This is a genomic window from Herbaspirillum sp. 1173 (genome assembly GCF_031455335.1).
Classification (GTDB): Bacteria; Pseudomonadota; Gammaproteobacteria; order Burkholderiales; family Burkholderiaceae_D; genus Herbaspirillum; species Herbaspirillum huttiense.
Genome location: NZ_JAVDSP010000012.1, coordinates 1 through 54,580 on the forward strand (window position 1 = coordinate 1; position 54,580 = coordinate 54,580).

General features: G+C 64.0%; 58 protein-coding genes (1 of these 58 cut by a window edge). 29 read left to right on the plus strand and 29 right to left on the minus strand.

The features are described 5' to 3' along the window. Positions 1-89 precede the first annotated feature (89 nt). From J2X56_RS24775 to pilM, 6 genes are all read right to left on the minus strand, one after another. Positions 90-464, minus strand: coding sequence for a hypothetical protein (locus J2X56_RS24775; protein WP_310163579.1), 375 nt, complete (start codon positions 462-464; stop codon positions 90-92). Positions 465-629: 165 nt separating this feature from the next. Then, positions 630-2,327, minus strand: a complete 1,698-nt coding sequence (gene pilQ / locus J2X56_RS24780; protein WP_310163581.1) for a type IV pilus secretin PilQ — start codon at positions 2,325-2,327, stop codon at positions 630-632. Then, positions 2,324-2,971: a hypothetical protein gene (locus J2X56_RS24785; protein WP_121040528.1), complete on the minus strand. Its 648-nt coding sequence runs from the start codon at positions 2,969-2,971 to the stop codon at positions 2,324-2,326. The genes pilQ and J2X56_RS24785 overlap by 4 nt, the downstream gene beginning before the upstream one ends. After that, the gene (gene pilO, locus J2X56_RS24790) at positions 2,968-3,555 is read right to left on the minus strand and encodes a type 4a pilus biogenesis protein PilO (protein ID WP_204727006.1); all 588 of its coding nucleotides are present in this window, start codon (positions 3,553-3,555) and stop codon (positions 2,968-2,970) included. The genes J2X56_RS24785 and pilO overlap by 4 nt, the downstream gene beginning before the upstream one ends. Then, positions 3,552-4,136, minus strand: a complete 585-nt coding sequence (locus J2X56_RS24795) for a pilus assembly protein (protein WP_310163589.1) — start codon at positions 4,134-4,136, stop codon at positions 3,552-3,554. Before J2X56_RS24795 ends, pilO begins: the two co-directional genes overlap by 4 nt. Before the next feature lie 8 nt (positions 4,137-4,144). Next, positions 4,145-5,044, minus strand: a complete 900-nt coding sequence (pilM, locus tag J2X56_RS24800; RefSeq protein ID WP_134136950.1) for a type IV pilus biogenesis protein PilM — start codon at positions 5,042-5,044, stop codon at positions 4,145-4,147. A 352-nt stretch (positions 5,045-5,396) separates the two neighbouring features. On the opposite strand from pilM, the gene J2X56_RS24805 reads away from it, so the two are divergent. Continuing rightward, entirely contained in the window at positions 5,397-7,712 is a 2,316-nt protein-coding gene (locus J2X56_RS24805; protein WP_121040522.1) for a penicillin-binding protein 1A, read from the plus strand. Between the two features lie 149 nt (positions 7,713-7,861). Here the strand turns inward: J2X56_RS24805 and J2X56_RS24810 are convergent, their stop codons facing one another. From J2X56_RS24810 to J2X56_RS24825, 4 genes are all read right to left on the minus strand, one after another. Further along, complete coding sequence (locus tag J2X56_RS24810) at positions 7,862-9,049, minus strand: serine hydrolase (protein WP_121040520.1); 1,188 nt, start codon at positions 9,047-9,049, stop codon at positions 7,862-7,864. A gap of 38 nt (positions 9,050-9,087) precedes the next feature. After that, positions 9,088-9,846, minus strand: coding sequence for a 7-cyano-7-deazaguanine synthase QueC (gene queC / locus J2X56_RS24815; protein ID WP_204727007.1), 759 nt, complete (start codon positions 9,844-9,846; stop codon positions 9,088-9,090). A 121-nt stretch (positions 9,847-9,967) separates the two neighbouring features. Then, entirely contained in the window at positions 9,968-10,738 is a 771-nt protein-coding gene (locus J2X56_RS24820; protein ID WP_310163596.1) for a DUF3108 domain-containing protein, read from the minus strand. A gap of 158 nt (positions 10,739-10,896) precedes the next feature. Beyond that, positions 10,897-12,042 carry a DUF3108 domain-containing protein gene (locus J2X56_RS24825; protein ID WP_310163598.1) on the minus strand — a complete coding sequence of 382 codons (1,146 nt, stop codon included), beginning with the start codon at positions 12,040-12,042 and terminating at the stop codon, positions 10,897-10,899. A 110-nt stretch (positions 12,043-12,152) separates the two neighbouring features. On the opposite strand from J2X56_RS24825, the gene J2X56_RS24830 reads away from it, so the two are divergent. The 4 genes from J2X56_RS24830 to rfaE2 all read left to right on the plus strand — a co-directional run bounded on the left by J2X56_RS24830 (position 12,153) and on the right by rfaE2 (position 15,958). Continuing rightward, a complete protein-coding gene (locus tag J2X56_RS24830; RefSeq protein ID WP_310163601.1) occupies positions 12,153-13,457 on the plus strand; it encodes a branched-chain amino acid ABC transporter substrate-binding protein in 1,305 nt (434 codons plus the stop codon). Positions 13,458-13,486: 29 nt separating this feature from the next. After that, the gene (locus tag J2X56_RS24835) at positions 13,487-14,359 is read left to right on the plus strand and encodes a PhaM family polyhydroxyalkanoate granule multifunctional regulatory protein (protein ID WP_204727009.1); all 873 of its coding nucleotides are present in this window, start codon (positions 13,487-13,489) and stop codon (positions 14,357-14,359) included. A 137-nt stretch (positions 14,360-14,496) separates the two neighbouring features. Beyond that, positions 14,497-15,351 (plus strand): ferritin, encoded by an 855-nt coding sequence (locus J2X56_RS24840; protein ID WP_034331293.1) that lies wholly within the window; start codon positions 14,497-14,499, stop codon positions 15,349-15,351. Positions 15,352-15,475: 124 nt separating this feature from the next. Beyond that, positions 15,476-15,958, plus strand: a complete 483-nt coding sequence (gene rfaE2 / locus J2X56_RS24845) for a D-glycero-beta-D-manno-heptose 1-phosphate adenylyltransferase (protein ID WP_034331294.1) — start codon at positions 15,476-15,478, stop codon at positions 15,956-15,958. A 78-nt stretch (positions 15,959-16,036) separates the two neighbouring features. Here the strand turns inward: rfaE2 and J2X56_RS24850 are convergent, their stop codons facing one another. Both J2X56_RS24850 and J2X56_RS24855 read right to left on the minus strand, forming a co-directional pair. After that, the gene (locus J2X56_RS24850; protein WP_121040508.1) at positions 16,037-16,555 is read right to left on the minus strand and encodes a copper chaperone PCu(A)C; all 519 of its coding nucleotides are present in this window, start codon (positions 16,553-16,555) and stop codon (positions 16,037-16,039) included. Between the two features lie 88 nt (positions 16,556-16,643). Continuing rightward, entirely contained in the window at positions 16,644-17,030 is a 387-nt protein-coding gene (locus tag J2X56_RS24855) for a DUF2946 family protein (protein WP_134136946.1), read from the minus strand. A gap of 211 nt (positions 17,031-17,241) precedes the next feature. Here J2X56_RS24855 and J2X56_RS24860 point away from each other — a divergent pair, with 211 nt between their 5' ends. The 4 genes from J2X56_RS24860 (at position 17,242) to J2X56_RS24875 (ending at position 21,192) form a co-directional block, all read left to right on the plus strand. After that, positions 17,242-18,222, plus strand: coding sequence for an ABC transporter substrate-binding protein (locus J2X56_RS24860; RefSeq protein ID WP_121040504.1), 981 nt, complete (start codon positions 17,242-17,244; stop codon positions 18,220-18,222). A gap of 166 nt (positions 18,223-18,388) precedes the next feature. After that, positions 18,389-19,360: an ABC transporter substrate-binding protein gene (locus J2X56_RS24865; protein WP_187697720.1), complete on the plus strand. Its 972-nt coding sequence runs from the start codon at positions 18,389-18,391 to the stop codon at positions 19,358-19,360. A 142-nt stretch (positions 19,361-19,502) separates the two neighbouring features. Beyond that, on the plus strand, positions 19,503-20,396 hold the full coding sequence (locus J2X56_RS24870; protein ID WP_034331299.1) for an ABC transporter permease: 894 nt from the start codon (positions 19,503-19,505) through the stop codon (positions 20,394-20,396). A 1-nt stretch (position 20,397) separates the two neighbouring features. Continuing rightward, positions 20,398-21,192 (plus strand): ABC transporter ATP-binding protein, encoded by a 795-nt coding sequence (locus J2X56_RS24875; protein WP_034331301.1) that lies wholly within the window; start codon positions 20,398-20,400, stop codon positions 21,190-21,192. 60 nt (positions 21,193-21,252) lie between these two features. On the opposite strand, the gene J2X56_RS24880 is transcribed toward J2X56_RS24875, so the two are convergent. Together J2X56_RS24880 and J2X56_RS24885 are read right to left on the minus strand one after the other, a co-directional pair. Beyond that, the gene (locus J2X56_RS24880) at positions 21,253-21,735 is read right to left on the minus strand and encodes a tRNA (cytidine(34)-2'-O)-methyltransferase (RefSeq protein ID WP_039783793.1); all 483 of its coding nucleotides are present in this window, start codon (positions 21,733-21,735) and stop codon (positions 21,253-21,255) included. Positions 21,736-21,772: 37 nt separating this feature from the next. Continuing rightward, positions 21,773-22,624, minus strand: a complete 852-nt coding sequence (locus J2X56_RS24885; RefSeq protein WP_310163615.1) for a ComF family protein — start codon at positions 22,622-22,624, stop codon at positions 21,773-21,775. Between the two features lie 136 nt (positions 22,625-22,760). Here J2X56_RS24885 and J2X56_RS24890 point away from each other — a divergent pair, with 136 nt between their 5' ends. The 8 genes from J2X56_RS24890 (at position 22,761) to J2X56_RS24925 (ending at position 29,391) form a co-directional block, all read left to right on the plus strand. Further along, positions 22,761-23,705: a methyltransferase domain-containing protein gene (locus tag J2X56_RS24890; RefSeq protein ID WP_121040500.1), complete on the plus strand. Its 945-nt coding sequence runs from the start codon at positions 22,761-22,763 to the stop codon at positions 23,703-23,705. Between the two features lie 426 nt (positions 23,706-24,131). Then, positions 24,132-24,602, plus strand: coding sequence for a DUF2244 domain-containing protein (locus J2X56_RS24895; protein WP_121040498.1), 471 nt, complete (start codon positions 24,132-24,134; stop codon positions 24,600-24,602). 22 nt (positions 24,603-24,624) lie between these two features. Continuing rightward, the gene (coxB, locus tag J2X56_RS24900; protein WP_121040496.1) at positions 24,625-25,785 is read left to right on the plus strand and encodes a cytochrome c oxidase subunit II; all 1,161 of its coding nucleotides are present in this window, start codon (positions 24,625-24,627) and stop codon (positions 25,783-25,785) included. A gap of 18 nt (positions 25,786-25,803) precedes the next feature. Next, the gene (gene ctaD / locus J2X56_RS24905) at positions 25,804-27,423 is read left to right on the plus strand and encodes a cytochrome c oxidase subunit I (protein WP_310163625.1); all 1,620 of its coding nucleotides are present in this window, start codon (positions 25,804-25,806) and stop codon (positions 27,421-27,423) included. Between the two features lie 49 nt (positions 27,424-27,472). Beyond that, a complete protein-coding gene (locus tag J2X56_RS24910) occupies positions 27,473-27,583 on the plus strand; it encodes a cytochrome oxidase small assembly protein (RefSeq protein WP_209532642.1) in 111 nt (36 codons plus the stop codon). Next, positions 27,580-28,152 carry a cytochrome c oxidase assembly protein gene (locus J2X56_RS24915; RefSeq protein ID WP_039783803.1) on the plus strand — a complete coding sequence of 191 codons (573 nt, stop codon included), beginning with the start codon at positions 27,580-27,582 and terminating at the stop codon, positions 28,150-28,152. The genes J2X56_RS24910 and J2X56_RS24915 overlap by 4 nt, the downstream gene beginning before the upstream one ends. 73 nt (positions 28,153-28,225) lie before the next feature. Further along, on the plus strand, positions 28,226-28,402 hold the full coding sequence (locus tag J2X56_RS24920) for a DUF2970 domain-containing protein (RefSeq protein WP_166675599.1): 177 nt from the start codon (positions 28,226-28,228) through the stop codon (positions 28,400-28,402). A gap of 128 nt (positions 28,403-28,530) precedes the next feature. Beyond that, on the plus strand, positions 28,531-29,391 hold the full coding sequence (locus tag J2X56_RS24925) for a cytochrome c oxidase subunit 3 (protein ID WP_034332705.1): 861 nt from the start codon (positions 28,531-28,533) through the stop codon (positions 29,389-29,391). Positions 29,392-29,463: 72 nt separating this feature from the next. Here J2X56_RS24925 and J2X56_RS24930 read toward each other — a convergent pair whose 3' ends face one another. Then, a complete protein-coding gene (locus J2X56_RS24930; RefSeq protein WP_006461519.1) occupies positions 29,464-29,664 on the minus strand; it encodes a twin transmembrane helix small protein in 201 nt (66 codons plus the stop codon). Positions 29,665-29,772: 108 nt separating this feature from the next. On the opposite strand from J2X56_RS24930, the gene J2X56_RS24935 reads away from it, so the two are divergent. The 5 genes from J2X56_RS24935 to J2X56_RS24955 are packed head-to-tail and all read left to right on the plus strand — an operon-like array spanning position 29,773 to position 33,782. Then, the gene (locus J2X56_RS24935; protein WP_310163629.1) at positions 29,773-30,489 is read left to right on the plus strand and encodes an SURF1 family protein; all 717 of its coding nucleotides are present in this window, start codon (positions 29,773-29,775) and stop codon (positions 30,487-30,489) included. Further along, positions 30,476-31,108, plus strand: a complete 633-nt coding sequence (locus tag J2X56_RS24940) for a cytochrome C oxidase subunit I (protein ID WP_310163632.1) — start codon at positions 30,476-30,478, stop codon at positions 31,106-31,108. Before J2X56_RS24935 ends, J2X56_RS24940 begins: the two co-directional genes overlap by 14 nt. Before the next feature lie 44 nt (positions 31,109-31,152). Next, positions 31,153-32,289: a heme A synthase gene (locus tag J2X56_RS24945; protein WP_134136937.1), complete on the plus strand. Its 1,137-nt coding sequence runs from the start codon at positions 31,153-31,155 to the stop codon at positions 32,287-32,289. Further along, positions 32,286-33,179 carry a heme o synthase gene (gene cyoE, locus J2X56_RS24950; RefSeq protein ID WP_134136935.1) on the plus strand — a complete coding sequence of 298 codons (894 nt, stop codon included), beginning with the start codon at positions 32,286-32,288 and terminating at the stop codon, positions 33,177-33,179. Before J2X56_RS24945 ends, cyoE begins: the two co-directional genes overlap by 4 nt. Positions 33,180-33,191: 12 nt before the next feature. Beyond that, entirely contained in the window at positions 33,192-33,782 is a 591-nt protein-coding gene (locus J2X56_RS24955) for an SCO family protein (protein ID WP_034332698.1), read from the plus strand. Positions 33,783-33,870: 88 nt separating this feature from the next. On the opposite strand, the gene rpoH is transcribed toward J2X56_RS24955, so the two are convergent. From rpoH to ftsY, 4 genes are all read right to left on the minus strand, one after another. Beyond that, positions 33,871-34,770, minus strand: coding sequence for an RNA polymerase sigma factor RpoH (gene rpoH, locus J2X56_RS24960; RefSeq protein WP_121040486.1), 900 nt, complete (start codon positions 34,768-34,770; stop codon positions 33,871-33,873). A 559-nt stretch (positions 34,771-35,329) separates the two neighbouring features. After that, complete coding sequence (ftsX, locus tag J2X56_RS24965; RefSeq protein ID WP_034330663.1) at positions 35,330-36,253, minus strand: permease-like cell division protein FtsX; 924 nt, start codon at positions 36,251-36,253, stop codon at positions 35,330-35,332. Further along, positions 36,250-36,942, minus strand: coding sequence for a cell division ATP-binding protein FtsE (locus tag J2X56_RS24970; protein WP_121040482.1), 693 nt, complete (start codon positions 36,940-36,942; stop codon positions 36,250-36,252). The genes ftsX and J2X56_RS24970 overlap by 4 nt, the downstream gene beginning before the upstream one ends. 4 nt (positions 36,943-36,946) lie before the next feature. Beyond that, positions 36,947-38,167 carry a signal recognition particle-docking protein FtsY gene (gene ftsY / locus J2X56_RS24975; RefSeq protein WP_121040480.1) on the minus strand — a complete coding sequence of 407 codons (1,221 nt, stop codon included), beginning with the start codon at positions 38,165-38,167 and terminating at the stop codon, positions 36,947-36,949. A gap of 169 nt (positions 38,168-38,336) precedes the next feature. On the opposite strand from ftsY, the gene J2X56_RS24980 reads away from it, so the two are divergent. The 7 genes from J2X56_RS24980 to J2X56_RS25010 all read left to right on the plus strand — a co-directional run bounded on the left by J2X56_RS24980 (position 38,337) and on the right by J2X56_RS25010 (position 44,591). Continuing rightward, positions 38,337-39,716 carry a pitrilysin family protein gene (locus J2X56_RS24980; protein ID WP_121040478.1) on the plus strand — a complete coding sequence of 460 codons (1,380 nt, stop codon included), beginning with the start codon at positions 38,337-38,339 and terminating at the stop codon, positions 39,714-39,716. A 136-nt stretch (positions 39,717-39,852) separates the two neighbouring features. Continuing rightward, positions 39,853-40,512 carry a ParA family protein gene (locus tag J2X56_RS24985; RefSeq protein WP_121040476.1) on the plus strand — a complete coding sequence of 220 codons (660 nt, stop codon included), beginning with the start codon at positions 39,853-39,855 and terminating at the stop codon, positions 40,510-40,512. A gap of 37 nt (positions 40,513-40,549) precedes the next feature. Then, positions 40,550-41,872: a pitrilysin family protein gene (locus tag J2X56_RS24990; RefSeq protein ID WP_121040474.1), complete on the plus strand. Its 1,323-nt coding sequence runs from the start codon at positions 40,550-40,552 to the stop codon at positions 41,870-41,872. A 95-nt stretch (positions 41,873-41,967) separates the two neighbouring features. Beyond that, complete coding sequence (gene rsmD / locus J2X56_RS24995; protein WP_121040472.1) at positions 41,968-42,639, plus strand: 16S rRNA (guanine(966)-N(2))-methyltransferase RsmD; 672 nt, start codon at positions 41,968-41,970, stop codon at positions 42,637-42,639. Positions 42,640-42,675: 36 nt separating this feature from the next. Further along, complete coding sequence (coaD, locus tag J2X56_RS25000; RefSeq protein ID WP_006461533.1) at positions 42,676-43,158, plus strand: pantetheine-phosphate adenylyltransferase; 483 nt, start codon at positions 42,676-42,678, stop codon at positions 43,156-43,158. A gap of 83 nt (positions 43,159-43,241) precedes the next feature. Next, entirely contained in the window at positions 43,242-43,502 is a 261-nt protein-coding gene (locus J2X56_RS25005; protein ID WP_034330680.1) for a YfhL family 4Fe-4S dicluster ferredoxin, read from the plus strand. Positions 43,503-43,703: 201 nt separating this feature from the next. Further along, positions 43,704-44,591, plus strand: coding sequence for a DMT family transporter (locus J2X56_RS25010; protein WP_121040470.1), 888 nt, complete (start codon positions 43,704-43,706; stop codon positions 44,589-44,591). An 8-nt stretch (positions 44,592-44,599) separates the two neighbouring features. Here J2X56_RS25010 and J2X56_RS25015 read toward each other — a convergent pair whose 3' ends face one another. The 10 genes from J2X56_RS25015 to paaC form a co-directional block, all read right to left on the minus strand. Next, positions 44,600-45,718, minus strand: coding sequence for a sensor domain-containing diguanylate cyclase (locus J2X56_RS25015; protein ID WP_034330685.1), 1,119 nt, complete (start codon positions 45,716-45,718; stop codon positions 44,600-44,602). A gap of 221 nt (positions 45,719-45,939) precedes the next feature. Next, entirely contained in the window at positions 45,940-46,839 is a 900-nt protein-coding gene (locus J2X56_RS25020; protein WP_121040468.1) for an SAM-dependent methyltransferase, read from the minus strand. 198 nt (positions 46,840-47,037) lie between these two features. Continuing rightward, positions 47,038-48,240: a 3-oxoadipyl-CoA thiolase gene (pcaF, locus tag J2X56_RS25025; RefSeq protein ID WP_121040466.1), complete on the minus strand. Its 1,203-nt coding sequence runs from the start codon at positions 48,238-48,240 to the stop codon at positions 47,038-47,040. A 41-nt stretch (positions 48,241-48,281) separates the two neighbouring features. Continuing rightward, positions 48,282-49,622, minus strand: a complete 1,341-nt coding sequence (paaK, locus tag J2X56_RS25030; RefSeq protein WP_310163660.1) for a phenylacetate--CoA ligase PaaK — start codon at positions 49,620-49,622, stop codon at positions 48,282-48,284. Positions 49,623-49,657: 35 nt separating this feature from the next. Beyond that, the gene (paaI, locus tag J2X56_RS25035) at positions 49,658-50,146 is read right to left on the minus strand and encodes a hydroxyphenylacetyl-CoA thioesterase PaaI (RefSeq protein WP_121040462.1); all 489 of its coding nucleotides are present in this window, start codon (positions 50,144-50,146) and stop codon (positions 49,658-49,660) included. After that, on the minus strand, positions 50,139-51,677 hold the full coding sequence (locus J2X56_RS25040; RefSeq protein ID WP_134136923.1) for a 3-hydroxyacyl-CoA dehydrogenase: 1,539 nt from the start codon (positions 51,675-51,677) through the stop codon (positions 50,139-50,141). The genes paaI and J2X56_RS25040 overlap by 8 nt, the downstream gene beginning before the upstream one ends. 1 nt (position 51,678) lies before the next feature. Beyond that, a complete protein-coding gene (paaG, locus tag J2X56_RS25045; RefSeq protein WP_134136921.1) occupies positions 51,679-52,470 on the minus strand; it encodes a 2-(1,2-epoxy-1,2-dihydrophenyl)acetyl-CoA isomerase PaaG in 792 nt (263 codons plus the stop codon). 61 nt (positions 52,471-52,531) lie between these two features. After that, the gene (gene paaE, locus J2X56_RS25050) at positions 52,532-53,602 is read right to left on the minus strand and encodes a 1,2-phenylacetyl-CoA epoxidase subunit PaaE (protein ID WP_259433349.1); all 1,071 of its coding nucleotides are present in this window, start codon (positions 53,600-53,602) and stop codon (positions 52,532-52,534) included. A 36-nt stretch (positions 53,603-53,638) separates the two neighbouring features. Continuing rightward, positions 53,639-54,172 (minus strand): 1,2-phenylacetyl-CoA epoxidase subunit PaaD, encoded by a 534-nt coding sequence (gene paaD, locus J2X56_RS25055; protein ID WP_134136917.1) that lies wholly within the window; start codon positions 54,170-54,172, stop codon positions 53,639-53,641. Continuing rightward, positions 54,169-54,580, minus strand: the 3' portion of a protein-coding gene (gene paaC, locus J2X56_RS25060) for a 1,2-phenylacetyl-CoA epoxidase subunit PaaC (RefSeq protein WP_121040452.1). 341 nt of this gene lie beyond the right edge of the window; the window shows 412 of its 753 coding nt (coding positions 342-753); the start codon falls outside the window, past its right edge — the gene reads right to left on this strand; its stop codon occupies positions 54,169-54,171. The genes paaD and paaC overlap by 4 nt, the downstream gene beginning before the upstream one ends.

Consider the following 54,580-nt stretch of genomic DNA (forward strand, 5'->3'; position numbering starts at 1 on the left):
TGGGATATCAAGGGTCGTACGACCGTGTGGCCGCCTTTGGTAGACGATGGAAGGTGGGTCAAATGGAGAGGGTCAAATCTGCGAGCAAATCAACAATCTGCCCAGATGTAGAACCGCTGTATCGCGCTAGTACGATCATTAATCGTTGCGGTCTCCAAGGGTTTACCCGTTCGCTCAGAGTTTTCATCGCGCATTATGTTTCGATATGCGAGTAGCGTCTCTTCGGTTGCATGCTCAATACGGTCCTCCAATGACGCAATGGATGAATCGGTGATGTCAGATGGGTACTTTTCTAAGAAGGTCAACCAACTGACCATGTGCTCTGTATACGTTTGGATGGTCTTTTTTGACCCGCTCGCAGACTTGACACCTGTCGTATGGATCCAGATTGTCGCCGACCAAATTATTTCTCCTAAAGCTGAGATGAATATTGGATAGCGGCGGTTATTGGGCAGATCAAACATGATCTCGAGGGATTTCAGCTCATTTAGAACAGTGAGCGGAGGTCTACCGAAGGTGCCCGCTGGAGGTGAGGATAAGCTTGAGTAGACAACCGTAACCATAAATAGACAATTTCTATGAAGAATTGATATTTACATGGGCTTGATACAAGACGTTTAAAGCTTATCCTAATTGAAGGCGGTGGCGGTGCTGCCATTGCCGGCAGATTGCTGGTAGGGAATTTCTTCGCCCTGCTCGATCAGCGCTGCCTGCTGGTCGGCCGTGATCAGGCGCGGGCTGGAGACGATCTTGCCGCGCCCGTCGGCTTCCAGTGCCGAGAGTTCGACGTTGAGGAAGCGCCGGGCAGCGGCATTGAAGAGGGTGAAGGCGAAGCTGCCCGGGGCTGCGCCGCTGAGGCCGTCGGCGCGCAGGTTCAGGGCCGGTTCGCGCAGGGAGAGATCGGGTGTGGCCGGCGTCTGGCCACTCTGTTCAGCGATGGCCGCATAGCCGTTGCCGACGGCGGCACCGCGTGTGGTGGCGGCCAGTCCGAGCTTGACGCCAAGATTGCGCGAAAAGCTGTCGTCGGCCTCGACGATGCGGGCTTCGATGAGCACCTGGCGCGAGGCCACATCGATGCGCTCGATCAGCTTGCGTACATTGGCCAGCACGGCCAGCGTGTCGGTGACCAGCAACTGGTTGGTGTGGCTGTCGATCATGGCGCTGCCCCGGCGCGACAGCAGGGCATTGCGGCGATTGGCCTGGGTGCTGCCGTCTTCGCCGATGCCCAGCGCCTTGCGCAGGGTGTCGGCGCGCTGGTAATTGAGCTGGAAGCTCTCGGCGTGCAAGGGTTCGAGGTCGGCGATCATGGCTTTCTGCTCCAGCTCCAGTCGCTCGCGCGCCAGCATCTCGTCGCGCGGCGCGATCCACAGCACTTCGCCATGGCGGCGCATTTCCAGCCCCCGGGCCTGCAGGATCAGGTCCAGCACCTGCTCCCAGGGCAGGTCCTTCAGGCGCAGGCTCAGCTGGCCCGTGACCGTATCGCTGGCCACGATGTTGACGCCGCTGTGCTCGGCCAGCACTTGCAGGGCGGTACGCACCTCGATGTTCTGGAAGTTCAGCGACAGCCGGGGGCCGCCGTAGGTCTTGCCTTCCTGCAAGCCGGCCGCCGCAATCCCGGGCAGAGCCGATTTGACCGGCAGGACATCGATCATCAGCCGGCGTTTGCTCTGATAGGCCTGGTAGCGCCACTGGCCCTGCATCTCCAGGACCAGACGCGCGCCGTCCTGATGGCCGTAAGCACGGTATTGCAGGACCGGCGTGCCCATCTGTCCGGTCTCGACCAGCCGCCGCAGGGCCAGCGGGACGGTCGCACCGGCGATGTCGGCGATCAGGCGTCCGCCCAGCTGGCGTACCTGCACGGTATGTGCGTGGCTGCCCATGTCCACTACCAGGTGCGCCTCGCCCTGTGGGCCGCGGCGCAAGTCGATCGCTTGCAGCGCAACGGGATCGGAGGGCGGCTGCAGCGTCAGGTCCACCAGCAGGCGCTCTTCTTCGGTGCGCAGTTGATAGATGGCGGCGTGCTTGAGCATCACCTGCAGGCGCAGGCGTTCATCATCCTCGGCCAGCTGGATGCGCTTGACCAGGCCGCTGCCGCTCAGGGACCGTGCGAGCGTTGCCGCCGCCGTGCTCCGGGGCAGGTCGAGGACCAGTTGCGGTGGCTCGATCAACAGGAAGTTCTGGACCAGTGCAGGGTCCACCGGAGCCTGCAACTGCAGTTCCAGGGTCGTACCGTCTGCACGGGGATGGAGGTGGATGGCCAGCAGGCGGTTTTCCGCCAAGGCAACGTGGTTCGCCAGCAGGGCCAGCAGGAACAGGATCATTTTCATGGCGACATTCCGGGACGGATCAGGCGGCGACGTGTGTGGCGCTGGGAAGTTCGCGCCGGGACCTTGCGCGCAGGGGCGAGGGGCATCGGGCCGGCAGCGGGGAGGGCGGCCATGGCAATGGTCTGTCGAGCAGCGTCGTCCTGGCCGATGTCGAGGGCGTCTTCGCGTACCGCCAGGACACGTCCGAGGCCGCCAGGCAGCGTATCCCCGGTTTGCAACTGCCTGGTGCTGCCCTCCAGTTCAGCGATGGCGATCCACTCCTGATCACGGCGCAGCGTACCCAGCAGGCGCAGGACGGGCGTCGGAAGCGGAGCAGTTGGGGCTGCGGGTTGGACCGGATTGTTTTCTTCATCCTCCTCATCTTGCGCGCGAACCCGTGAGGCGGCCGGTCGCGTCGGACTGGCGGGCGCAAGCGCGCCGAGCTGGAAGGGATCGGGCAACTCGCTGTCCTCGCCGGGGAGGCTGTCTTCCGTCGCCGCGTCGGAGAGGGCGGCAGCAGGAAGGGGCAGGGTGGAAGAGGGCCGGACCTGCGTGATCCACATCCGCGTGGCGTGGACTTCATCGGGATGGTCGAGCGCCATCATTGCGCCCATCACCAGCCCCGCCAGCAAGACCGGCAGCGCTGCCAGCCAGAGCGGGCTCATGGCGCGCTCTCCTTCGTCCCGGTGCCGGACAGGCTCGCCGTCACCAGTGCGCTCACGGAGGCATTCATCTGCAACTCGCTTTGCCCGTCCTGTTCGACGACATTGACATCGAGCCGCTCGACCATCACCGGCAAGGGCAGGCTGCTGACCAGTTCCACAAAGCGCAGCAGGCCGGCATGGCTGCCGCGCAGCACGATGGCCGCGGCCAGCTTGCCGCTCAATGGCTTGAAGGAGGACAGCGTCAGCCCGCATTCACTGGCGCGGCGGGCCAGCTTGGCTTGCAGCAGCTCCGGCTGCAGCTGATCGGTCGGCCACAACTGGCTCTGCTGCGCGGTCAGTTGTACCGCCAGCGCCCGTTCACGTGATTGCAGGGCAGGCAGTTGCGCCTGCTGGGTCAATGCCGCCTGGTATTGCACGCGCAGATCCTGCTGTCGCTGGCGCGCGGACCGCCGTGCCTCATCCAGTTCGCTCACGGCCAGCAGCAGGCCACTGCCTGCACACGCCAGCAGGGCCAGCAAACACAAGGCCAGCCGGGGCAGCAACGGCCAGTGCGCGGGATGGGTCTGCCAGCGCGACTGGTTCACGGTGCGGCCACCTTGGCTGCGGGTGCGGGGGCGGGCGCGGGGGACGTGCCCGTCTGCAAGGCCGGCAGGGGGATGGCCAGGATGAAGGCATAGGCACCGTCTTCGACGTGCAGGTCATGCAGGGTGGCCCCCTCCAGGCCGGCAGCACCCAGCGCGGCGGTAAAGTCGCGGACTTCCTGCGCGCTGGCCGCCTGGCCGCGCAATTCGCCGCGATCGCCTTGCAGCAACAGGCGGTGCAGGCGGATCTTGCCCGCGCTTGCCTGCGCCGCTCGGGCGGCAGCCCGCAGCAATTGCGCCGACTGCTGGCGGCGTTTGCCGAGCTGCTGGTGTGCCGTGATCTGCTTTTCCAGCGCGGCGATCTGGCTGCGCAACTCGGCCGTTTGCCTGGCCTGGGGGGCCAGGGTATGCAACTCGCCGGTCAACAGCACATTGGCTTTTTCCAGTGAGGCCGTGTGCAAGGAAACGCGCCAGCCGGGGAAGGCCGCCAGCGCGATGCCCAGCAGCAGGAAGAAGACCAGCACCCGATAGAAATTCCGTTCCCGCGTGCGCCGCCGCTGTGCCGGTGACTGAGAGAAATCCATGTCGCATCTCATGCCAGTCCCTCCCAGGCCAGGGCCAGTGCCAGCTGGTAGTCCGGCGGCATCAGCGCCGCGATCTGCGGCGTCAGCACCAGCGAGGAGGGAGGCGCGGCCACCCGGGCCTCCAGCCCCGCGTACTTGACGAAGGCGCGGGCAATCGTGCCGAGAGCCGGATGGTCGCCACTCAGGAGCAGGCGACGCGGCAGGGGTTTCAGCAAGGGCGCGGCATGCGCCAGCAGGGCCAGGTGCCCGCCGCGGGCGCTGACCTCCGGCAAGGCGTGGCTGGGACCCTCGCCGTGCAGCAGCCAGCGGGCGCTGCGATCCAGGCGCAGCACGGCGGTCTCGCCGGGAAGCCGGTCGTCGCGCAGCCAGGCGGCCAGGCACAGGTCTTCCGGTGCCAGGGTGACCAGCGGCCGGCCCACCGCTGCAGCCAGCGACAGGCGGTCTTCGATGATGAGCCGGGAGGCGGCCACCGCCAGTACCTGCTGGTCCGAGGGCGAGCCCGGCGGCGGACCCAGTTCACGGTAGTCCATGGCGTGATCGTCAGCGCCGATGCCGTGGGCCGCGAGTTCGGATTGCACTTGCCGCCAGCGTTGTACCGGGTGGCTGTCAGCCGGCAGCACGAGTCGGCGTCCGGTGAGGCCTTGCACCGGGACCGCCAGCGCCAGGGTGGCGCCCTGGCAGCCGGCCTCGTCCAGCAGGGAGCGGCAGATCAGGGTCAAGGCCTCGAAGTCGGTGATCTGTCCGTCCCGGCAGATCACTCCGCCGGTGAGCCGCTGCGTCAGCTTCAATAACTGCGCGCGGCGACCGCTACGGCGCAGCAGCGCCAGCCGCACACGGTCGGTCGCGATGTCGAGGCCTGCGCACAGGCGCGGGGTGCCGAGGCCGAAAAAGAGGGGTAAGCCTGTCATATGCCGTTCTCATGCGGAGGGAAACCCCGGATTCTCCGGTCTGCGCGGCCAGGCGGGAATCGCTGAAACTTGAGGAATGCCCGTCAATTTGCAGCAATTTGCGCCCAATGCCGCACTTCCCCGCTCTCACTCCGGAACCGGCCTCCTGCCCTTTGGTCTATTTGCAACACCCGGCCGCGCGGCGGCTCAGGGCGAGCCGCTATAATGCGGGCTTGTTTCTTCCACTCCGGCTCTGGCCTGCAGCTTCGGCCTGCTTTAACGCTTAATTCGAATGTCTTCATCTTCCAACGGCGGCGATCAACCCAAACCGGCATCGGCGGATGCCCCCGCAGAAAAAGCGCCCCGCAAGCGCATGCACTGGTCGCTGCGCATCCTTCTGGGTTTGTTCGGTACCGTGCTGGGCCTGGTGGTGATGGTGCTGCTGGGCGTGACCTTCATCGTCGCCCTGACCTATCCCAAGCTGCCCGACCTCGATACGCTGACCGACTATCGCCCCAAGATCCCGCTGCGCATCTTCTCCGCCGATGGCGTGCTGATCGGCGAATTCGGCGAGGAGCGCCGCAACCTGGTCCACTTCAAGGACATCCCGGACATCATGAAGAAGGCCGTGCTGGCCATCGAGGATGACCGTTTCTACGAACACGGCGGTGTCGACTACCAGGGTATCGCCCGCGCTACCTTCTCCAACCTGTCCGGCGGCGGCGGCGGTGCTTCCACCATCACGCAGCAGGTGGCGCGCAACTTCTTCCTGACCAGCAACGAGCCGACCTTCCTGCAGAAGGCCACGCGCAAGTTCTTCTACGAGATCCCGCTGGCCTGGAAGATCGAGAACAACCTCACCAAGGACCAGATCCTTGAGGTCTACATGAACCAGATCTATCTGGGCCAGCGCGCCTATGGCTTCGCCTCGGCCGCCCAGATCTATTTTGGCAAGCAACTGAAGGACCTCACCATCGCCGAAGCAGCCATGCTGGCCGGCCTGCCCAAGGCCCCCTCGGCCTACAACCCGGTGGTCAATCCCAAGCGCGCGCATGCGCGCCAGCAGTACATTCTCTTGCGCATGCGCCAGCTGGGCTACATCACCGATGCCCAATATCAGGAAGCCAAGGATGAGGAGCTGCGCGTCAAGGGCGACAGCTCGGCCTTCGGCATGCATGCCGAATACGTGGCCGAAATGGCGCGCCAGCTGGTCTATGCGCAATACAAGGACGAGACCTACACGCGCGGCCTGAACGTCTTCACCACCATCACCAAGGCTGACCAGGACGCCGCCTACATCGCCCTGCGCCGCGGCATCATCGACTATGAGCGCCGCCATGGCTATCGCGGTCCGGAAGGCTACATGGAGCTGCCGGAGAAGGCCACCAAGGAAGTGGTGGAAGATGCGGTTGAAGTGGAACTGGCCGACCATCCCGACAGTGACGACATGGTCGCCGCCGTGGTGCTGGAGGCCAAGCCCAAGGAAATCACCGCCATGCTCTCGACCGGCGAAGAGATCAGCATCTCCGGTGCCGGCCTGGGCTTCGGTGCCAACCTGCTGTCGGACAAGGCACCGCCGCAGAAAAAGATCCGCCGTGGCGCCATCATCCGCGTGTTCCAGGATGGCAACAGCTGGATCATCACCCAGATGCCGGAAGTGGAATCGGCCTTCGTCTCGGTGAACTCGCGCGATGGTGCGATCCGCTCGCTGGTCGGCGGCTTCGACTTCAACCGCAACAAGTTCAACCACGTCACGCAGGCGTGGCGCCAGCCGGGTTCGTCGTTCAAGCCCTTCATCTATTCGTCGTCGCTGGAAAAGGGCCTGTCGCCGGCCACCATCATCAATGATGCGCCGCTGACCTTCACCCAGACCGGCGGCCAGGTGTGGCAGCCGAAGAACTACGGTGGCAAGTTCGAAGGCCCGATCTCGATGCGCCGCGCCTTGCAGAAGTCGATCAACCTGGTGTCCATCCGCATCCTGGAGCGCGTCGGCGTGAAGTATGCGCAGGAATACATCACCCGCTTCGGTTTCGATGCCGACAAGAACCCGCCCTACCTGACCCTGGCGCTGGGCGCGGGCAACGTCACGCCGCTGCAGATGGTGGGCGCGTATTCGGTGTTTGCCAACGGCGGCTACAAGATCAATCCCTACCTGATCACCAAGGTCACCGACAGCAACGGCGAAGTCCTCTCGCAGGCCAAGCCGGCTACTGCCGAGGATGAATCCAATCGCGTCATCGATGCACGCAATGCCTTCATCATGGACAGCATGCTGCGCGACGTGGTGCGCCATGGCACCGCCGTCAAGGCCTTGTCGCTGAAGCGTACCGACCTGGCCGGCAAGACCGGTACCACCAACGATTCCATGGATGCCTGGTTCGCCGGCTATCAACCGGGCCTGACCGCGATTGCGTGGATTGGCTATGACCAGCCCAAGAGCCTGGGCGACCGCGAAACCGGTGGCGGCCTGGCCCTGCCGGTGTGGATCAGCTACATGTCCAAGGCGCTCAAGGATGTGCCCAACGTGGATCGCAAGGTGCCGGATGGCGTGATCGAAGCGGGCGGCGAGTACTACTATGCCGAGTTCCCGCCCAGCGCCATGGTGCGTGACCTGGGCATGGGCGATCGCGGTGGACTGACGCCGGAAGAAGAAAAAGCCAAGACGCAGATGAAGAACGAGCTGTTCTGATTTCTGATTTCTGATTTTCGATGAACGGATCAAAAAATATAAACGATTTATATCATTTAAATTTTTTCCGTTGATCGCTGCTTCAAACGAAAACCGTCTGTTGCAAGACAGGCGGTTTTTTCATGGCCATCGGTATGCGGCAGGCCAGCTTACTCCTTGCCCGACACCACATGACTGATGCTGCGCATGGCCAGCATGGTCAGCACTTCATCCTGCTCCGTGCCGTAGTCGCTGAGTTTGACGATGACCGTGCGCGTGGCCGGGTTGACGTAGATGTACTGGCCGAACACGCCGATAGCCGAGAAGTCGCGGTCATTGGCATTGCCCGGCGGGATCCACCAGCCATCGCGATAATCCAGCGCATTGCCGTTGTTGACCGGCTGGCGTGGCTCGGCGGCCCAGGCCGGGCTGACGATCTGTTGCTCGCCGATGCGGCCGCCATGCAGATAGAGCAAACCGAGGCGGGAGAAGTCGCGCGCCGTGGTATTGAGGCAGCAGAAGGCCTTCTCCACGCCATGCTGGCGGCTGTCCACGCTCCAGCTGGCATCCTGCTCCATGCCCAGCGGCTCCCACAGCGCCTGCTGGGCGAAGTCGGAGAGGCGCATGCCGGTGGCGCGCGCCAGCACCCGCGACAGGATCAGCGTATCGACGCTGCGATATTCGAAGCGAGAACCCGGTGCAAAGCGCAAACCACTGCGGCGGGCGATGAAACGCTGCAGGTCGGTGCTGACGAACATGCGCACCACCGGCGAGGCGAGCGAACCGCCGTAGTTTTCATCGACATCGATGCCGGAGCGCATGTCCAGCAACTGGCCGATGGTGATGTTGGCGTAAGCCGGGGAAATCTCATCGGGTTTCAGATAGCGGCCAATGGGATCATTGAGCGATCGGATCTTGCCCTGTTTCAGCGCCACACCGGTCAGCGCCGAGACGAAGGACTTGGCCACCGAGAAGGAAGTGAAGCGCGAATTGGCATCGTAGCCATCGATGTAGCGCTCATAGACCACGCTGCCATCCTGGATCACCACAAAGGCGTGCGCCGCCGTGCCCTTGATGAAATCGATCAGCGGCAGGCGCTTGCCGTCTTTCCAGGGCACATCAATGTTGAGCGGGCGCAGCGCGGTGGGCAGCGGCTGTGGATGCGAGGATCGTGCAATCGGGTTGTCCTCGAATACCTTGAAGCTCTGACTGCGCGGGGTCAGGTCGAATTGCAGGTCGACCAGCGCGGGCAGGCTGGGCAGGTCGGCGATGCGGCGGCCGATCTCGGCGCTGGCCAGCAGCACCAGCAAGGCGGCGGCGCTGCGGGCGAGCAGAAGGGTGGTGCGGGCTTGGGGCATGAGGCTCGCTCTTGGAATGGTGAGCCTATTGTGCCCGATTACCCGGCGCTTTTGCGTACCGCGTACTGTTGATAGCCACGGGCGCGCAGTTCGCAGGCCGGGCACTTGCCGCAGCCATGGCCCCAGTCATGCAGCTGGCCGCGTTCGCCCAGGTAGCAGGTGTGGGTGTCGGCGCGGATCAGGTCCACCAGCGCGGTGCCGCCCAGCGATTCGGCCAGGGACCAGGTCTCGGCCTTGTCGATCCACATCAGCGGGGTTTCCACCTTCAGTTGCGTGGCCATGCCCAGGTTGAGCGCCACTTGCAGCGCCTTCATGGTGTCGTCGCGGCAATCGGGATAACCGGAAAAATCGGTCTCGCACATGCCGCCGACCAGCACGTTCAAGCCACGGCGATAAGCCAGCGTGGCGGCCACGGTCATGAACAGCAGGTTGCGGCCGGGCACGAAGGTATTGGGCAGGCCGTTGTCCTGCATGGCGATGGCGACATCGCGTGTCAAGGCCGTGTCGGAAATCTTGCCGATCAGCGACAGGTCGATCATGTGATCCTCGCCCAGGCGTGCTTGCCATGCGGGCGAGAAGGCTTTCATCTTTTCCAGCAGGGCCGGACGCACTTCCAGTTCGATGGCATGGCGCTGGCCGTAGTCGAAGCCGATGGTCTCCACCCGTTGATAGCGGGACAGCGCCCAGGCCAGGCAAGTGGTGGAATCCTGTCCGCCGGAGAAGAGCACCAGGGCGCTCTGGGTGCTGAGGGTCGGGGCGATGGCGGGAGTGGCGGGAGTGGCGGGAGTGGCGGACATGGTCGGGCTCAACAAGTAATCGGAATCGGGGAGAATCAGGCGCGTGATGGGGGCGAAAAACGCACGCGGGGCCAGGCGGCATCGCTGCCGGCCTGGCCCCGCGCCTGCAATAGCGGCAAGCTTAGTTGGTTTTCTTGACCGAATCCAGCACCTGCTCGATATAGTCGCCATTGGGATCGGTGAACTTCAGGCGCACCGGATACCACTCCATCTTCGGTGCCAGCCAGATGTCGAGTTTCTGGGCCTGGTCGTCCGGGGGCGGATTGCGGAACAGGTGCAGCGCTTCGGTCTCGCCCTGGGCGGTCTTGATCTTTTCGCGGCCCACCACCTTGAAGGTCCACTGCTCGGCATCACGCGGACCGGCGACGAAGAAATTCCACTCCGAACCCGGCTTCATCTTGGCGGCATTGGCGCGGGCAATCGCCACGAACTGCCAGGTGATGCCGGTGCGGTCCTGCTCGCCCCCCTGCAGCGGGAAGCTCTCGGCCGATTCGGTGAAGGTGATCTTGTTCTGTTCGCGATTGAATTTGGTCGTGGTCGGTTCGCGGCGCAGGCGCTTTTCGACGAAACGCGACGGAGCCAGGCCGTAGGCGTCGATGCTGCCCTCACTGCTGGTTTCCAGGATCTTGCCCAGCAGCATGGCGCGGGTTTCGGTGTTGACGCTGTAGGCGGTCTTGCTCTGCGTCCACTTGACCAGGCCTTCTCCCTTCAGATCGAGGCCGCTTTGCTTGGCGGTGATGGCGTAATGCAGCTCGGCCGAAGGCGGCAGGTTGAAGGGGCGTTTGTCCACCGGATGCGGACCGTCGGCGGCCAGGGCGGGCGCGCTGGCGATCAGGGCGGCCAGCGGCAGCGCAGCGAGGGTGGTTTTGAGGCGATATGAAAGAAATGTCATGGCGAGCTCTTCGTGTTGGTCTCTGTGGGGCTCGGCGATGAGGCAATGCCGAGCCATATGAAGGAATACGACCAAAATGCCGGGGGGCGGTTCTGCCTTCCGGGCGCGTAATTGTGCGCAATTGTTTCCGATTTTGACAGGGCTTGCAGGATCTGGTCTTACTGGTCCACCGGTTTGAGGCCCGACAGGTCCAGTTGGGTGTAGTCGCCATTGGGCCGCAGGTCGGTATAGCGCACCCGCACCGGATACCACTCATGCTGCGGGGCCAGCCAGATATCGACGCGGTCGTCATAGGAGCCGGGCTTGGGCTGGCGCACCACGTGCCAGGTCTGGACCGTGCCGACGGGCAGCGTCAGGCTTTCCTGGCCCAACACCTGCACGCGCCAGATTTCGCCATCGCGCACGCCGGCCACGAACAGGTCGATCACTGCGCCCGGCTGGAGCTGGCCCGGATCGCCCCGGCCGATGGCGGCCAGTTGCCAGATCAGGCTGGCGCGGTCCTGCTCGCCGCCCCGGCGCGGGTAGCTGGTGGTGGAGGCGGAAAAGCTGACGACGTTGCGTTCGCGGTTGAAGTGGGTGTTGGTGGCCGACTTGAAGCCCTTCTGTTCCGTATAGAGCTCGGGCGAGACGCCCCAGGCATCAAGCTCGCCCACGCTGGTGAAATTGAGAAGCGTGAAGAACAGCGCCTTGGCCTTGCCTTCCACCTTGTAGTGATCGCCCTCGTTGTGCCAGGCGATGCTGCCGCGGCCGTAGGCCGGCTGCTGGTCCTTGGTGCCGGTGACGTCGTATTCCAGCAGCACGCTGGGCGGGGCGCTGGTCTGGTATTGCTTGCCGGTGGCGGCCTCGGGCGCATCGCCGCTGCCGGTTGCGGTGCTGGCGGTGCCGCTGCCCGGCCCGCTGCCTGGCGAGGCCGGGCCCGCAGTTTCCGCAGGGGAGGGCGCTGCGGCCGTTTGCGTCGCTTCCGGGGCAGGCGTGGTGATGCGTTCCACGGTCTCGCGGATAGGCTCGTCTGGCGGTTCGACGGAGGGCTCGGGTGCGCGCCGTGGCTGTGGAGCCGGGCGACTGGCGGGAGTGGACGGTTTGGCCGTCTTCGGTGGTACCGGCTTGGGTGTCGGCAGTGCCACCGGCTGCTCCGGCGGCGGCACCGGGCGCAGTTCCACCGTGATGGCCTGTTCCTGCGTCCGGCCCGGCATCACGATCTGGCGCCGGCCCCAGTCCACCAGCGCGGCGTGCAGTGCCAGGCTCGATGCAATCAGGATCAACAGGCGCGGCCAGCGCCGGGTGGGACGGGAAACTTCGCTCATGCCCGCCAGTGTATCGGATCATGCAATCAGCGTCGTGGGGGCGCAGGGCAAAGGAGGGCCATTTCAAACAACGTACAATGCGGGTTTTGCCGCTGTCTCTTGCAGAATCGATGAACCTGTCCCTGTCTTCCCGCCTGCCCCTGCGCATGTTCCCGGCCGCCCTGCTGGCGCTGGCCGCCTTGTCCACCCCGGTTTCCAGCGTTGCCGCACCCTTGCCGCCGGTGCGCATCGGCATGATCGATGGCCTCTCCGGTCCCTTCGCCAATGCCGGTGAAGCGGTGGTGCGCAACATCAGCTACGCCATCGAGCGCGTCAATGCGCGCGGCGGCGTGAATCTGCCCGATGGCAAGCACCTGCTGCAGCTCTCCACCTTCGACAACAAGCTGGGCGTCGAGGACTCGCTGGTGCAGTTCCGCCAGTTGACGGACGAGCGCATTCCCTTCCTGATCGAGGGCAACAGCTCGGCCGTGGCTGCGGCCTTGATCGATGCGGTCAACAAGCACAACCAGCGCGAGCCCGACCGGCGCGTGCTGTTCCTGAATTATTCGGCGGTCGATCCCACGCTGACCAACGAGAAATGCAGCTTCTGGCATTTCCGTTTCGATGCCAGTGCCGACATGCGCATGCAGGCCCTGACCGAAGCCATCAAGGCTGATCCGGCGACCAAGAAGGTCTACCTGATCGGCCAGGATTACAGCTTCGGCCGCCAGGTCGCCAAGGCCGCGCGCGAGCAGATCACGGCCAAGCGGCCCGATATCGCCATCGTCGGCGACGAGCTGCATCCCATCGGCAAGATCAAGGATTTCGCTCCCTACATCGCCAAGATGCGTAGCGCCGGGGCCGACGCCGTCATCACCGGCAACTGGGGCAATGACCTGACGCTGCTGGTGAAGGCCGCACGTGATGCGGGCTTCAAGGCCAAGTTCTATACCTTCTATGCCAACAGCCTGGGCGCGCCTGCGGCCATCGGTGATGCGGGTGTGGGCGTAGTGCGTGCGGTGGCGGAATGGCATCCCAATGCCGGTGGCAATCCGGGCTCGCCCAGCGACGCCTACTACCAGGAATTCCGCAAGCGCTACCCGCAGCCCAAGGATGATTACCTCTACCTGCGCATGCAGGTGATGATCGACATGCTGGTCAAGGCCATCGAGAAAGCCAGGAGCACCGATCCCAAGGCGGTTGCATATGCATTGGAAGGCGCGCATTATCAGAACGCCTTCCACGAGGCCACCTTGCGGGCCGAGGATCACCAGCTGATCCAGCCGCTCTACCTGATGCAGATGCAGCGCGCCGACAGCGGCGGCATCCGCTTCGACAATGAGGGCAGCGGCTTCGGATTCCGTACCGAGCGCTTCATCCCGGCCGAGCAGACCGCACTGCCGAGCACCTGCCGGATGCAGCGCCCGCCACGCTGAGCACGACACCACAACAAGAGGAGCGATCAATGTTGAACCATGAGCAGATGCCGGGCGCAGGCTCGGTAGCCGATACCATCGATTTCATGAAGAAGATGTGGAGCAGCATGGGCGCCCCCGCCATGGCCACGCCTTCGCTGTCGGTGGAGGACATCAACAAGAAGATCAGCGACCTGAAGACCGTGGCCTCCTGGCTGGAGCTGAACCTGAACATGCTCAAGGCCACCATCCAGACCCTGGAAGTGCAGAGCGCCACGCTCTCCACCCTGCAGGCCATGAGCGAGATCATGGCGTCGCGCGGCACGCCCCAGGCCGAGGCCCCGGCGGAGGAAGAGGGCAGCGCGGCCCCGGCTTTCCCCTTCGGTTTCCCGATGTGGCCGGGAGCAGGCGCCCAGCCCGAAGAAACGCCTGAAGAAGAGGAAGAGCCTGCTTCCGTGCCTGAAGTTGCAGAGGAGCAAGCCGCTGCGCCGCAGGCCGATGCCGAGCCTGCTGCAGAAGCCGAGGGCAGTGCTCCGCCGGCGCCGGATTTCCAGTCCGCCATCGCCAATCCCAATGCCTGGTGGAATGTGTTGCAGGAGCAATTCAAGCATGCCGTCGGCAACGCCCTGGCCGGTGGCCTGGCTGAGCAGGAACCGCTGTTGAAGCCCGCCAAGCCGCCCAAGCCCGAGAAGGCTCCCAAGCGTAGCGAAAATAAGACAGTTGCCCCCAAGCCCAAGGCAGGCGCCAAAGCCAAGCCTGCTGGCGCTCCCAAGCCGGCCAAGGGAGCCAAGACGGCGCCGAAGAAGCCACCGGTCAAGAAAGCGCCCAAGCGTGCGGAAAATACGAGCGCGCCCGCCCGGACGGCTGTTGTACAATCCCGGCAAAACAAGAAGCCAGCCTCCCGCAAGCCAAATTCCCCCTGATCCTCGCCATGGCAGAGCCTGGCCCCGGGCGCAGCCGCGCCGGGCCTCTGTCATATTGCTGAAACCTGACCGTTTTAGTATGGATCGGGAAAATCTTGTTAAAATCAAACACTTAACGCATATAGGCACATACTGAGATGCTGTACCCAGAATTGTTCAAATCGCTAGAGCAGGTCCGTTGGAATATGGATAAGGATATTCCCTGGGACAAGTTCGACGCTTCCTTGCTCACCGACGAACAGGCGCAGACCATCCGCATGAACGCCATCACGGAATGGTCGGCCCTGCCGGCTACCGAGATGTTCCTGCGCGACAATCGCGGGGACAGCGATTTCTCGGCATTCATGTCGGTATGGTTCTTCGAGGAACAGAAGCACTCGCTGGTGCTGATGGAATACCTGCGCCGCTTCCGCCCGGACCTGTGCCCGACCGAAGAAGAACTGCACAACGTGCGCTTCGAGTTCGATCCCGCCCCGCCGCTGGAAACCCTGATGCTGCACTTCTGCGGCGAGATCCGCCTGAACCACTGGTACCGCTGTGCCGCCGACTGGCATACCGAGCCGGTCATCAAGCAGATCTACAAGATCATCAGCCAGGACGAAGCCCGCCACGGCGGCGCCTACCTGCGCTACATGAAGAAGGCCCTGAACGAAGTGGGCGACAAGGCCCGTGCCGCCTTCGCCAAGATCGGCGTGTTGATGGCCTCGGCGCGCCGCACTGAAAAGCCGCTGCACCCGACCAACCTGCACGTGAACCAGGCGCTGTTCCCCAACGACACCGTCCAGAGCCGCCTGCCGGATCCGGAATGGCTGGAGCGCTGGCTGGACAACCAGATCAAGTTCGACGGCGAGTGGGAAAAGAAGGTCGTGGACCGCATCCTGCACAACATGTCGCTGCTGTTCGAACGTACCTTCAGCAACGTGCAGGAACTGAACCGCTACCGCAAGGAAGTGACCCAGCGCATCCTGCCGCCGGGTACGGCGGCCGCCTGACAGGGAAAAATCCTTCACAGGCAGCAAGGCAGTACAATCACGAAAGCCGCAACCCAGGTTGCGGCTTTTTTCATCCTGCAATCAGCAATCAATCACCCGCTCACCCGAACCGATCCCGATCAAGATGGCCGACTTCGAATCCAAACTCTGCACCCGCGACGAACTCCAGCAGCGCGTAGCGCAATTGCCCAAGCCGGTGGTGATGACCAATGGCGTCTTCGACATCCTGCATCGCGGCCACGTGACCTACCTGGCGCAGGCCCGCGCCCAGGGTGCGTCGCTGGTGGTGGCAGCCAATACCGATGCCTCCGTCAAGCGCCTGGGCAAGGGCGATGACCGTCCCATCAACACCTGCGAAGACCGCATGGCGGTACTGGCGGCGCTGGAATCGGTCTCGCTGGTAGTCCCCTTCGATGAAGACACGGCGCTGGAAGCCGTGCAGCAGGCGCGTCCGGAGATCTACGTCAAGGGCGGCGACTACGACATGCACGCCATCCCCGAAGGCCAGGCGGTGGCGGCCTATGGCGGCCAGGTGCTGTCGATTGCCTTCGAGCATGACCGCTCCACCACCAAGCTGCTGGCCAAGGTGCGCAAGCTGGCTGGCTGATCGCGTCAGGCTGCAAACGACAAGGCCGGCAGGAGCATCGCTCGCTGCCGGCCTTGCCGTTTCAGGCTGCCCGGTGGGTCAGTGGTGCGTGTGGCCCTTCATGTCCTTCATGTCATCCTTGCCCGCCGCTGCCGCATTGCGGTCCTCGACGTTGAAGGTCACGTCGACCTTGCCCGCCTTCTCGAAGGTCAGCGTGGCCGGCACCTTCTCTCCCGCCTGCAGCGGCTTGGACAGGCCCATCAACATGATGTGGTAGCCATTGCCCGGCTGCATGGTGATCTTCTGGCCGGGTTTGACTTCCAGGCCGCCCTCGACTTCGCGCATCTTCATGACGTTGCCTTCCATGGCCATGGTGTGGATTTCACCCGACTTGGCCACCGGCGAGGACACGCCCACCAGGCGATCCGGTGCGCTGCCCTTGTTCTCGATGCTCACGTAGGCACCGGCGGCCGGCTGGCCGGGAACCGTCGCGCGGGCGTAGGGATGGCCGATTTCCAGCTGGCCCAGCTTGTATTCATGGGCCTGCGACAGCGGGGCGGCAGCCAGCAGGGCGGAGGTGATGGCCAGGGTGGCCAGCTTTTGGACGAAATGCTTCATATCAGTGATTCCTGGTTGTCTTGTTCATGTCTGGAATGCGGGCGCGCGGCCTGCATGGGTGGGCGCAAAGGCCCGGGGAACGGCGGGTTCAGGCCGGTGGCGCACGGGCCCGCGGCGAACCCGGTGCCAGGCTGAGCGGACGCAGGCGTAGCGCGGCGCCGGCCAGCGGATAGCCGATGCCCGGCAGGACCGTGGTATCGAAGGAAGAGTCCGGTGCCGGCGTGGCCGCCTGTGTGCCGCAACAGAGCGGGCAATGGCTGGCCGCCAGATGCGCAGGTGCATTGCCGGAAGCGCCGCCGCCCACGCTGCAGATGGCCATGGCCGGACTGTCCCGCAGGGTGCGCGCGGCGGCCTGCTGCCACCAGGGCGCGGCCACCATCGCCAGCAGCAGCGCCAGGCTGGTCCACACCTGCAGGCGCAGCCAGGGGCGGCGCAAGGCAAGTCGTGTGGGGGAGGGGCGCAGGCGGGAAGACATGGGGCCTGATTATAGCGCCCGTCTTCTTTTTTGCCCGGTGCGCTGCTTGATCCCGATCAGGGGATATCCTGCAATGCGAGCCGCCCGGCCCGCCTGCCAGCGCGGGCGGCGGCGGGCCTTCATGCAAATTGATTGTTGACAGGCGCTAGGCTAGACTTAGCGTCTTTTCGGGTTTTTGGGTTTTCGTTCACATTTTTCCAAGGGAGACTGCATGTCCTACACCAACAAGCTGACACTGCGCGCGATGGTCGCCGCCCTGTCCCTGGCTGCCGTCTGCGCAGCCCCGGCCATGGCTGCCGACAAATCGGTCGCCGTGACCGCCATCGTCGAACACCCGGCCCTGGACGCCGTGCGTGACGGCGTGAAGGACGAGCTGAAGGAAGAAGGCTTTGAAGCCGGCAAGAACCTGAAGTGGGAATACCAGAGCGCCCAGGGCAACACCGGCACCGCCGCCCAGATCGCGCGCAAGTTCGTCGGCGACAAGCCCGACGTCATCGTGGCCATCGCCACCCCCTCGGCCCAAGCGCTGGTATCGGCCACCAAGAGCATCCCGGTGGTTTATTCCGGCGTGACCGATCCGGTCGCAGCCCAACTGGTGAAGGACTGGAAAGCCTCCGGCACCAACGTCACCGGCGTGTCCGACCTGCTGGAACTGGACAAGCAAATCGACCTGATCAAGCGCGTGGTCCCCAACGCCAAGCGCGTGGGCATGGTCTACAACCCGGGCGAAGCCAACTCCGCCGTGGTGGTCAAGGCCCTGAAGGAACTGCTGGCCAAGTCCAACATGACCCTGGTGGAAGCCGCCGCACCCCGTTCGGTGGACGTCGGTTCGGCCGCCAAGAGCCTGATCGGCAAGGTCGACGTGATCTACACCAACACCGACAACAACGTGGTGTCGGCCTATGAAGCGCTGGTCAAGGTCGGCAACGACGCCAAGATCCCGCTGGTGGCCTCCGACACCGACAGCGTCAAGCGCGGCGCCATCGCTGCCCTGGGCGTGAACTACTATGACCTGGGCCGCCAGACCGGCAAGGTGGTCGGCCGCATCCTCAAGGGTGAAAAGCCGGGCGACATCGCCTCGGCCACCAGCAGCAAGCTTGAACTGTTCGTCAACACCGCCGCCGCCCAGAAGCAGGGCGTGACCCTGTCGCCGGAACTGGTGAACTCGGCCAAGACCGTCATCAAGCAATAAACCAGGTATCGCCTGAAGATCCCGCTGCCATGCGGGATCTTCCGTATCTGGCCGCAACAACGCAACAACGCAACACCGCAACAACGCAGCAAGATCTGCCCATACGCATAACGGGCCCGGTCGAGAGGAACGCCGAGGCCTGACCACCATGAACGAGGAGAGGACCATGTTTGCAGTATCGAAGTCATTGCGCGCCATCGCCGGCGCGCTCGCCCTGAGCGCCATCTGCGCGTCGGCCCTGGCCGCCGAGAAGGTGGTGGCCATCACCTCCTTCGTCGAACACCCGGCGCTGGACGCCGTGCGGGACGGTACCAAGGATGAACTGATCGCCGAAGGCTTCGAGCCCGGCAAGAATCTGAAGTGGGATTTCCAGAGCGCCCAGGCCAATGCCGGTACGGCCGGCCAGATCGCCAAGAAGTTCGTGGGTGACAACCCCGACGTGATCGTGGCCATCGGCACCCCCTCGGCGCAGCCGATGGTGGCCGCGACCAAGAGCATCCCCATCGTCTACTCGGCCATCGCCGATCCCATGGCCGCACAGCTGGTCAAGGACTGGAAGCCGTCCGGCACCAACGTGACGGGCCTGTCGCACATGCTGGACCCGGTCAAGCAGGTCGAGGTCATCAAGCGCGTGGTGCCCGAGGCCAAGCGGGTGGGCGTGGTTTACAATCCGGGCGAAGCCAATTCCGTGTCGGCCCTGAACAACCTCAAGGGCGAGCTGCAGAAAGCCGGCCTGACCCTGGTGGAAGCCGCCGCGCCTCGTTCGGTGGACGTGGCCCCGGCCGCCAAGAGCCTGATCGGCAAGATCGACGTGATGTACACCACCACCGACAACAACGTGGTCTCGGTCTTCGAGTCGCTGGCCAAGGTCTGCAACGATGCCAAGATCCCGCTGATCGCCTCCGACACCGGCAGCGTCAAGCGCGGTGCCGTGGCCGCCCTGGGCGTGAACTTCTACGACATGGGCCGCCAGACCGGCAAGGTCGTGGCCCGTATCCTGAAGGGCGAGAAGGCCGGCGAGATCGCTTCGTCGCCGGTCAAGAATCTTGAGCTGTACGTCAATACCTCGGCGGCGCAGAAGCAGGGCGTGACCCTGTCGCCGGAGTTTTTGAAGTCGGCCACCAAGGTCCTCAACTGAAACTGAGCATGACCGCAGTCTGATTCGTCGGCCATGCACCGCCGGCGCCGCACCACCCGTGCAGCGCCGGCGCCACGCAGAAGACATTCGGCATTGGCGTACCGCGCCGTGCCGAATGTGTTTTTTTTAGAAAGTCCTTTTTATGTCGCTGTATACCCTCCTGGGCGCCCTGGAGATCGGCCTGATCTTCAGTCTGGTGGCCCTCGGCGTGCTGATTTCCTTCCGCATCCTGGTGTTCCCTGACCTGACCGTCGACGGCAGCTTCCCGCTGGGCGGTGCCGTGGCCGCCACCATGATCGCAGCCGGTTTCAATCCCTTCCTCGCCACCTTCGTCGCGCTGCTGGCCGGTGCGCTGGCCGGTTTCATCACCGCCTGGCTGAACGTGCGCCTGAAGATCATGGACCTGCTGGCCAGTATCCTCATGATGATCGCGCTGTACTCGATCAACCTGCGCGTCATGGGCAAGCCCAACGTGCCGCTCATTTCCGAGCCGACCATCTTCACCATCCTGCAGCCGGGCTCGATTCCCGACTACGTGGCCCGACCGCTGATCCTGCTGGTGGTGGTGACTGGCGCCAAGCTGCTGCTGGACTGGTTCTTCTCTTCCGAGATCGGCCTGGCCATGCGCGCCACCGGTGCCAATGCCCGCATGGCGCGTGCCCAGGGCATCGCCACCGGCCGCGCCACGCTGGCCGGCATGGCCCTGGCCAATGCCCTGGTGGCACTGGCCGGCGCCCTGTTTGCGCAGACCCAGGGCGGTTCCGACATCTCCATGGGCATCGGTACCATCGTCATCGGCCTGGCTGCCGTCATCATCGGCGAGAACATCCTGCCGGCGCGCCGCCTGGTGTGGACCACGCTGGCGGTGATCCTGGGCGCGATCCTGTATCGCTTCTTCATTGCCCTGGCGCTCAACAGCGACTTCATCGGCTTGCAGGCGCAGGACCTGAACCTGGTGACGGCCGTGCTGGTGATGCTGGCGCTGGTGCTGCCCATGGGCAAGCGCAAACTGAAACTGCTGAGAAAGGGAGCCTGAAATGTTGAAAGCCACCGATCTCAAGATCACCTTCAATCCCGGCACGCCCATCGAGAACCCGGCCCTGCGCGGCCTCTCGCTGGAAATCCCGACCGGCCAGTTCGTGGCCGTGATCGGCTCCAATGGCGCCGGCAAGTCGACCTTCCTCAACGCCATCTCCGGTGACCTGCTGGTCGATACCGGCAAGATCGAAATCGACGGCACCGACGTCACCCGCAAGCAGGCGTGGGATCGCGCCGGTATGGTGGCGCGCGTGTTCCAGGATCCGATGGCCGGTACCTGCGAGGCGCTGACCATCGAGGAGAACATGGCGCTGGCAATGGCCCGTGGACGCCGCCGCGGCTTCAACTTCGCCATTCGCGGCAAGATGCGCGAGCTGTTCCGCGAGAAGCTGGCCATCCTCAACCTGGGCCTGGAGAATCGCCTCACCGACCGCATCGGTCTGCTCTCGGGCGGCCAGCGCCAGGCGGTGAGCCTGTTGATGGCTTCGCTGCAGCCTTCGCGCATCCTGCTGCTGGATGAACACACGGCCGCGCTGGACCCGAAGACGGCCGCCTTCGTGCTGGAACTGACGGCCAAGATCGTCTCCGAGGCCAAGCTGACCACCATGATGGTGACCCACAGCATGCGCCAGGCGCTGGACTACGGCGACCGCACCGTGATGCTGCACCAGGGCCGCGTGGTGCTGGATGTCTCCGGCCCCGAACGCGCCGGACTGGACGTGCCGGACTTGCTCAAGATGTTCGAGCAGACGCGCGGCGAGAAGCTCTCGGACGACGCCCTGTTGCTGGGCTGACCGGCGCAACCAACGAAAACGGCTCCCTCGGGAGCCGTTTTTCATGGGCGCAGCGGGGCGTCAGCTGCCACCGTCATAGCCATTCTGCCGCCAGGCTTCATACACCACCACCGCCACCGTATTGGAGAGGTTGATGCTGCGATTGCCCGGCCGCATCGGCAGACGGATGCGCTGTGCTGTGGGGAAGGATTCACGCCGCTCCGGCGCCAGCCCGCGCGTTTCGGAGCCGAACACGAAGGTGTCGCCCGGACGGAAGGCCAGGCCGGCAAAGGGCGTGGAGCCATGCGTGGTCATGGCGAACATGCGCGCCTCATCGAACTGCGGGTCCTGGCGGCGATGGGCCAGGAACTGGTCCCAGTCCTTGTGCACCTGCATGTTGGCGTATTCGTGGTAATCCAGCCCGGCGCGCCGCATCTTGGCGTCATCGAGCGGGAAGCCGAGCGGCTCCACCAGGTGCAGTTGCGCGCCGGTATTGGCGCACAGGCGGATGATGTTGCCGGTATTGGGAGGGATCTCCGGCTCGACCAGGACGACGTGGAACAAACAATTCTCCTGCTATGTAAAGGATGGCCGGCCCGCTTCAGGTCGGCAGGGTGCGCGCAAAGACCAGGTTGGTCACGCGCCGGGCGCCGTGCCGCTTGAGCACGATCGCCACTTCATTCAAGGTGGCGCCGGTGGTCATGACATCGTCGACGATGCCCACATGCAGCCCGCGCACCTGGTCCATGGCCGCGAACGGCAGGGCGAAGGCCGAACGCACGTTGCGCGCGCGAGCCCCGACCGGCAGGGCCGACTGCGCATCGGTTTCCTTCTTGCGTTCCAGCAGGCGCGGCTGCACCGGGATGTCCATCAGCTTGCCCAGCGGCCGGGCGATTTCCAGTGCCTGGTTGAAGCCGCGTTCCTGCAATCGCGCCAATCCCAGCGGCACCGGGGCCAGCAAGGTCGGCATCGGCAGCTGCACGTCGCTGCCCGGCACCGGATTGCGCCGTGTCGCATCGAAGATCAATCGCGCCAGCAGCGGTGCCAGGCGCAGGTCGCCGCCGAACTTCAGCGCCAGCGCCAGCTGGTCGGACGGGGCGAAATAATCGGTGGCCACGATGGTGGCGTCGAACGCCGGGCGATCCTTGAGGCAGGCGCCGCAGCGCAGTTCCTTGCCGGTCACCGGCATGGGCAGGGCGCACTGGATGCAGCGGCGGTGCTGGCGCGTGTAGAAACGCTTGTGGCAGGGCGCGCAGAGAGTCTCGCGTCCGGCCGCGCCGCACAGTGCACAGGAAGACGGCAGCAGTTGCGGCACATGCGCCAGCAGGCGCTGCAGCCAGCCGGGGCCGGATGGCTTGCCCGGCCGGGCCGGCTTGCCGCCGACGGTGCGATAGGCGTTGCCAGGCTTGGCTTGGGGCGATGCGGCAGCGGGTTTGGAGGATTTGAGATCCATGCGAGGTGCGCCCGGGAAAAATGGATTTCGACTAAACTACGCGCATTATCGCATCAGCCCCGTGGATCGGCGGCCCTCTGCTGGCCGCCCGAGCTTGCCACGCTGCTGCGCAGTCCATCTTCCTGTTCCGTTGCCCATGTCCCTGCCGCCGCCTTCTGCCAGCGCCAAGCTGAGCGCTCCCATCGACCTGCCCCTGGTGCGCCGCCGTTTCGGCCAGCCCCAGCGCGTGGCCGAATCCGATTTCCTGCGCCGCGAAGTCTCGGCGCGCATGCAGGAACGCCTGGCCCTGGTAAAAATCGCCCCGCGTGAAGTATTGGACGCCGGATGCGGCGAAGGGGCCGACCTGCCGGTGCTGCAGAAACGCTATCCCGAGGCGCAGGTGATCGGTCTGGACGGCGCCTACGGCATGCTCGCCAGGGCCGCCGACCACCAGCGCGGCGCGCAGACGGCCATGAACCGCCTGTTCGGCTCCATCAACAAGTGGCTCGGTTCCGGTCCGAATGCCGGTGGTCCCGAACTGGCCTGTGCCGACTTCGCGCGCCTGCCGCTGGCGGCCAATGCGCTGGACCTGGTCTGGTCCAACCTGGCCCTGCACTGGCATCCCCAGCCCGACCGCGTGTTTGCCGAGTGGCGTCGCGTGCTGCGGGTGGAGGGTTTGCTGATGTTTTCCTGCTTCGGCCCCGATACCCTGCGCGAAGTGCGCAGCGCTTTCGAACAAATCGATCTTGCACCGCACACCTTGCCCTTCGTCGACATGCACGACTTCGGCGACATGCTGGTCAATGCCGGCTTTTCCACACCGGTGATGGACATGGAAACCATCACCGTCACCTACGAAACGCCCCAGCGCCTGCTGGAAGATGTGCGCGCCTGGGGTGGCAATCCGCTGGAATCGCGGCGCCGCAGCATGATGAGCCGCAGCCAGTACCAGCGCCTGCTGGCGGCCTTCGAGGCCATGCGCAAGCCCGACGGCAAGATCCCGCTGACCTTCGAGGTCGTCTACGGCCACGCCTTCCGTCCGGTGCCCAAGACCACCGCGGCCGGCGAGAGCATCATTCGCTTCGAACGCCCGCCGCGATAGTCGAAACTTCATATAAGGCTTAGTCGCCCAGCCCTATCTGGCCTGCCAGATAGTTGCTGTATCGTTACGCCCTGCCTGTTCCTGTCGAAGCCTTCATATCGCCGCAAAGCCGCGCCCCTGGCGGCTCTGCTGCCGCTATCCCGGCCCGCCGGACAGCCCGCAAGCGCCACCGTTGTCAATGCGGCGGTGCGTGCTTGATCCATGGCGACGTTAGCCCTTATACTCAAATGGGTAAAAAAATTCACACAAAGAAATTCCAGTACGAACGAATAGCAAGAATAAATAAAGACCGCAAAACGGATAGCCACGGATAGCGCCCCACGCAAGACGGCCCCCGGCAGGAACGGGCTGGCCCGCATCCAGTGAGCCTCCCCTGCGGTAAGAGACAGAGACACGCTCGACCGACAATCATGCTGGCGAGGTGCCATGGAGACGCGGGAATGGATATTGAAGCGCAATTGTTCGATTGCGCCACGCCAGCTGGCGTGGGTCTTCGCAGTCCTTTGTACGGTTTCACTCACGGTCGCGCTGGGCTTCACGCTGCGCGGCGCTTGGATCATCCTGGTTTTTTCATGCATTGAACTGGTGGCGGTGGGCGCGGCCATGCTGGTCTACGCCCGTCACGCCACCGATCGCGAAGTGCTGGTGCTGGCCGATCATGGCCTGGAGGTGGAAGTCATCCAGGGTAGTCGTTCGCACCGCAGCAGCTTGCAGTTGCATGGCATGCGCATCGCTTTTCCTGTGGGCCGGCAGTCGCTGGTGGCCCTGGAAAGCCGGGGGCAGCGCGTGGAAATTGGCCGGTTCATGAGCTTGTGGCAGCGGCGCGCGTTGGTGCAGGAGCTGCAACAGGAACTGGCCGCCAGGGGTGGCGGGGTGGCAGCACTCTCATTCTTATAATTTTGGGCTTTTGAGGAAATCCATGAAACTTGCGAAGCGCCTTCAATCCTTGACCCTCGGTGCCTCGCTGCTGGCGGCCGGCTTGCCGGCCTGGGCAGTGGTGGATAGTCCGGGCGGACCGGCCGTGCTGCAGATGAATTTCCAGCCGCCGGTGACCAAGATCGCCGAGCAGATCTATGACCTGCACATCCTGATGCTGATCATCTGCCTGGTCATCTTCGTGGCGGTCTTCGGGGTGATGTTCTATTCCATCATCAAGCACCGCAAGTCGGTCGGCCACAAGCCCGCCAGCTTCCACGAAAGCACGACCGTGGAAATCGCCTGGACCGTGGTGCCCTTCCTGATCGTCATCGGCATGGCCCTGCCGGCCACCAAGACCGTGGTGGCCATGAAGGACACCTCCAACGCCGACCTCACCATCAAGGTCACCGGCATGCAGTGGAAGTGGGGGTATGACTACCTCAAGGGCGATGGTGAAGGCATCTCCTTCCTCTCCAGCTTGGCCACGCCGCGCGAGCAGGTCACCGATCCCACGCTGAAGAAAAACGACAACTACCTCATCGAGGTCGACAATCCGGTGGTGGTGCCCGTCAACAAGAAGGTGCGCATCGTCACCACTGCCAATGACGTGATCCACTCCTGGACCATCCCCGCTTTCGGCGTGAAGCAGGATGCGATTCCCGGCTTCGTGCGCGACACCTGGTTCCGCGCCGAGAAGATCGGTACCTATCGCGGCCAGTGCGTGGAATTGTGCGGCAAGGATCACGCCTTCATGCCCATCGTGGTCAACGTGGTCAGCGATGACGACTACAAGAAATGGGTCGAGGGCAAGAAGAAGGAAATGGCCGCCAAGGCCGATGATCCCAGCAAGGTCTGGACGGTGGATGAGCTCAAGCAGCGCGGCGAGAAGGTCTATGCGGCCAACTGCGTGGCCTGCCACCAGGCCAATGGCAAGGGCGTGCCGGGTGCCTTCCCGGCGCTCGATGGCAGCGCGATGGTCAATGGCCCCAAGGATGGCCAGATCCACATCCTGCTCAACGGCAAGAACGCCATGCCGGCCTGGAAGGGTGTCTTGAACGACACCGAAATCGCCGCCGTGATCACTTATACGCGCAACAGCTGGTCCAACAAGGCCCAGGAAAACATCGTGCAGCCGGCCGAAATCCTGGCCGCCCGCAAGTAATCGTTTGGAGAACCGGACATGACTACCACCGCCGATCACGCCCCCGATCATTCCCACGATCACGGGCATGGGCACGCTCACGATGACCACGCGCACGACCATCCGCACGGCTGGCGGCGCTGGCTCTTTGCCACCAATCACAAGGACATCGGTACGCTCTACCTGTGGTTCTCGTTCACCATGCTGCTCTCGGGCGGCGTGCTGGCGCTGTTGATCCGGGCCGAGCTGTTCCAGCCGGGCCTGCAGTTCTTCCGTCCTGAATTCTTCAACCAGTTGACCACCATGCACGGCCTGGTGATGGTGTTCGGTGCGATCATGCCGGCCTTCGTGGGCTTCGCCAACTGGATGATCCCGCTGCAGATCGGGGCGTCCGACATGGCCTTTGCGCGCATGAACAACTTCTCGTTCTGGCTGCTGCCGCCGGCCGCGCTCCTGCTGGCCGGTTCCTTCCTGGTGCCGGGCGGCGCCACCGCGGCCGGCTGGACGCTGTACGCACCGCTGTCGACCCAGATGGGCCCCGGCATGGACATGGGCATCTTCGCCATGCACATCATGGGTGCCTCTTCCATCATGGGTTCGATCAACATCATCGTCACCATCCTCAACATGCGCGCGCCCGGCATGACGCTGATGAAGATGCCCATGTTCTGCTGGACCTGGCTCATCACCGCCTACCTGCTGATTGCCGTGATGCCGGTGCTGGCCGGTGCCATCACCATGACGCTGACCGACCGTCACTTCGGCACCTCCTTCTTCAACGCTGCCGGCGGCGGTGACCCGGTGATGTACCAGCACATCTTCTGGTTCTTCGGCCACCCCGAGGTCTACATCATGATCCTGCCGGCCTTCGGCATCGTCTCGCAGATCATCCCGGCCTTCGCGCGCAAGCCGCTGTTCGGCTATGCCTCGATGGTGTATGCGACGGCCTCGATTGCGATCCTGTCCTTCATCGTCTGGGCGCACCACATGTTCACCACCGGCATGCCGGTGACCGCGCAGCTGTTCTTCATGTACGCCACCATGCTCATCGCCGTGCCCACCGGCGTGAAGATCTTCAACTGGATCGCCACCATGTGGCGCGGCTCCATGACCTTCGAGACGCCGATGCTGTTCTCGGTGGGCTTCATCTTCGTCTTCACCATGGGCGGCTTCACCGGCCTGATCCTGGCGGTGACCCCGATCGACATCCAGATGCAGGATACCTACTACGTGGTGGCCCACTTCCACTACGTGCTGGTGGCCGGTTCGCTCTTCGCGCTCTTCGCCGGCTACTACTACTGGGGCCCGAAGTGGACCGGCTTCATGCACAACGAATGGCGCGGCAAGTTCCACTTCTGGGCCTCGCTGATCACCTTCAACATCACCTTCTTCCCGATGCACTTCCTGGGGCTGGCGGGCATGCCGCGCCGCTATGCGGATTACCCGGCACAGTTCACCGACTTCAACATGGTGGCCTCCATCGGTGCCTTCGGGTTCGGGCTGTCGCAGGTGTACTTCCTGTTCTTCGTGGTGATCCCCTCGATCAAGGGTGGCAAGAAGGCGGAAGCCAAGCCCTGGGAAGGGGCAGAGGGCCTGGAATGGACCGTGCCCAGCCCGGCGCCTTTCCACACCTTCGAAGAACCGCCGGTGGTGAAGTAAACGCCTGTGGATAACACAAGTCATCGTCCCTAATGCAAAGGCAACCCTCATGACCGAACGCAAGAAACCCAACAACCTGCGCACCGGCCTCCTGCTGGGGCTGGTGGCGCTGGCCTTCTTCGTCGGCATCTTCATCAACCGCATCTGGTTCGCCAAATGAGCAGAGATGACGATCAGGTGGAAGAGACGACATCACGCGGCCTGAACCGTGTGATGTTCAGGAAGCTGCTGGTGGTGGCGGTGCTGATGTTCGGCTTTGGCTATGCGCTCATCCCGGTCTATCGCAAGATTTGCGAAGTGACCGGCGTGAACTTCCTCACGCCCAAGGATGTGACGGTGGAAGCGCCGGCCAATACGCAGATCGACAAGACGCGCACCATCACTGTGGAGTTCGATGGCAATGCCCAGGGACCGTGGCGCTTCCGCCCGACGGTGGCCAGCATGCAGGTGCACCCCGGCGAGATGACGCAGGTCACCTACGAAGTGGTCAACACCCAGCCGCGCAATGTGGATGCACAGGCCATCCCGAGCTATGCACCGCTGCAGTCGGCGGCCTTCTTCAAGAAGGTGGAGTGCTTCTGTTTCACGCAGCAGACATTGGGACCAAACCAGGCCAAGCAGATGCCGGTGGTGTTCTATATCGACCCCAAGCTGCCCAAGGAAGTGACCACGATCACGCTGTCCTATACCTTCTTCGAGATCAACGGCAAGGCCAAGACGGCGGGCTGACCAGCCCCGAGGAGCGGGTGTGAACGATGAGCTGAAACAGGCGGCCCGGCGCAAGGCCTCCTTCGGCGCGACGATGAAGGCGGTGTTCTGGTCCTTCTTCGGCGTGCGCAAGCGCAAGGATTACGAGTCGGATGCAGCACGGCTGAATCCGGTGCACGTCATCATCGCCGGCATTCTCGGTGCGGTGATCTTCGTGACCGTGCTGGTGAGCATCGTCAAGCTGGTGGTACGCAGCGCGGCAGGCGGATGAGACTGACCGAAAAAGAGCATTAAGGAAACGTAAACCCTGTATCGCAAGAGCATTCAACGCAGCTTAATGCCCATGTTTGCTGCTCTTGCCCAGGCCAGGACAATCGGATTTCGTACCGGGAGAAGAACATGAGTTCTCAACAAGCCAAGGCACCCCATTATTTCGTTCCAGGCCCGTCGCGCTGGCCGATGATGGCGGGCATTTCCATGCTCATCACCATGATCGGGGCTTCGGCCTGGGTCAATGGCGTCTCGTGGGCGCCCTACGTCAATATCCTCGGCATCCTGATGGTGCTGGTGGTGCTGTACTACTGGTTCGGGGATGCGATCCGCGAATCGGAGTCGGGCCTCTACAGCGAGCGCATCGACCTGTCCTATCGCTGGAGCATGAGCTGGTTCATCTTCTCGGAGGTGATGTTCTTCGCGGCCTTCTTCGGCGCGCTGTTCTATGCGCGCAGCATCACCATGCCGTGGCTGGCCGATCTGGACCACAAGGTGATCTGGCCCGACTTCACCGGCCAGTGGGGCAATGTCGGCCCGGCCGGCACGGTGGAGAATTTCACCACCATGGGTCCGTTCCCGATTCCGACCATCAACACCTTGCTGCTGCTGACCTCGGGCGTGACGCTGACCATCTCGCACCACGCCATGCGCGCCGGCCATCGCGCGCAGACGGCCGTGTGGCTGTTCCTGACCATCCTGCTGGGTGCGGTCTTCATGGGCTTCCAGGCTTATGAATACATCCACGCCTACAGCGAGCTCAACCTCAAGCTGACCTCCGGCATCTACGGCTCGACCTTCTTCATGCTGACCGGCTTCCACGGCTTCCACGTGACCATGGGCGCGATCATGCTGTCGGTGGTGCTCTATCGCGTACTGCGCGGGCACTTCACGCCTACGCATCACTTCGCCTTCGAAGGCGCGGCGTGGTACTGGCACTTCGTGGACGTGGTGTGGCTGGGCCTGTATGTGGTGGTGTACTGGCTGTAAGGCCCGCCCTGTCTGCGCAATGACAAAGCCGCACTTCGGTGCGGCTTTTTTGTGGGGTGCGTGCGGATGACATCATCGGATGCCGGTCGGCTGTATCCAGCCCAGCTTGTAGCTGAGGAGGATGAAGAGGAACAGCGCCACCGAGAAGCCGACCCGCAGCGTCAGCGCCTGGACCGTGCGATTGCTCTTGCCCTTGTCGCGCATCAGGAAGATCAGTGCCGAGGCCAGGCTGGCCAGGATCAGGATGAAGGCGATGGCGACGATGATTTTCATGAGGATGGAACCCTGTCTCCGAAGGCGTGCATGCGGTATGCTGCGACGCTGATGTGCAAGATTTTTTCTTGTCCTGTGTGCGCTTCATTGTAAGGCCAAACTTCATCGATGCCGACCCGATTCGTTTTTCGCCTCATCCCGTTTTGCGCCACGCTGCTCGTGGCTGCCGCCGGCATTGCGCTGGGCCAGTGGCAGACGCATCGCGCCGAGGAGAAGCTGGCCCTGCAGCAGCGCATGCAGGCGCGGGGAAGCGAGGCTCCTCTGAGTGCGCTGCCGGTTGATGCGAGCGATGCGGAGTTCCGACAGATCCGCCTGCGCGGCCACTATCTTGCGCAGTGGACGCTGTATCTGGAGAACCGCCCCTACAACGGTGTCGTTGGTTTCCATGTGCTCACGCTGTTCCAGCCCGAGGGCAGTGGACCGGCCGTGGTCGTGGCACGCGGCTGGGCCCCGCGCGATACTGCCGATCGCACGCGCGTGCCTCAGGTGCCGCCGCCATCGGGCGTTACCGAGGTGGAAGGCATCCTGCGTCGCGATGCCGGGCATGTGCTGCAACTGGGGACGGCCGATGCACCGCGTCTGCAAGCCATCCTGCAGAATCTCGATGTGCCGGCACTGGCCAAGGCCAGCGGTATAACGCTGGCACCGCTGGTGATCGAGCAGGGCGGGGCGGCGGGCGATACCTTGGTGCGCGACTGGCCCGCTCCGTCATTGGGTATCGATCGTCATCGCGGCTATGCCGTGCAGTGGTATGCACTGGCGGGCATGGCTCTTCTTTTTTTCATCGTGACAGGATACAAACGTGGTCGTCATGACAAAGCCTGAAGCTGAGCAATCCGCGCAAGCCGCATCCGTCGACGAGGCGCGCCGCCGCCGCATCGGCCGCTGGAAGATGCTGGCGGTGGTGGCCGTGTGTGCCGCACCGCTCATCGCTTCCTACCTCACCTATTACGTGATCAAGCCGCAGAGCCGCAACAACTATGGTGCGCTGATCGATCCGCGCCAGTATCCGATTCCGGATCTGGGCAGCAGTGCCATCGATGGCGGTCCGGCCAAGCTGCAGGATTACAAGGGCAAGTGGGTGATGCTGCAGGTCGATCGCGGCGACTGCGGCGAACCCTGCCAGAAGAAACTGTTGACCATGCGCCAGCTGCGGCTGATGCAAGGCAAGGAAATGGAGCGTATCGAGCGCGTGTGGCTGGTCACGGATCGCGCACCGATTGCGACTTTGCTCCTGCGCGAATTCGACGGAACCGATATCCTTCGGGTTGACGCTGGCAAATTGCAGTCCTGGTTGCCGGCCGATGCCGGCACCTCGGCCGAAGACCACATCTACCTGATCGACCCGCTGGGCAACCTGATGATGCGCTTCCCCAAGGACCCCGATCCCGGCAAGATGAAGAAGGACATTTCCAAATTGCTGCGCGCTTCCTCCATCGGCTGATGCGGATGGATCGCCTGCGCGCAGTGACGCACGTTTGACTCAAGATGAATGCAACGACGCTGATACAACTGGGCCTGACCGGGCTCGTGGTGGCCCTGATTCCCCTGGCGCTGGTGTGGCGCGCACAGGGCGTGGCCAACAAATACCGCAAGCTGGTGTGGGTGACGCTGTTCTTTACCTTCGACCTGATCATGTTCGGGGCCTTCACGCGCCTGACCGATTCGGGCCTCGGCTGTCCCGACTGGCCGGGCTGCTACAGCCATGCCAATCCGCTGCTGGCGCATGAGCACATCAATGCCGCGCAGGAAGCCATGCCGTTTGGTCCGGTGACCTGGGCCAAGGCCTGGATCGAAATGATCCACCGCTATTTCGCCATGGCCGTGGGCTTCCTCATCATCGTGCTGATGGTGGCCGCCTGGCGGCGCTGGATCAAGTCGGGCAAGACCGAACTGCAGTTCCGTCCCTGGTTCCCGACGGCGCTCCTGGGCTTCGTCTGCCTGCAGGGCGCCTTCGGTGCCTGGACCGTGACCATGAAGCTGCAGCCCATCATCGTCACCATCCACTTGCTGCTGGGCCTGACGCTCCTGGCCATGCTGGCCTGGCTGGGGGCGCGGCAGGAACCGCATGTGCCGGTCTCGCCCGCAGGCCGCGCGCTGGTCGTGCCGGCCACCATCGGCGCGGCCCTGCTGAGTTTGCAGATCGCGCTGGGCGGCTGGGTCAGCACCAATTACGCGGCGCTGGCCTGTTCCGATTTCCCGCTGTGCAATGGCAAGCTGGTGCCGGAGATGGACTTCGAACACGGCTTCACGCTCTGGCGCCACCTCGGCATGACCTCCTCGGGCGACTACCTGCCGGTGGAAGCGCTGACCGCGATCCACTGGGTGCATCGCAGTTTTGCCTTTGTCGTCATCTTGTATGTTGTATGGCTGGCACACCGCGCACTGCGTGATGAAGGCTTGCGCAAGACCGCCCGCTGGATGCTGACGGTGCTGGGTTTGCAGCTCTGTACTGGCCTGGCGACCATCTATCTGAACTGGCCGCTGGCCATTGCGGTGATCCACAACGGCGGCGCGGCGCTGCTGGTCATCCTGATGGTCATGTTAAACTACAAGGTCCGTTACGCACCCTCCGGCCTGGCCGCCGCTGCTCCACCAGCATCCGCCCGGCCCGTCACGCCATGACCACATTGACCGCCCAACCCAACCGCATCGCCCAGTACTGGGCACTGACCAAGCCGCGCGTGACGCAGCTGGCAGTGTTCTGTGCCGTGATCGGCATGTTCCTTTCCACGCCTGACCTGCCGGACTGGCACAAGGTCATCTTCGGCACGCTGGGCATCTGGCTGCTGGCCGGCGCGGCCTTCGCCATCAATTGCCTGGTCGAGCGCGAGATCGATTCGCGCATGGCGCGCACCGCCCGCCGTCCGATGGCGCGCGGCGAAATCACGGTGGGACAGACGCTGGTGTTCTCGGGCGTGCTGGGTGGCCTGGGCATGTGGGTCCTGTACAACCTGGTCAATCCGCTGACCATGTGGCTGACCTTCGCCACCTTCGTTGGCTACGCCATCATCTACACCATCATCCTGAAACCCGCGACCTCGCAGAACATCGTCATCGGCGGCCTGGCCGGCGCCATGCCGCCCGCGCTGGGCTGGGCGGCCATGGCCAATGACGTGCCGATGCAGGCCTGGGTGCTGGTGATGATCATCTTCATCTGGACCCCGCCGCATTTCTGGGCGCTGGCCATGTACCGCCGCGACGATTACGCCAAGTCCGGCCTGCCGATGCTGCCCATCACGCATGGCATGGAGGTCACCAAGCTGCACATCCTGATGTACACCATTGCACTGCTGGCGGTGAGCATGCTGCCCTTTGCCATCGGCATGAGCGGCCTGATCTACTTGGGCACGGCCATCGTGCTGGGCGCGATCTTCTTCTGGTATTCGTGGCAGATCTATCGCCACTACACCGACCTGATCGCGCGCAAGGCCTTTGCTTATTCGATCGTCTACCTGTCCATCCTGTTTGCGGTGCTGCTGGTGGACCATTACTTCCTGTTCCGCAGTTTCTGATTCCCTGAACGCATGAAACGATTCCTCTCGGCGCTGCTGCTGGCCGGCTGCGCAACGCTGCTGGCGGCCTGCGGGCCGTCCAAGCCTGAACTGAAGTTCAACAATACCGATGTCACCGGGCTGGATTACGCGAAGGACTTCGCACTGACCGACCACACCGGCAAGCCGCGCACTCTGGCCGATTTCAAGGGCAAGGTGGTGGTGATGTTCTTCGGCTATACGCAATGCCCGGACGTATGCCCGACCACCATGGTCGAGATGTCCAACGTGATGAAGGAACTGGGACCGGACGCCGACCGCGTGCAGGTGCTCTTCGTGACCGTCGATCCGGAGCGCGATACCCAGGAAGTGCTGGCGCAATACGTGCCGGCCTTCGACAAGCGTTTCCTTGGCTTGCGCGGCGACCTGCAGCAGACCGAGAAGGTGGCCAAGGAATTCAAGGTGTTCTACCAGAAGGTGCCGGGCAAGCAGCCGGGCAGCTATACGATGGATCACACGGCGGGCAGCTACGTATTTGATCCGCAGGGACACATCCGCCTGTTCGTCAAGCACGGACAAGGGCCGCAGACGCTGGCGCATGACATCAAGCTGCTGCTGTCGTGATGGCTTGAAACGATATAAATCGTTTGGATAAAAAGAAAGGCACCCGAGGGTGCCTTTTTCATTGCTGCTGACCTGAATGAAATCCGGATCAGGAGTAAGCCTGCAGCGCGGTCTTCATCTTCTTCAGCGCGACTGCTTCGATCTGGCGGATACGCTCGGCCGACACGCCGAACTCGTCAGCCAGTTCATGCAGGGTCGCACCCGAGCCGTCGTCATTGGCCAGCCAGCGGGCTTCGACGATGCGGCGCGAACGGTCATCCAGCTTGGACAGGGCCGCTTCCAGGCCTTCGGACTGCAGGCGGTCATATTGCTTGGCTTCGATCACGCGGGTCGGTTCCGAATTGTCGGAGGACAGGTAGGCGATGGGGGCGAACTTGTCATCTTCATCATCGGTGGGCGACTCGAGGGCGATGTCGCGACCGGACAGACGGGTTTCCATCTCGATCACTTCTTCGCGCTTGACGTCCAGGGTCTTGGCCAGGGCCTCGACCTGGGCCGGCGTCATCGCGTCCAGGCCTTCCTTGTGGCTGCGCAGGTTGAAGAACAGCTTGCGCTGGGCCTTGGTGGTCGCGACCTTCACGAGACGCCAGTTCTTCAGGATGTACTCGTGGATCTCGGCCTTGATCCAGTGCATGGCATAAGACACCAGACGCACGTTCTGGGCCGGGTCGAAGCGCTTGACGGCCTTCATCAGGCCGATATTGCCTTCCTGGATCAGGTCGGCGTGCGGCAGGCCGTAGCCGAGATAGCCACGGGCAATCGACACCACCAGGCGCAGGTGCGACAGCACCATCTTCTGAGCGGCGCCCAGGTCGTTCTTTTCACGCAGGTCGCGCGCCAGCTTGATCTCTTCTTCGTGGGTCAGCATGGGCAGGCGGTTCACTGCCGAGATATACGCGTCGATATTGCCCAGGCTGCCGGAAAAACCCAGCGCGAGCGCATTGGACTCGGCAGGCATGAGTGCAGTGTGTGCAGACGCAGTTTTCATGGATTCTCCTTGGTTCCTTTGCGGAAACAGTATGAAACGGTAGGAAGCGGATGCTTCGGTTGCCGGGGGCAATGTTGCCAACTTCCCCGGCGCGGCCAACATGGCCAGACGCTGTTTGGTGCAGTGCTCCGATAAAACTGGAGCAATTCAATAAGGTATTCTAGCACTCGTCACCCAAGAGTGCTAATTGCATGATGGTGCGGTGTTGATAGCCAAGAACTATTGCTGCTCAGCTAATCATTGCATTACTTCCCCTTCATATTAGTCGCCTTTGGGCGACAAAAGTTGCGATTGGGGTCAAAAGGGGGCCAGAAACTTGTAACACTTTTTTGCAGCGCGCCAAGTGAGGGGCAAGGCGCAGGAAATGGCCATCCTGCATTGGGAAGCTTCGGTGCTGGGGGGTGGTAAACCGGTCAAATGAACTTGGCTTCAAGTAGAAGACGATCTGACGCCGCTCTTATTGTATGGGCAGCAGGATCAGGTGAATGTTCCTGTCAAAAAAGGAAAGCCCGCATGAGCGGGCTTTCAGGCCAGGCGAACCGGATGGCTGAGCTGGCGCTCAAGCCTTCCTTGCCAACTGCCTGCGCACCGACAGCATCGCCCCGAACAAGCCCAACAAGCCGCTGATGGCCAGCAGCAGGCCGATGGCCATGGGGCTGGGCAGGGCCAGCTGGAATTCCGAGGCATACAGGTGGGCGAAATCCAGGATGGCTTCATTGAGCGGCTGCTGCGCCGCCACCACCAGCCCCAGCGCCACCGCGCCCGCACACAGGCCCAGCAGCGCGCCGGTGTAATAGAACGGACGATAGATGAAGGAATTGGTCGCCCCGAACAGCCGCGAGACCTCGATTTCGTCGCGCTGCGTCATGACCTGCAGGCGAATCGTGTTGAAAACGACCGCCACCACCACCGCCCCCAGCGTGATCCCCAGGAACAGCAGCACCAGCCGCAGGATGCGCAGCAGCGCCGCCAGGCGCTTGACCCATTCGGAATCGATCTGCACCGTATCCACGCCCGGCTGCTTCTTGAGCTGCTGGGCGATGTCATCCACCCGGCTGGCATTCATGGCGTTCTCGAAGCCGGGCAGGCGCACCACGTAGCTGTCCGGCAGCGGATTGCTGCCCAGCGTGGCCAGCACGTCGGCCAGGCCGGTCTTGCTCTTCATCGCATCGAAGGCTTTTTCGCGCGGGATGAACTCGACCTTGCCATTGGTGTTGCTGTCCTTCAACACCTGGCTGATGGTCTTGCCCACGGCCTGCGCGGCCTCGCGGCTGGCATCGGGTTTCATGAAGATGCTGATCTCCGGCTCCACCGACATCTGCTCCGAGATCGGGCGCACGTTTTCCAGCGCCGAGAGGCCGGCAAAGGGCAACGCCAGCGCAATCGAGACCACCAGCACGTTCAACAGGAAATTGCCCGGCGAGCGCAGCAGGTGGCGCAGGGCGTCCGCAATGGCGGCGAAATGCTGTCGGAGCCAGTTCATGGCGACACCTCCACGGGATTGGCCACGCCGTTGTGCCAGCCATCGACGATGCGGCCACGGTCCAGGTAGATGATGCGGTCGGCACCGGTGAGGAAATTTTCGTCGTGGGTCGAGATCAGGCAGGTCACGCCCACGCCGTGGAAGGATTTCAAGGCGGCCAGCACCTTGTTGGCATTGGCCCGGTCCAGATTGGCCGTCGGCTCGTCAGCCAGAATGATCTGCGGACGGTTGACGATGGCGCGTGCAATGGCCACGCGCTGCTGCTCACCGCCGGACAGTTCCAGCGGCTCGCACATGGCCTTCTCCAGCAGGTCGACCTTGTCGAGCGCGGCGCGGGCGCGCTTTTCCGCATCCGGGCGGGAAGAGCCGGTCACGATCAGCGGCAGCATCACGTTGGCCAGCAGATTGCGGTCCAGCAACAGCTTCTGCTGCTGGAAGATCAGCCCCAGGTTGCGCCGCAGGTAGGGCAGGCCGGAAGGTTTCAAGCCCGCGATGTCGGTGCCGCTGACGGTGAGCTTGCCCGAAGTGGGCCGCTCGATGGCCGCGATCATCTTCAGCAGCGTGGACTTGCCGGCACCGGAAGGGCCGGCCAAAAAGATCAATTCGCCCTTCTTCACCGACAACGTAATGTCGCGCAGGGCATAGACCTCGCGCGCGTATTGCTTGGAAACCCGGGTAAATTCAATCATCGGTTCAACTCAGGAGGGCATCGACGAATTCGGTGGCATTGAACGGCTGCAGGTCTTCGATCTTCTCGCCCACGCCGATGAAGTACAGCGGCACCGGGCGGGTCTTGGCGATGGCGGCCAGGATGCCGCCCTTGGCGGTGCCATCCAGCTTGGTCACCACCAGGCCGGTCAGCCCCAGCGCATCATCGAAGGCCTTGACCTGGGCCAGCGCATTCTGGCCGGTGTTGCCGTCGATGACCAGCAGCACTTCATGCGGTGCGGAGTTCATCGCCTTGGCAATGACCCGCTTGATCTTCTTGAGTTCATCCATCAGGTGCAATTGCGTCGGCAGGCGGCCGGCGGTATCGACCATCACCACATGGGTGCCGCGCGCTTGCGCCGAATGCACCGAGTCATAGGCGACGGCGGCCGGATCGCCGGATTCCTGCGCGATCACCTGGACGTTGTTGCGCTCGCCCCAGACCGCCAGCTGCTCGCGGGCGGCTGCGCGGAAGGTGTCGCCGGCGGCCAGCAGTACCGACTGGCCGTGCGCCTGCAGATGCAGGGCCAGCTTGCCGATGGTGGTGGTCTTGCCGGCACCGTTGACGCCGGCAATCATCATCACCAGCGGCTTGTCGCGGCCCAGCACCAGCGGGCGCTGCAGCGGCTGCAGCAGGTCGATCAGCAGGGTGCGCAGGGCGGTGCGCACCTGGGCGGCTTCGGTCAGGCGCTCGTTTTTGACTTTTTTCTTCAGCTCGGCCAGCAGCCACTGGGTGGCTTCCACGCCGGCGTCCGATACCAGCAGGGCCGATTCCAGTTCCTCGTACAAGTCTTCATCGATGCGCGCACCCACGAACAGCGTGGTCAGGTTGCTCGAGGTCTTGGACAGCCCGGCCTTCAGGCGCGACAGCCACGAGCGCTTGACCTCGGGCGCCGGTTCCGGCGCGGCGACGATCTCGACTTCTTCGGCGGACTCTTCGATGGCGGCCACCGGCTCCGGGGGGGCGGCCGGGGCAGTCAAGGGTTGGGGCACAGGCTCCGGGTCAGCGATCGGCGTCGGGGCTGGCGGTGCTACCGGTGCAGGCGCGGCAACTGGTGGCTGAACCGCAGCGGGAGCGGCAGGAGCAGGAGCAACGGATTCAGTCGGGGGCGGAACCACCGGGGCCGGCTGGGCTGCCGGTTCGGCCTGGGGCGGCAGCGCGGGTTGCGCTTCCGGTTTGGGTTTTCTTTTGAAAAAACTGAACATCGGATGGCGGATAGGCTGGATGGTAGCTGCGGCCGGGGCGGGGGAGGGCGGGACGGCAGGCGCGTGGCTGCCCTGACAACCGCAGTGGACAGGTTACAATTGCCCTTCCACAAGACCCGCGCATGGCCGCCAGGGTCAATGAATCCTGCATTTTATCAGAGCACAGCCCATGAAATCGAAGATCAGAGCCCTCCTGGCCACCGCCCTGCTGAGCCTCCTGGCCGCTACGGCGGCGCAGGTGCGGGCCGAGCCGGCGCGCGAATTCGTGCTGGCCAACGGCATGAAAGTGGTCGTCAAGGAAGACCGGCGCGCCCCCACGGCGGTGCAGATGGTCTGGTACAAGGTCGGCAGCATCGATGAACTCAACGGCACCACCGGGGTATCGCATGCGCTGGAACACATGATGTTCAAGGGCACCAAGAACCACAAGGTCGGCGAATTCAGCCGCCTGGTGGCCGAGCTGGGCGGGCAGGAAAACGCCTTCACCGCCAATGACTTCACCGCCTACTTCCAGCAGATCGAAAAGAGCCATCTGGAAAAGGTGATGGCGCTCGAAGCCGACCGCATGGCCAACCTGCAATTCGACGCCAAGGAATTCGCCAAGGAAATCCGCGTCATCATGGAAGAACGCCGCTGGCGCACCGATGACCAGCCCATGGGCCTGCTGAATGAAGCCCTGAACGCCGCCGCCTGGACCGCCCACCCCTATCACCACCCCGTGGTCGGCTGGATGGACGACCTGCAGCACATGACGGTGCAGGACATCGCCGGCTGGTATCGCCAGTGGTACGCCCCCAACAACGCCACCCTGGTGGTGGCCGGGGACGTCGACGCCCAGCGCGTGCTGGCCCTGGCCAAAAAATATTTCGGCAAGATCCCGTCCCACCCCGTGCCCCAGGGCAAGCCGCAGAACGAGCCCGAGCAGCTGGGCTTGCGCCGCGTCACCGTCAAGGCACCGGCTGAAAATCCTTATGTGGTGATGGCCTGGAAGGTGCCCGCCCTGCGCAATGTGGAAGCCGACCAGGAAGCCTACGCCCTCGACGTGCTCTCCGCCGTGCTGGATGGCTATGACAATGCCCGCCTGACAGCCAACCTGATCCGCACCGCCAGCCAGGCCACTGCAGTCGGTGCCAGCTACAGCGGTGTAGCACGCGGCCCGGTGCTGTTCACGCTGGAAGGCAGCCCGGCCAACGGCGTTTCCACCGAACAGCTGGAAGGCCTGCTGCGCGCCGAAGTGCAGCGCATCGCCAGCGAAGGCGTCTCCGAGCAGGAACTGCAGCGCGTCAAGACGCAACTGATCGCCTCGCAGGTCTACAAGCGCGATTCCGTTTTCGGCCAGGCCATGGAGATCGGCATGATGGAAACCACCGGCCTGGGCCAGAAGAACATCGACCGCATCATCGACCGCCTCAAAAGCGTGACCGCCGCCCAGGTGCAGGCGGTGGCCCAGAAATACTTCAAGGACGATACGCTCACGGTCGCCACGCTGGTCCCGCTGCCGCTGAACGGCAAGAAGCCCGCCGCGCCGCCGCCCGGCCTGTTGCATTGAGGATTGACGTTTTTTGCACCATTAAGCCGGGGTGAATGCTGTATCGAACGGCATTAACGACGGCTTAATGGGATGTCCAAGTCGCTGAGTTCTTCCTTTTCTGATCGATCGGCTTCTGTTCTTTACGGAGAAAACCATGCCCGTCATCGTCGTCGCCAACCCCAAGGGAGGCGTAGGCAAGACCACCCTGGCCACCAACCTGGCCGGTTATTTCGCCAGCCTTGGCCATGCCGTCATGCTGGGCGACATCGACCGCCAGCAGTCTTCGCGTGCCTGGCTGTCGATCCGTCCGGAGCAGGCGCGCCCCATCAGCACCTGGGACATCAACGAGGACTACGTCGCCAAGCCCCCCAAGGGCAGCACCCACGTGGTGCTGGACACGCCCGCCGGGCTGCATGGCTGGCGTCTCAACGATACCCTCAAGCTGGCCGACAAGATCCTGGTGCCGCTGCAGCCCTCGATTTTCGACATCCTGGCCACCCAGGATTTCCTGCGCCGCCTGGCCAATGAAAAGGCGGTACGCGATGGCGAGATCGATGTCGGCATCGTCGGCATGCGGGTCGATGCCCGCACCCGCTCGGCCGAGCAGCTGCAGCGCTTCATCGAGGGCCTGAAGCTGCCGGTGCTGGGCCATCTGCGCGATACCCAGAACTACGTGCAACTGGCCGCGCACGGCCTGACCCTGTGGGATATCGCGCCTTCGCGCGTGCAGCGCGATCTCGACCAGTGGCAGCCCATCCTGCAGTGGCTGGGCGGGCAGCCCGCCGCTGCACCTGAACCTGAACAGAACGCCTGACATCACGCTTGCCCCGTCGCTTTCGATTTCCGTTTCCATGAAAAAAATTCTTCCTCTCCTGCTGCTCCCGCTGGCCTTCCTCTGCAGCGCTCCCGCTTCGGCGGCCCTGGCCATCCAGTCCTGGACCCAGCCCGATGGCGCGCGCGTGCTGTTCGTGGCCAATCACTCCATTCCCATGCTGGATGTGAGCGTGCAGTTCGATGCCGGCCAGCGCCGTGATCCCGCCGCCAAGGCCGGCCTGGCCGAGCTGACCGTGGCCAGCCTCACGCGCGGCGTGGAGGCCGCCAACGGCGCGCCGGCGCTCACCGAAGCCCAGATCCTCGACGGCTTTGCCGATGTCGCCGCCCAGCAGCAGGGCGGGGCCGGGCAGGACCGTGCCGGCGTGAGCCTGCGCAGCCTGTCCTCGCCCGCCGAGCGCGATGTCGCACTGGGTTTGCTGGGCCGCATGCTGGCCCATCCGGCCTTCCCGCAGGCGGGCCTGGAGCGTGACCGTGCGCTGGCCATCGCCAATCTGAAGGAAGAACTGACCAAGCCCGAAACCATCGCCGAGAAGGCCTTCATGGAAGCCGCCTACGGCAGCCATCCCTATGCCGTCGATGCCAGCGAAGCCAGTCTGCAGGCCATCACCCGTGAGGACCTGCTGGCCTTCCATCGCGCCCACTACGTGGCCAACCGCGCCGTGATTGCCCTGATCGGCGACATCACCGAAGCGCAGGCGCGCAGCATCGCCAGCGCCCTCACGCGTGAACTGCCGCAGGGCAGCGCCTTGCCGGCCCTGCCGCAAGTGGCTGCGCCCAAGGGCGTGGAGCGCCGCATCGCCCATCCGGCTTCGCAATCGCACATCCTCATCGGTGCCCCGGCCATCCAGCGCGGCGACAATGATTTCTTCGCGCTCACGGTGGGCAACTACGTGCTGGGCGGCGGCGGTTTCGTCTCGCGCCTGACCGATGAAGTGCGCGAGAAGCGCGGTCTCAGCTACAGCGTCTACAGTTATTTCTCGCCGCTGGCGCAGCCGGGTCCGTTCCAGATCGGCCTGCAGACCAAGAAGGAGCAGACCGCCGAAGCTCTGCGCGTGACCCGCGCCACGCTGGACAAATTCCTGCAGGAAGGCCCGACCGCCGCCGAACTGAAGGCCGCCAAGGACAACCTCGCCGGTGGCTTCGCGCTGCGCATCGACAGCAATGCCAAGCTGCTGGAGAACCTCTCGGTGATCGGCTTCTATGGCCTGCCGCTGGATTACCTGGACCACTGGATCGAACGCATCCGCGCGGTGAGCGTGCAGGATGTGCGTGCGGCCTTCCGCAAGCATGTGCATCCGGAAGAATTGTCCACCGTCATCGTCGGTGAAGCCGCCGAGTAAATCGCCGGGTAAATCGTTTAGTCCATTTGTTCATTTGAGAATCACGGGATCCACCGATCCCGTCGACGGCCCCGCCGTCAGCAGCAAGGAAAGTCATGCGCAAGAGCAGTCCCCCCTCCCATGGCGCGCCCTCCAAGGGCGGCAAGCCATCCCGGCCCGTCAACCGTGGCCCGCACCAGGTGCGCATCATCGGCGGCCAGTGGAAGCGCACGCCGCTGCCGGTGCTGGACGCCGAAGGCCTGCGTCCCACGCCCGACCGCGTGCGCGAGACCGTCTTCAACTGGATCACCCATCTCATCGATGGCGCCTGGGAGCAAGTGGCCTGCCTGGATCTCTTCGCCGGCTCCGGCGCCCTCGGTTTCGAAGCCGCCAGCCGTGGCGCGCGCCGCGTGGTGATGGTGGAAAACAGCAGCCCGGCCGTGCGCCAGCTGGAAGCCAACCGCGACAAGCTCAAGGCCGACAAGCTGGCCATCGTCCGTGGCGACGCCCTGGCCGCCGTGCAGAGCGCGGCCCAGCGCGAGCCCGCGGGCTACGGCCTGGTCTTCATCGATCCGCCGTATCACCAGGGCTGGCTGGAAAAAGTGTTGCCAGCCTGCATGCCTTTGCTCACGCCCTCCGGACTGGTCTATGCCGAAGCCGAATATCCGCTCGACGGCGAGCAGGCCCCCGAATGGATGCAGGACTGGGAAGTGGTCCGCGCCGACAAGGCCGGCATGGTCTTCTATCATTTATTGCAACGCAAAAGCGGCACCCAAATTGAGGCATAATGCGCCTTCTGATTCAATAGCCGGAGAGGAGACACCATGGTCACAGCTGTATATCCGGGGACATTCGATCCGTTGACGCGCGGTCATGAGGACCTGGTCCGCCGCGCTTCCGGATTGTTCGACAAGCTGGTCGTGGGCGTAGCCGACAGCAAGAACAAGAAGCCCTTCTTTTCGCTCGAAGAGCGCCTGTCGATTGCCAACGAAGTGCTGGGGCATTATCCCAATGTGCAGGTGGAGAGCTTCTCGGGCCTCTTGAAGGATTTCGTGCGCCAGAACAATGCGCGCGTCATCGTGCGCGGCCTGCGCGCGGTCTCGGACTTCGAATACGAATTCCAGATGGCCGGCATGAACCGCTACCTGCTGCCGGACGTGGAAACGCTGTTCCTGACCCCGTCCGACCAGTACCAGTTCATCTCCGGCACCATCGTGCGCGAGATTGCGCAGCTGGGCGGCGATGTGTCCAAGTTCGTGTTCCCCTCGGTAGAGAAGTGGCTCAAGGAAAAGATCGCCAAGCAATGATGCCGGCGATGGTCAGGATTCAAGCCAGGCAACAGGCAAGCAAAAGGTAGTGCAATGATGTTTCAAGCAAGCGAGGTGCGGCAATGGCACTGATGATTACCGACGATTGCATCAACTGCGACGTCTGCGAACCGGAATGTCCCAACGAGGCCATCTACATGGGGCCGCAGATCTACGAGATCGATCCGGACAAATGCACCGAATGCGTGGGCCATTTCGAGGAGCCGCAGTGCCAGCAGGTCTGCCCGGTGGCCTGCATCCCCTTCAACCCGGCCTGGCGCGAAAGCCGCGAGCAGTTGATGGACAAGTACGAACGCCTGCAGGCCGAGGCCAAGCGCAGCTGATCGTCCGGCTGCGGCCGTGCTGCAATTCAATGCCGTTCAGTGCTGCACTGAACGGCATTTTGATTTTGTTAATGCTCCTGGTGTGGAGCATTAAGCCTGGATTAATACCCGCTATCAGCGCCGGCCAACCACCGTCTGCCACTGCGCACGTACATTGGCTTGCCTGCCGGATTGACTGACGCGCCTCCTCCTGAACACGACATGCACTCCCTTCCCAAATCCGCCGTCGCCGCCTTGCTGCTCAACACCTTCATCTGGGGCCTGTCCTGGACCGGCACGCGCGCGCTGGAAGGCATGGGCCTGCATCCGGTCTGGGCCACGGCCGCCATCTTCAGCGGCTGTGCGCTCTTGCTGCTGACCCTGCGCCATCGCGAACTGCCGCTGCTGTGGCGCCATCCGGCCCTGCTGGGCGTGGGGCTGGCCACGGGGCTGACCAATGCCTCCTTCAACATGGCGGTGGCCTATGGCGACGTGGTGCGGGTGATCCTGCTGTTCTACCTGATGCCGGTGTGGACCGTGATCCTGGCGCGCCTGGTGCTGCACGAAGCCATCACCCCGCGTTCGCTGGCACGCGTGGCCCTGGGATTGGGGGGCGCCTTCATCGTGCTGTACCAGCCGCGCCTGGGCCTGCCGCTGCCGCAGAGCCTGCCGGACTGGATGGCGGTGGCCTCGGGCCTGCTGTTTGCGGTGACCAACGTGCTGTTGCGCCGCCTGCACGGTTTCTCCGATGGCACGCGGGCGGTGGCGATGCTGGTGGGTAGCGGGGTCTTTGCCAGCCTGCTGGGCGTGGTGCTGTCGGTGGCCGGGGTGGTGGCCTGGCCGCTGCCCCTGCCGGTGGCAGCCGCGCCGGTGGTGGCGTTGTGGGCGGTACTGTTCCTGGTGTCGAACCTGAGCCTGCAATATGGCGTGGCGCGCTTGCCGGCCAACATCGCGGCCGTCATCATGCTGGCCGAAATCCTGGTGGCGACCTTCTCGGCCTGGATGCTGGGCGCGGCCGAGCTGCGGCCACAGGATCTGATCGGCGGCGTACTCATCATCGCCGCCCCCTGGATCGTCCGCGACCGCCGGGTGGCGGCGCAGCCGGCCTGATCAGTCGCTCATTCGGCCGGTGCCAGCATGACCCGGTTGCGGCCGGCTTCCTTGGCCTGGTAGAGCGCCTGGTCGGCGGCCTTGAGCATGGCCTGCTTGACCTCGGCGGCGGGACGGCTGCGGTCGGGCGGTGACAGCGAGGCCGCGCCGATGGAGGCGCTGATGCGCAGCGGATCGCGCGAGCCTTCAATCATTACGCCACGACTGCAGATGCCGGCGCGGATACGTTCGGCGATGCGTGCTGCGTCGTCCCGCGTGGCGTGCGTGAGCAGGACCACGAACTCTTCCCCGCCGAAGCGGCCCAGCGCATCCGACAGGCGCAGTTCCTTCTTGATGCGCGCGGCCACTTCTCGCAGCACATCGTCGCCGCTCTGGTGGCCGAACTGGTCGTTGACGCGCTTGAAATGGTCGATGTCGATGAACAGGCAAGACAGTGCCGAGCGGTCACGCTGGCTGCGTGCCACTTCTTCCTGCATGCGCTGCTCGATGTAGCGGCGGTTGTTCACGCCGGTCAGCGGATCGGTGAGGCCGATGTGCTTGAGGCGTTCGTTGTTGATGACGTTTTCCAGGCATATGGCCGCCACGGTCGCCAGCCGCTGGATGAAGTCGGTGGCCAGGCTGCGGGTGAAGCGCTCGGCGTAGGCGCTGCCCAGCGACAGGTAGCCCAGCAGCCGGTGCTGGCGCACCAGCGGCAGCACCGCCACGCTCACCGGCTGGTAATGCGGGAACAGCGCGCCGTGCAGCGCCGGCACGTACTGGCCCAGGCGCGGTTTTTCGTCGTCCAGCGGGCCATCCTCGTCGATGAAGTGCAGCGGGGCCTTCAGGAACAGCAGCTTGGGGAATTCGTTCACGCCGATCTGCAGGTCGCGCAGGATGCGCTGGATCGCGTAGTCGCCATCGATCAGGGACAGCGTCACCGTCTCCAGGCTGAACACGCCGGGCATCACGGTCAGGATGACGTCAATCAGTTCGCGGAATTCGCTGGCGCCGATCAGTTTCAGGTCGAAGGCCTGATGGCGTTCGATGATGGACTGGTTGATGTGCGCCTGCTGCAGCAGCTCCTGCAGCTCGCTCCTCAGTTGCTCGTTGTCGGCAATCAGCGATTCCATATCGATGGTGGCTTTCATGTGCTCATCTGCATTTTCCGGCGTCCGGCCGGCCCCTTGCCCAATCCGGTTGCCCGGTCTCCCTGCGGCCGCGAAGTCGCGCGTGCGGCCTGACTGCCTGTATTGCGATTGCCGTGATCCGATCCGACGTTATCGGCAGGGACGGCGGCAAATGAAGCCCGTCCCGCTGTCATTCCTGTGCAGCAAGAAGCGTTCCCGTCCGCTTGCCTGCTGGCGCCGGCTCAGGCGGCCAGGGGCGCGAAGAAGCGCTCGCCCATCTCTTCCAGCCCCAGCGTGCGCAGCACTTCCTGCAGGCGCTCGGCCGGACGGCGGCGCGGCAGGTCGCGGTATTGCGCAATGATCAACTCATTCTTCATCGAATGTTCCCAGCCCACCAGCTCGGTCACGCTGACCTTGTAGCCATGCGCTTCCAGCTGCAGGCAACGCAGCACGTTGGTGACCTGGCTGCCGAATTCGCGCGTGTGCAGCGGATGGCGCCAGATCTCGGTGAGCGAATTGGCAAGCGACTTGCCCTTGTTGCGATTGAGCACCGAGGCCACTTCGGCCTGGCAGCACGGCACCAGCACGATGAAGCGCGCCTGTTTGGCCAGCGCGAAATGGATGGCGTCATCGGTGGCGGTATCGCAGGCGTGCAGGGCGGTGACGACGTCAATCTTTTCCGGCAGGCTGGGCGAGGTGATGGAATCGGCCACCGACAGGTTCAGGAAGGACATGCCGCCGAAGCCCAGGCGTGCGGCCAGTTCTTCGGACTTGCGCACCAGCTCTTCGCGCGTTTCGATGCCGTAGATGCGCGGTGCCCCTTGCAGGCTTTTGAAGAACAGGTCGTAGAGGATGAAGCCGAGATAGGATTTGCCCGCGCCATGGTCGACCAGGCTCACGTCGGGATGATCGTCCAGCACTTCCTGCAGCAGCGGTTCGATGAACTGGTAGAGGTGATAGACCTGTTTCAGTTTGCGGCGGCTGTCCTGGTTCAGCTTGCCGTCGCGCGTGAGGATGTGGAGTTCCTTGAGCAGTTCGATGGACTGGCCGGGGCGGATCTCATGCGCCTGCGGGGCGCTCTCGGCAGTGGGTTTGGCCCGGTTCGGCTGGCGGCCGGGGGCGCTGTTGGCTTGCTTGCTCATGATGCTGCACTGGCGAAGGGCCGGCGCGCAGGCCGGCGGGGTGGATTCGGGGGCAGGGCGGCGAGCTCCGGAGCTCGGCAAAGGCCTGCCGTGGCCGGGCATTTTACCCGATCCCGATGTCAGCTTCGTTAAGTGCTGCTGCCGTGCGCGGCATGTTGCAAGCGAGCAAACATGCGCGCACGGACCAGTCTCGTGGGCTCACACCCGTTCGATCACCAGCGCAATGCCCTGGCCTACGCCGATGCACATGGTGCACAGCGCGTAGCGGCCGCCGGTGCGCTCCAGCTGGTTGAGGGCGGTGGTCACCAGCCGCGCGCCGGAAGCCCCCAGCGGATGGCCGATGGCAATCGCACCGCCATTCGGATTGACGTGTGCGGCATCGTCGGGCAAGCCCAGATCGCGCGTCACCGCCAGTCCCTGTGCGGCAAAGGCTTCGTTGAGTTCGATCACGTCCATCTGCGCCAGCGTCAGGCCGACTTGCGCCAGCACCTTGCGTGCTGCCGGGGCCGGGCCGAAGCCCATGATGCGCGGCGCGACACCGGCGGTGGCCATGCCCAGCACGCGCGCACGCGGCTTCAGGCGATACAGGTCGGCCGCCTTGGGCGAGGCCAGCAGCAGCGCACAGGCGCCGTCGTTGACGCCGGACGCATTGCCGGCCGTGACGGTGCCATCGGGACGCACCACGCCCTTCAGTTTGGCCAGCGTGGCCAGGGTGGTGTCCGGGCGCGGATGTTCGTCGGTGGTGACGATGAGCGGATCGCCCTTCTTCTGCGGGATGGCCAGCGGTGCGATCTCGCCCGCGAAGAAACCGGCCTCCTGCGCTGCCGCCCAGCGTTGCTGGCTGCGCAGTGCAAAGGCGTCCTGGTCGGCCCGGTTGATGTTGAAATCGGTGGCGACGTTTTCGGCCGTCTCGGGCATCGAGTCGATGCCGTACTGCGCCTTCATCAGCGGATTGACGAAGCGCCAGCCGATGGTGGTATCGAAGATCGCGGCACTGCGCGAGAAAGCCGATTCCGCCTTGCCCATCACGAAGGGCGCGCGCGTCATGCTCTCCACGCCGCCGGCGATCATCAGCTGCACCTCGCCCGATTTGATGGCGCGTGCGGCCATGCCCACCGCATCGAGGCTGGAGCCGCACAGGCGGTTGAGGGTGGTGCCCGGCACCTCGATGGGCAAGCCGGCCAGCAGACCGGCCATGCGGGCCACGTTGCGGTTGTCTTCGCCGGCCTGGTTGGCGCAGCCGTAAAGGATGTCGTCGACGCAGCGCCAGTCCACGCCGGGGTTGCGCTCCATCAGGCTGCGGATCGGCGCAGCCGCCAGGTCATCGGCGCGCACCGCGCCCAATGCACCGCCATAGCGGCCGAAGGGCGTGCGGATGGCGTCACAGATCAATGCTTCCATAAGTTGTTTTCTTCCTGGATCAAGGGTTGCAGGGCCGGGCATCAGGCCGGAACGGCCGACGTGGCGGCGGCTTCGGCCTTCTTGCGATGGTCGATCACGCGTTTGGCCTTGCCCACCGAGGTGCGCTCGATCATGCCGGCCGGCACCACCGTCACCTTGGTCGAAATGCCGACATAGGTCTTGATGCTGTGCTGCAGTTCCTTCTCCAGCGCCTCCACGTGTTCGTTGGAGGCATCCTCGCGCAGCTCGGCGAAGACGCACATGCTGTCCATGTGGCCGTGGCGTTCGATCTGCAGCTGGTACTGCGGGGCCAGTTGCGGCAGCTTCAGGATCAGTTCCTCGATCTGGGTCGGGAACACGTTCACGCCACGGATGATGAGCATGTCGTCCGAGCGTCCGGTGATCTTGCCGATGCGGCGCATCGCGCGCGAGGTCGGCGGCAACAGGCGCGTGAGGTCGCGCGTGCGGTAGCGGATCATCGGCAGCGCTTCCTTGGTCAGCGAGGTAAAGACCAGTTCGCCTTCAGAGCCATCGGGCAGCACTTCGCCGGTATCCGGGTCGATGATCTCGGGATAGAAGTGGTCTTCCCAGATCACCGGACCATCCTTGCTCTCGATGCATTCGCTGGCCACGCCCGGCCCCATCACTTCGGAGAGGCCGTAGATGTCCACTGCATCGATGCCGGCGCGCTGCTGGATCTCGCGGCGCATGGCATCGGTCCAGGGCTCGGCGCCGAAGATGCCGACCTTCAGCGAGCTGGCCGCCGCATCCAGTCCCTGGCGCTGGAATTCTTCGATCACGTTGAGCATGTAGGAGGGCGTGACCATGATGATGCTGGGTTTGAAATCACGAATGAGCTGCACCTGCTTCTCGGTCTGGCCGCCCGACATGGGGATCACGGTGCAGCCCAGTTTTTCGGCACCATAGTGCGCGCCCAGGCCGCCGGTGAAGAGCCCGTAGCCATAGGAAATCTGCACGATGTCGCCACGCCGGCCGCCGGCGGCGCGAATGGAGCGCGCCACCACGGTAGCCCAGGTATCGATGTCGTTCTGCGTATAGCCCACCACGGTCGGCTTGCCGGTGGTGCCGCTGGAAGCGTGCACCCGCACCACCTGTTCGCGCGGTACGGCAAACATGCCGAAGGGATAGTGGTCGCGCAGGTCCTGCTTGGTGGTGAAGGGAAATTTGGACAGATCCGACAGGCTCTTGAGATCGTCCGGATGCACGCCGGCCTGGTCGAAGGCATTGCGGTAGTGCGCCACGTTGTCATAGGCGTGCTGCAAGGACCATTTCAGGCGTTGCAGCTGCAGCGCCTGCAGTTCGTCGCGGCTGGCGGTTTCGATGGGTTCCAGATCGCCGGGTTGTGGAATGCGGGTGGTCATGGTGGTCTCCTGTCTCTGTTGGTATTGGTGTTCTTTTATGCGTGGCCTTGCTGCGCCGCTGGCAGTCCGCTGATCACCTCGCCCTTGATGCGATAGGACTTGCCCCGGAACAGCGCGATGATCTTGCCGTCCTGGTTGCTCACGGTGATGTCGTAGACCCCGGTGCGGCCGGCCAGCGTACGTTCCTGTGCCTCGGCAGTCAGGACGTCATTGCGCAGGGCCGGTGCCACGTATTCGATGCTGCACCCCGATGCCACGGTGTTGAGATTACGGCTGTTGCAGGCAAATGCAAAGCTGCTGTCGGCCAGCGCGAAGATGAAACCGCCGTGGCAGGTGGCGTGGCCATTGAGCATGTCGCTGCGCACCAGCATGCTCATGCGCGCGCGGCCGGGCGCGACTTCCAGGATCCTCATGCCCAGCGCCTGGGAAGCGTTGTCGCGCGGGAACATGGCCTGTACCGTGGCCTCGGCCAGGGCTTGCGGATCCATCTCGGCAGATGGGAATGACAATGCGGTTTCACTCATGGAATTTCCTCCCGGATGCTTGCAGTCGTTGGAGCAGGGGCGAGACGCGGTAGCGGTCTTCGCCATAGGTGGCACTGAGCTGGCGCAGTACATTGGCGACGGTGTCGACGCCGATGGCATCGGCCCAGGCCAGCGGGCCGCGCGGATAGTTGACGCCCTTCTGCATGGCCAGGTCGGCGTCCTGCTTGCTGCACACGCCCTGGCTGACGGCGTCCGCCGCTTCGTTGATGAGCATGCAGACGGTGCGCATGACCACCATGCCCGGCACGTCCTGCAGCGGCGAGAGGGCAAAGCCGCAGTGTTGCAGCACGCCCGCCACCGCCTCCCAGGCCCGGTCGCGGCACTGGTCGGCGCGGGTCAGGGCCAGGCGCGGGGCCGTGGCATAGTCCAGTGCCAGGTCCACCAGCACCACGTCGGGCATGTTGTAGTCATAGGATTGCTGGGTCGCGGTGCGGCCGCCGGTCATGTAGAGGCGGCCGGGGCCGGCCTTCATCAGCAGCTGGTCGGCGCGCGCCTCGCAGTACTCCACGCGGCCCTGATAGCGCGCGCGGATCACTTCCACCAGCGGATGCGTACCGAACAATTGCAGCGGTACCGTGGGCGTGCCGAATGCCGGGACGGTGACTGGCTGTGGCGTTTCCGGTGCCTCGCCATAGCGATAGAAACCGCGTCCGCTCTTGCGCCCGAGGAAGCCGGCGTGCACCAGCTCCTGCTGGATCAGCGACGGCGTGAAACGCGGATCATTGAAATACGCCTGGAACACCGATTGCGTGACGGCGAAATTGACGTCATGCCCGATCAGGTCCATCAGTTCGAACGCCCCCATGCGGAAACCGCCGGACTCGCGCAGGATGGCGTCGATGGTCGCCGGTTGCGCACCGCGCTCATTGAGCACGCGCAAGGCTTCGGCGTAATAGGGACGCGCCAGCCGGTTGACGATGAAGCCCGGTGTCGAGGCGGCCACCACCGGCACCTTGCCCCAGGCCAGCGCGGTGTCATGCAGGCACTGCACCACGGTGGCATCGCTGCATACGCCGCGGATGATTTCCACCAGCGCCATCATCGGCACCGGGTTGAAGAAATGCATGCCGGCCAGACGTTCGGGATGGCGCAGCGTGGCTGCGATCTGGGTGATCGAGATCGAGGAGGTATTGCTGGCCAGGATGCACTGCGCATCGACGATGGCTTCCAGCTTGCCGAACAGTTCCTGCTTGGCCGCCAGCTGTTCGACGATGGCTTCCACCACCAGGCGCGCATCGCGCATTTCCTGCAGCGCGTGCGCTACCGACAGCCGGTCGCTCGCGCCTTGCGCCTGTTCGTGCGTGATCTTGCCCTTGTTGGCCAGCTTGTCGAGGCTGGCGCGGATGTCGGCGATGGCCTTGGCCGCGGCACCGTCGCGGCTGTCGTAGAGCTGCACCGGATGGCCGGCGACTGCCGCCACCTGCGCAATGCCGGCGCCCATGGTGCCGCTGCCGATGACAGCGACGCGGGCCGTGGCGGGCAGGGCGTGCGGAGACTCTGCTGCGCTCATGTCATTGTCCCGTGAATTGCGGCGCGCGCTTTTCCAGGAAGGCGCTCACGCCTTCGCGGTAGTCGCGGCTGTGGCCGAGGGTGCGCATGGTGTCGCGTTCCAGGTCCAGCTGTTCGGGCAGCGTATTGGCCGGGCTGGCATACAGCGTGGCCTTGGTCGCGGCCAGGCCCTTGGTCGGGGCGCGGGCGAAGTGGGTGGCCATGGCATAGGCTTCTTCCATGAGCTTGTCGTCGTCCACGCACTTCCAGATCAGGCCCCAGCGTTCGGCCTGCTCGGCGCTGATCTTCTCGCCCAGCAGTGCCATGCCCATGGCGCGCGCCGTGCCCACCAGGCGCGGCAGGAAATAGGTGCCGCCGGTATCGGGGATCAATCCCAGCTTGCAGAACACTTCCACGAAGCTGGCCGAACGCGCGGCCAGCACGATGTCGCAGGCCAGCGGCAGGTTGGCGCCCGCACCGGCGGCCACGCCATTGACGGCGCAGATCACCGGGAAGGGCAGCGCCCGCAGCGACTTCACCAGCGGACCGTAGTACTTGTCGATGGATTCGCCCAGGTCGACGGCGCCGTCGCCGGGTTTGACGGCGCGGTCGCCCAGGTCCTGGCCGGCACAGAAACCGCGACCGGCACCGGTGAGCAGCAGCACCCGCACGCTGGTGTCGGCCTGCAGCGTGGCGATGGCCTCGCGCAATTCCAGGTGCATGGCCACGGTGAAGCTGTTGAGCTTGTCAGGGCGGTTCAGGGTGATGACGGCGATGCCGTCATGGTTCTCGAAGAGGATGGTGGAGTCGCTCATGGGCTCAGGAAAGTTCAGGGGCTGATCAAAGGGAGGGCCGCATCGTGCGGGCGTGGCTGGCTCAGTTGTCCTGGTCGAAGTCCAGCAGCAGCTTGTCGCTGACCGGGAAGGATTGGCAGCTCAGGACGAAGCCGCGCGCGATCTCGTAGTCTTCGAGCGCGTAGTTGGCATCCATGTCGACCTTGCCCTCGACCACCTTGCAGCGGCAGGTGGCGCACACGCCGCCCTTGCAGGAGTAGCGCAGGTCGATGCCGTGCTTCAGGCCGGCGTCGAGCACGGATTCCTTTTCCTTGTCCATGGTGAAGACGTTGTGATAGCCGTCGACGATGACCGTGACTTCGCATTCCTTCTTGCCGACGACGGGGCGCGAAGCATGCGCACGCGTCGGCGCGCTGGCGGCGAACAGTTCGGTCTTGATCTGCGCCTTGGGCAGGCCATGCGCCTGCAGCGAATCGGAGACGGCCTGCACCATTTCTTCCGGGCCGCACAGGAAGGCGGCATCGACGTCCTTGAGATCGATCCAGGAGGCGAAGAAGGCATCGCACTTGCTGCGGTCGATGCGGCCGTTGAACAATTCCACGTCCTGCTGTTCGCGGCTCATCACCCAGATCACGTTGAGCCGTTCGAGGTAGGCATCCTTGAGGTCGGTGATCTCTTCCTTGAAGATCACCGAGGAGGAAGCACGATTGGCATAGACCAGCGTGAAGCGGCTGTGCGGCTCGGCCAGCAGGGTGGTCTTGATGATGGAGATCATCGGCGTGATGCCGCTGCCCGCCGCAAAGGCCAGGTAGTGCTTGCGGTTGGCCGCATCCAGCGGGACGTTGAAGTGGCCCATGGGCGGCATCACTTCGATGCTTTGTCCCGGAACAAAGGATTCATTGGCCCAGTTCGAGAACAGCCCGCCCGGCACGCGCTTGATGGCCACGCGCAACTGCTTTTCCTGGGTAGCCGCGCAGATCGAATAGGAGCGGCGCAATTCCTCGCCCTCGATGTGCGAGCGCAGTGTCAGGTGCTGGCCTTGCTGGTAGGAAAACGTGTCCTGCAATTCGGGCGGGACGGCGAAGGAGACCACGATGGTGTCGCGCGTTTCCTGTTTCACGCCCGAGATGGTCAGTGGATAGAATTTGCTCATGATCTTGTGCCTTTGTTCTGGGACATTGAGCGCGGCTCAATGCGCCTTGAAGTAATCGAACGGCTCGCGGCAGTCCTTGCACTGGTACAGCGCCTTGCAGGAGGTGGAGCCGAACTGGCTCACGCAGACCGTCTGCATCGAACCGCAATGCGGACATTGCACCTGCGGTGTTGCCTGTCGCCGGATACTGATGCCACGGATGTCGACCACCTGCTGCGCCGGGGGCGCGATGCCGTATTGCTGCAGGTTGCGGCGGCCTTTCTCGCTCATCCAGTCGGTGTTCCAGGCCGGTGCCAGCTGCGTGCGGATGGCCACCTCGGCCAGTCCGTGCTGCTTGAGTGCCGTGCTGATGTCCTGCGCGATCACGCCCATGGCCGGGCAGCCGGAGTAGGTCGGGGTGATGACCACGGTGCAGCGTGCTGCCTCGGCATCGTCATCGGAAACCTCGACGGCGCGCACGATGCCCAGGTCCACCACCGAGATGACCGGAATCTCCGGATCGGGAATGGCCTCCAGCCATTCCCAGATGCTCGCCTGCAGCGTCTGCGCGCGGGAGGCCAGCTCGTTCACCAGCTCGCTCCCGGATAGGTGCGCTGCAGGAACTGCATCTCCGCCAGCAGGTAGCCCAGGTGTTCGGTATGCCGTCCCTGCTTGCCGCCGCTCTGCATCCACAGTCCGGCCGCAGGCAGCTGCAGCGTGGCTTCGCGCATCACCTCGGTGACATGCTGCTGCCACTTCTGCTGCAGTTCTGCGAGATCCGGTGCGATGCCATCGGCCTGCATGGCCTGGTCCAGCGCGTCGGTGGTGAACAGTTCGCCGGTGTACATCCAAAGCGCATCGATGGCGTCCTGCATGCGGCGATGGCTTTCTTCGCTGCCATCACCCAGGCGGATCATCAGGTCGGTGCTGCGGCGTACGTGATAGGTGACTTCCTTGAAGCACTTCTGCGCGATCTCGGCGATGCGCGCATCGCTGCTT

Bases quoted from the DNA above. Each gene is read 5' to 3' on its own strand.
- J2X56_RS24775 (WP_310163579.1), bottom strand. From the start codon at position 464: ATGTTTGATCTGCCCAATAACCGCCGCTATCCAATATTCATCTCAGCT.
- pilQ (WP_310163581.1), bottom strand. From the start codon at position 2,327: ATGAAAATGATCCTGTTCCTGCTGGCCCTGCTGGCGAACCACGTTGCC.
- J2X56_RS24785 (WP_121040528.1), bottom strand. From the start codon at position 2,971: ATGAGCCCGCTCTGGCTGGCAGCGCTGCCGGTCTTGCTGGCGGGGCTG.
- J2X56_RS24795 (WP_310163589.1), bottom strand. From the start codon at position 4,136: ATGGATTTCTCTCAGTCACCGGCACAGCGGCGGCGCACGCGGGAACGG.
- pilM (WP_134136950.1), bottom strand. From the start codon at position 5,044: ATGACAGGCTTACCCCTCTTTTTCGGCCTCGGCACCCCGCGCCTGTGC.
- J2X56_RS24805 (WP_121040522.1), top strand. From the start codon at position 5,397: ATGCACTGGTCGCTGCGCATCCTTCTGGGTTTGTTCGGTACCGTGCTG.
- J2X56_RS24810 (WP_121040520.1), bottom strand. From the start codon at position 9,049: ATGCCCCAAGCCCGCACCACCCTTCTGCTCGCCCGCAGCGCCGCCGCC.
- queC (WP_204727007.1), bottom strand. From the start codon at position 9,846: ATGTCCGCCACTCCCGCCACTCCCGCCACTCCCGCCATCGCCCCGACC.
- J2X56_RS24820 (WP_310163596.1), bottom strand. From the start codon at position 10,738: ATGACATTTCTTTCATATCGCCTCAAAACCACCCTCGCTGCGCTGCCG.
- J2X56_RS24825 (WP_310163598.1), bottom strand. From the start codon at position 12,042: ATGAGCGAAGTTTCCCGTCCCACCCGGCGCTGGCCGCGCCTGTTGATC.
- J2X56_RS24830 (WP_310163601.1), top strand. From the start codon at position 12,153: ATGAACCTGTCCCTGTCTTCCCGCCTGCCCCTGCGCATGTTCCCGGCC.
- J2X56_RS24835 (WP_204727009.1), top strand. From the start codon at position 13,487: ATGTTGAACCATGAGCAGATGCCGGGCGCAGGCTCGGTAGCCGATACC.
- J2X56_RS24840 (WP_034331293.1), top strand. From the start codon at position 14,497: ATGCTGTACCCAGAATTGTTCAAATCGCTAGAGCAGGTCCGTTGGAAT.
- rfaE2 (WP_034331294.1), top strand. From the start codon at position 15,476: ATGGCCGACTTCGAATCCAAACTCTGCACCCGCGACGAACTCCAGCAG.
- J2X56_RS24850 (WP_121040508.1), bottom strand. From the start codon at position 16,555: ATGAAGCATTTCGTCCAAAAGCTGGCCACCCTGGCCATCACCTCCGCC.
- J2X56_RS24855 (WP_134136946.1), bottom strand. From the start codon at position 17,030: ATGTCTTCCCGCCTGCGCCCCTCCCCCACACGACTTGCCTTGCGCCGC.
- J2X56_RS24860 (WP_121040504.1), top strand. From the start codon at position 17,242: ATGTCCTACACCAACAAGCTGACACTGCGCGCGATGGTCGCCGCCCTG.
- J2X56_RS24865 (WP_187697720.1), top strand. From the start codon at position 18,389: ATGTTTGCAGTATCGAAGTCATTGCGCGCCATCGCCGGCGCGCTCGCC.
- J2X56_RS24870 (WP_034331299.1), top strand. From the start codon at position 19,503: ATGTCGCTGTATACCCTCCTGGGCGCCCTGGAGATCGGCCTGATCTTC.
- J2X56_RS24875 (WP_034331301.1), top strand. From the start codon at position 20,398: ATGTTGAAAGCCACCGATCTCAAGATCACCTTCAATCCCGGCACGCCC.
- J2X56_RS24885 (WP_310163615.1), bottom strand. From the start codon at position 22,624: ATGGATCTCAAATCCTCCAAACCCGCTGCCGCATCGCCCCAAGCCAAG.
- J2X56_RS24890 (WP_121040500.1), top strand. From the start codon at position 22,761: ATGTCCCTGCCGCCGCCTTCTGCCAGCGCCAAGCTGAGCGCTCCCATC.
- J2X56_RS24895 (WP_121040498.1), top strand. From the start codon at position 24,132: ATGGAGACGCGGGAATGGATATTGAAGCGCAATTGTTCGATTGCGCCA.
- coxB (WP_121040496.1), top strand. From the start codon at position 24,625: ATGAAACTTGCGAAGCGCCTTCAATCCTTGACCCTCGGTGCCTCGCTG.
- ctaD (WP_310163625.1), top strand. From the start codon at position 25,804: ATGACTACCACCGCCGATCACGCCCCCGATCATTCCCACGATCACGGG.
- J2X56_RS24910 (WP_209532642.1), top strand. From the start codon at position 27,473: ATGACCGAACGCAAGAAACCCAACAACCTGCGCACCGGCCTCCTGCTG.
- J2X56_RS24915 (WP_039783803.1), top strand. From the start codon at position 27,580: ATGAGCAGAGATGACGATCAGGTGGAAGAGACGACATCACGCGGCCTG.
- J2X56_RS24920 (WP_166675599.1), top strand. From the start codon at position 28,226: ATGAAGGCGGTGTTCTGGTCCTTCTTCGGCGTGCGCAAGCGCAAGGAT.
- J2X56_RS24925 (WP_034332705.1), top strand. From the start codon at position 28,531: ATGAGTTCTCAACAAGCCAAGGCACCCCATTATTTCGTTCCAGGCCCG.
- J2X56_RS24930 (WP_006461519.1), bottom strand. From the start codon at position 29,664: ATGAAAATCATCGTCGCCATCGCCTTCATCCTGATCCTGGCCAGCCTG.
- J2X56_RS24935 (WP_310163629.1), top strand. From the start codon at position 29,773: ATGCCGACCCGATTCGTTTTTCGCCTCATCCCGTTTTGCGCCACGCTG.
- J2X56_RS24940 (WP_310163632.1), top strand. From the start codon at position 30,476: ATGACAAAGCCTGAAGCTGAGCAATCCGCGCAAGCCGCATCCGTCGAC.
- J2X56_RS24945 (WP_134136937.1), top strand. From the start codon at position 31,153: ATGAATGCAACGACGCTGATACAACTGGGCCTGACCGGGCTCGTGGTG.
- cyoE (WP_134136935.1), top strand. From the start codon at position 32,286: ATGACCACATTGACCGCCCAACCCAACCGCATCGCCCAGTACTGGGCA.
- J2X56_RS24955 (WP_034332698.1), top strand. From the start codon at position 33,192: ATGAAACGATTCCTCTCGGCGCTGCTGCTGGCCGGCTGCGCAACGCTG.
- rpoH (WP_121040486.1), bottom strand. From the start codon at position 34,770: ATGAAAACTGCGTCTGCACACACTGCACTCATGCCTGCCGAGTCCAAT.
- ftsX (WP_034330663.1), bottom strand. From the start codon at position 36,253: ATGAACTGGCTCCGACAGCATTTCGCCGCCATTGCGGACGCCCTGCGC.
- J2X56_RS24970 (WP_121040482.1), bottom strand. From the start codon at position 36,942: ATGATTGAATTTACCCGGGTTTCCAAGCAATACGCGCGCGAGGTCTAT.
- ftsY (WP_121040480.1), bottom strand. From the start codon at position 38,167: ATGTTCAGTTTTTTCAAAAGAAAACCCAAACCGGAAGCGCAACCCGCG.
- J2X56_RS24980 (WP_121040478.1), top strand. From the start codon at position 38,337: ATGAAATCGAAGATCAGAGCCCTCCTGGCCACCGCCCTGCTGAGCCTC.
- J2X56_RS24985 (WP_121040476.1), top strand. From the start codon at position 39,853: ATGCCCGTCATCGTCGTCGCCAACCCCAAGGGAGGCGTAGGCAAGACC.
- J2X56_RS24990 (WP_121040474.1), top strand. From the start codon at position 40,550: ATGAAAAAAATTCTTCCTCTCCTGCTGCTCCCGCTGGCCTTCCTCTGC.
- rsmD (WP_121040472.1), top strand. From the start codon at position 41,968: ATGCGCAAGAGCAGTCCCCCCTCCCATGGCGCGCCCTCCAAGGGCGGC.
- coaD (WP_006461533.1), top strand. From the start codon at position 42,676: ATGGTCACAGCTGTATATCCGGGGACATTCGATCCGTTGACGCGCGGT.
- J2X56_RS25005 (WP_034330680.1), top strand. From the start codon at position 43,242: ATGGCACTGATGATTACCGACGATTGCATCAACTGCGACGTCTGCGAA.
- J2X56_RS25010 (WP_121040470.1), top strand. From the start codon at position 43,704: ATGCACTCCCTTCCCAAATCCGCCGTCGCCGCCTTGCTGCTCAACACC.
- J2X56_RS25015 (WP_034330685.1), bottom strand. From the start codon at position 45,718: ATGAAAGCCACCATCGATATGGAATCGCTGATTGCCGACAACGAGCAA.
- J2X56_RS25020 (WP_121040468.1), bottom strand. From the start codon at position 46,839: ATGAGCAAGCAAGCCAACAGCGCCCCCGGCCGCCAGCCGAACCGGGCC.
- pcaF (WP_121040466.1), bottom strand. From the start codon at position 48,240: ATGGAAGCATTGATCTGTGACGCCATCCGCACGCCCTTCGGCCGCTAT.
- paaK (WP_310163660.1), bottom strand. From the start codon at position 49,622: ATGACCACCCGCATTCCACAACCCGGCGATCTGGAACCCATCGAAACC.
- paaI (WP_121040462.1), bottom strand. From the start codon at position 50,146: ATGAGTGAAACCGCATTGTCATTCCCATCTGCCGAGATGGATCCGCAA.
- J2X56_RS25040 (WP_134136923.1), bottom strand. From the start codon at position 51,677: ATGAGCGCAGCAGAGTCTCCGCACGCCCTGCCCGCCACGGCCCGCGTC.
- paaG (WP_134136921.1), bottom strand. From the start codon at position 52,470: ATGAGCGACTCCACCATCCTCTTCGAGAACCATGACGGCATCGCCGTC.
- paaE (WP_259433349.1), bottom strand. From the start codon at position 53,602: ATGAGCAAATTCTATCCACTGACCATCTCGGGCGTGAAACAGGAAACG.